We start from the raw sequence: 57,671 nt of genomic DNA, 5'->3' as shown, positions 1-57,671 counted from the left end.
GTTGAATCAGTAAATCGATGTCGACATCATATCCTTCGCGGCGCCCGATTTTTCGGCCGGTTGGATGAGCTATTAAATCCACATGGGCATTCGTTAACGCTGTCTTTAGACGTTCCATGATTTTTTCCCGCGGTTGAGAAAAGGCAGAATGAATGGAGGCAATCACGAAATCCATATCAGCCAGGAACTCATCATCATAATCCAAGCTGCCATCTGGAAGAATATCCATCTCGACACCCGCTAGAATAAGAAAATCATCATACTTTTGATTTAGTCTGTTAATTTCTTCTCTTTGCATTAGTAGTCTTTCGCGTGTAAGGCCATTAGCCACTTTTAAATACTGTGAATGGTCTGTGATGGCCATATATTGATAACCTCTTGCCCGGCAGACTTGAGCCATTTGTTCAATGGAATGGGCACCGTCGCTCCAGGTGGAATGCATGTGCAGATCACCTTTAATATCTGCTAACTCAATTAATTCCTCCGTTGCACTGAATATCTCGACTTCTTTCCCGTCCTCTCTTATTTCTGGAGGAATAAAGGGAAGGTCAAAATGCTTGAAAAATTCTTCTTCAGATGAGAAGGTGAGAATTTCCCCTGTCTCGCTTATTTCCACGCCATATTCACTGATTTTTTCACCGCGTTCTTTCGCAAGTTGTCTCATCCGGACATTATGATCTTTTGATCCAGTGAAATGATGCAGAGTTGTGATAAATTCTTCGGGTTTCACGAGGCGAAAATCGACAGAAATATCATAATCATAGGCAAAAACGAGGGAGACCTTCGTTTCTCCTGCTCCAATCACTTCTTTAATGTTTGCTAATTGTAATAGCTGCTCGCGCACATGTTCAGGCTGATTGGTTGCGATGATAAAATCAAGATCTTTAATCGTCTCTCTCATTCTGCGCAGGCTTCCTGCACGTGAGAATCGCTCAATATCTTTAAATTCCGCCAGTGTGGCTTCAATCTGCTCTGCAATAGGCAGCATGTACGCTAACGGAAGCCGTTCAGGCCTTGTACCGACATTGGCAATGGCACTGAGAATTTTTTCCTCTGTTTTTTTACCAAAACCAGCGAGTGCTTGAACCTTTCCTGCTTCACAGGCTTTTTTTAAACTGGAAACATCAATGACCTTTAACTCTTTGTATAGTTTTGCAATCTTCTTACCCCCAAGTCCTGGGAGCTGAAGCAACGGGATTAGTCCTCTTGGAACCTCCGCCTTTAACTCTATTAACACGGAGGAAGTACCCTCTTTTATGTATTCATCTATGACAGCGGCTGTCCCTTTACCGATCCCAGAAATCGTTGTAAAATCTTCAATTTCTGTTAAGTCTCGTTCATCTGTTTCCAAGGCATTGCCCGCTTTTCGAAAAGCAGAAACCTTAAAAGGGTTTTCTCCCTTTAACTCCATATAAACGGCAATCGTTTCTAATAAGCGTAATAAATCTTTTTTAGTTGCTTCCATTATTAAGTCACCTACCTACTGATTAGCATTTTCATTTTAGCCTACTTTATGGCATGAATAGAAAAACTTCTCTGCTACAGAGAAGTTAAAGCAGCTGTATATTCTATCCACAAGCTTTTTATTTGCTGTGAAAGGATCGGAGTGTTATTCACAATTGCTTTTGACATGATCGAATGGTCCAAAGCATTTTGCATAAATTCGATTGGTACAAGGGCTGAAATATATAATAAAATAAAGATAACTAAATACACTTCAACGAAACCTAGAATCCCTCCTGCCCAAACATTCAACTGCTTTAAAATAGGCAGATGAGCAACGAAATCGAGCATGGAACCAATAATTTGCAATAATACTTTTACCGCAAAAAAGATGATGACAAAGGCAATCGCACGATAAAAGGCGGTTTCCATATTACTGCTTTCGCCAAGGATTTTTAGGGTGGACATATTACCGAAGTTCGGATAAGGAATCCATAATGTTAACTTCGGTGCTAACTGTTCGTAGTATGAATATGCGGCTACATATGCAATAATAAAACCTAATAAATGAACAAGCTGCAGTATAAAGCCTCTTTTCAGGCCTACAAAGAATCCAATAATTAAAAAAATGATAATGGCTAAATCCAACATGATTTTTTAGTCCTTTTCCTTTAGTTGTTCTGTTTTAAGCCGATTTAATTCGTCTTTCATTTGAAGAAAATCATTGACTGCATTTACAGCGGTTAAAACGGCGAGTTTAGTTGCATCTAAATTGGGATTCTTATAACTGATTTCGCGCATTTTATTGTCAACTAATGAGGCCACATGCCGGATGTGACTTGGACTTTCGGAACCCATAATAACATATTGTTGTCCGTATATATCTACGGTTGTTCTATTTTTTTGATTATTCGACAACGTCATGCCTCCATTCAGAGAATCCTACTCTCTATCATAACATGAACCGATATCTGTGGAAAAGTTAAAGCGTATTTTATCTTTATTTAGAAATGTGGTGTATATAGTATGGGTAATGTTGTATTGAATCTAGAAATGAATAAGATCATGGAAATGAGAAACTATTACGGGAAAAGTTTATTAGATAAAAACATTCCCGGCAGTGTGTTTGCCGCAAAAACGTCTGCCTGTATGATTACAGCTTATAAATCTGGCAAAGTATTATTCCAAGGAAATGATAGTGAAAAAGAGGCCAGTAAATGGGGAAGTGCCGCTTCAAATAAGCCTTCCTCTCCATCTAAACCGAAATCACAAGCAAAAGGCGACCTGCCTGTTGGGATTGGTCAAATGTCGGTGATTGGTTCAGATGAAGTTGGGACGGGAGATTTTTTCGGACCCATTACAGTCGTGGCAGCTTATGTAAAAAAAGAAAATATTCCCTTGTTGAAAGAATTAGGTGTGCGGGATTCGAAAGATTTAAACGATGAAAAAATCATTGCAATTGCAAAGGTTATTAAAGATATTATTCCGTTTAGTTTAATGACCTTAAAAAACGAAAAATATAATCAGGTCCAACAATCTGGAATGTCACAGGGGAAAATGAAGGCGATTCTTCATAATCAAGCAATCTTAAATGTATTAGACAAAATTTCGCCTGAAAAACCCGAAGCCATTCTTATCGACCAATTTGTGCAGGGCAGTACCTATTTTCAACATATTAAAGGGCAAAAAGCAGTGGCCAAAGAGAATGTTTGTTTTAGTACGAAAGCAGAAGGCATTCATCTTGCCGTTGCTGCAGCAAGTATTCTCGCACGATACGCCTTCATCCAATATATTGATAAACTCAGCGAGTCTGCCGGATTCAAAATTCCAAAAGGGGCAGGGGCACAGGTGGATGTTGCTGCAGCGAAACTGATTATGAGCAAAGGGCGTGACATCCTTCCATCTTATGTTAAGCTCCACTTTGCCAATACCGATAAAGCGATCGCCCTTGTTAATAAAAAACGAAATTGAAATGATTTTTTGGTCTTAGTTTCGAATAGGTATATAAAAACGGTGTTTGGAGGAGTTAAGGGTGGCAAATCGACTAAATGAAGAGGAGATTACGGCAGCTGTTGCGGGCTTATCAGGCTGGAAATTGGACGGAAAATTCATTGTGAAAAAGTATCGCTTTCGTGAATTCTTACAAGGCGTGGCGTTCGTGAATGCAATTGCACAGCTTTCAGAAGAAAAAAATCATCATCCATTCATTTCAATTGACTATAAACTAGTCACACTTCGCTTAACCTCATGGAATGCCGGAGGATTAACTGATTTGGATATCACTCTGGCGAAAAACTATGACACGATTTATGAAAAGAGATAATATGAATTGAATTCGTTATAACTAAAAAAAAGCTAGCCCGAATTTTTTCTTCGAGCTAGCTTCTTTTTTTATTAACCTCTTAAAACCGCGCCTGCTTTTTCTTCCAAAGCCTCAAGAACTCGGTTATGAACCTTCGTTACTTCTTCATCCGTTAACGTACGTTCCGGATCAACATACTTAAGAGAGAACGCAATCGACTTCTTGCCTGCCTCCATCTTATCTCCCTCATACAAGTCAAACACTTCAGCTTCCTTCAGAAGAGGTGCTCCCGCTGTTTCGATAATTTCTTTTAGGGTGCCTGACACCGTTTCTCTGTTTACCACAAGGGCAATGTCTCTTGTGATTGACGGGAAGCGTGGGATGGCCTGGTATTGTAATGCTGGTGTTTCTGCTTCAAGTACTGTCTTTAATGATAGCTCGAATACGTACGTATCCTTCAAATCCAGCTCTTTTTGAACTGTTGGATGAACTTGTCCGATAAAGCCGATTTTCTCCCCATTTAAGAGTACCTCAGCCGTACGTCCAGGGTGCATGCCGTCTACTTGCGCTTGAACAAATTGAACCTGTTCTAGTAAACCAAGCTTAGCAAACATTCCTTCTAGGATTCCTTTGATTACGAAGAAGTCGACCGCCTTCTTCTCTCCTTGCCAAGAATGACTAGACCATAGCCCTGTAATAGCTGCTGCAATGTGTTCCTTTTCGGAAGGAAGAGTATCCGTGCCATTTGCTAAGAATACAGCCCCAGTTTCATACACACCTAAGGTATCATTTTGACGAGCGCTGTTGTATTTTAATACTTCTAACAGCTGTGGCATGATGCTTAATCGCAGGATGCTGCGCTCCTCACTCATTGGCATTGAAAGACGGATGGTATCTCGTTTTTCAAGCGCGAATTGAGTTGCTTTTTCCTCGCTAGTAAGGGAATATGTCACTGCTTGATACAAACCTGCCCCTTCAAGGTATTGACGAACCTTTCGGCGCTTCTGTTGATACTCAGACAATCTGCCAGGGGTTGTTGAACCAATTGGCAATGTTTTTGGAATATTATCGTATCCATAAAGACGAGCGACCTCTTCTAGTAAATCTTCTTCTATTTTAATATCACCGCGGCGAGTAGGCGCCGTTACCGTTACGGTATCCTCCTCAATGCTGACACCAAATTGAAGGCGATCGAAGATTTCTTTTACATCGTTCATTACCAATTCTGTACCAAGAACTCGATTGATTTTTTCTAAAGTAATCGAAACAACCGCTGGCTCAACGGTCAGTGTATCAGCCTCTACGGCACCTTCTAGCACTTCACCGCCAGCGTATTTTGCCATCAGATAGGCAGCCCGATTTCCAGCAGCACGAACACGATTAGGATCCACACCTTTTTCAAAACGAGCGCTCGCTTCACTTCTTAACCCATGGTCTTTCGATGCCTTACGCACAGTCGCCCCATTAAAATAAGCGGATTCAAGCAGTACAGTGGTTGTATCTGAGGTTACCTCTGAATTTGCTCCTCCCATGACACCAGCAAGGGCAACGGGTTCCGTTCCATTTGTAATGACGAGATGGTCGGAAGTAAGTGTCCGTTCTGCATCATCAAGCGTAATAAATTTTTCGCCATCAGCTGCACGGCGGACAAGGATTTCCTTTGAACCTAAGCGATCATAATCAAATGCATGGAGAGGTTGACCATATTCAAGCAGGATATAGTTGGTAATATCGACCACATTATTGTGTGGACGGATTCCCGCTGACATCAAGCGAGTTTGCATCCAGAGCGGAGATGGTCCAATTTTTACATTTTTAATGATTTGCGCCACATATAATGGATTATCCTCTTTTGCATCGACCGTAATTTTCACATAATCAGATGCTTTTTCAGTTGAAGCCTGCAGGTTTGTTTCTGGAAGTTTAACGTCTCTGCCAAGTATCGCTGCCACTTCATAGGCAACACCTAGCATGCTTAAACAATCCGCACGGTTTGGAGTCAAGCTAAGTTCAAGAATCTCATCGTCACGATTTAACTCGGCTAGTGCATCGACGCCTACTGCTGTATCCGCTGGAAAAACAAAGATTCCCTCTGAATACTCTTTCGGAACTACCTTTCCTTCCATGCCTAACTCTGTCAGCGAACAGATCATTCCGTTTGATTCTTCACCGCGAAGTTTCGCACGTTTTATTTTAAAATTACCTGGTAATACTGCACCTACTGTTGCCACCGCAACCTTCTGTCCCTGTGCTACATTTGGTGCACCGCAAATGATTTGTACCGGCTGTTCACCGCCTACATCAACAAGACATTTGCTTAATTTATCGGCATTTGGGTGCTGCTCACGTTCAAGGACATGACCAACTACAACACCTTTAATACCATCGTTAAGGATTTCGACTCCCTCAACCTCAATACCGCTTTTTGTAATTTTTTCTGCTAATTCAGCAGCAGTTACTCCAGTTAAATCGATATAATCTTGGAGCCATTTATATGAAACGAACATGTCGTCATCCTCCTTTATTTATTCAACTTCAACGGATTGAAGCCTTCCCACTTACTCGTGTTTTGAAAATTGTTTTAAGAAACGAACATCATTTGTATAGAAATGTCTGATATCATCGACACCGTACTTTAACATTGCAATTCGCTCAGGTCCCATACCGAAGGCGAAACCTGTGTATTTTTTAGAATCGTATCCTGCCATCTCTAGAACGTTCGGATGGACCATACCAGCACCAAGAATTTCGATCCAGCCGGTGCGCTTACAAACGCTGCAGCCATGACCGCCGCAAATTTTACAAGAAATGTCCATTTCAACAGAAGGTTCTGTGAATGGGAAGAAGCTTGGGCGTAGACGGATTTCACGATCTTCCCCGAACATTTTCTTCGCAAACACTTCTAATGTTCCTTTTAGGTCGCTCATTCGGATGTTTTCACCGACAACAAGACCTTCGATTTGCATAAATTGGTGGGAGTGTGTCGCATCATCATTATCACGGCGGTACACTTTACCTGGACAAATAATCTTGATTGGACCTTTGCCTTGGTGCTTTTCCATCGTCCGGGCTTGAACCGGAGAGGTATGAGTACGAAGAAGAATGTCTTCTGTAATATAGAAAGAATCCTGCATATCACGGGCTGGGTGGCCTTTCGGTAAATTAAGAGCTTCGAAGTTATAATAATCCTGTTCAACTTCTGGACCTTCAGCTACCTGGTAACCCATTCCGATAAATAAGTCTTCAATTTCTTCGATGATTCTAGTCAGCGGATGATGATTTCCAACCTTCACTGGGCGGCCTGGAAGAGTAACATCGATACTTTCAGAAGCTAGCTTTTCTAGGACAGCTGCTTCTTCTAACCCCTTTTGTTTGGCTTCAATTTTTTCGGCAATCGCTTCACGAACTTCGTTTGCTAATGCCCCCATCACTGGACGCTCTTCAGCTGAAAGTTTCCCCATGCCACGCAACACTTCCGTAATTGGCCCCTTTTTTCCTAAGTAGGCAACACGGATGTCATTTAATTCTTTTAAGCTTCCAGACTGTTCAATTTTTTGAATAGCCTCTTCCTGCAATTCCTTTAAACGCTCTTGCATGTCAATTCCTCCTTCATAGTAATCGGTAATTGGTGTCAGGCACCAGAAAAAACAAAAAAACCCCATCCCTGGAAAGGGACGAGGTTAAAGTTTCGCGGTACCACCCTTGTAAACACGTTATGTAAAACACATTGTGTTCGCTTCATTCGGATAACGGCTTATGCCGGTGCATCTTTACACGGAAAGCGAAGCAGCTGGACTGCTATTGCTTTTAATCGTGGTCCCGATGCCAACTCAGGAGGTGAACTTCTCTTATCCTTGCCATAAAAGTGCTTTCAGTCACGGCACTTTCTCCCTAAATAGCTTTAAATAAGATACTTTTCTCCGTCATCGTCATTTAATATTCCATATTGTTCATTATTATATAATAATTCTCTACACAAGGTCAAACTAGTTTACGCCTATTTTTTCAAATAATAAAGCAGGATCCCTGTCGCCACGGCCACATTTAATGACTCACTCTTCCCGTAAATGGGGATATAAAGGTTCGCTGTTGTACTTGCAAGAATATCTTTACCCACACCATTTCCTTCATTTCCAACAATCAAGGCAAACGAATCACCTGTGGAAATATCAGTATATGCAGAGGCCCCTTCAAGTGCTGTACCGTAAACAGGAATATTTTTTTCCTGCAGTTTGTCCATCCATTCATGAAGGTCCCCTCTAATTATCGGCAGGTGAAAATGACTTCCTTGTGCAGACCTAAGGACCTTAGAGTTGAAAATATCCACACTTCCACGTCCCACCACAACAGCGTCAATCCCCGCTGCATCAGCGGTACGAATCATAGTGCCTAGATTGCCCGGGTCCTGAACCGCGTCAATGAACAGGTAGGTTTTTGCATTACGTATTTCCGGAGCTGCGATTCGGCAGACGGCATAAATTCCCTGTGGTGCTTCCGTATCGGTTAAGGAATTCGATATCTCTTCCGTAACTTGTGTAACTGGCGTGGAACCAGCATCCCATCTTGAAGGTAAATCCACTTTTTCAGAAACAATGATTTCTAAAATTTGTTCCCCTTGTTTCAGGGCTTCTTCAACTAAATGGAAGCCTTCCACTAAAAATGTTCCTGACCTATCCCGTTCTTTTTTTGTTAACAGTTTTTTCCATTGTTTAACTTTGGGATTATTGATTGATTCTATATGCTTCAAAACCCGCTCTCCTTTTACAATAACGATGATTTTTATATTATAGCCTAATAAAAATACATAATAAAACCAAAAATAGAAAACATATTAAAGTAATACAGGATAAAAAGGAGTGCATATACATGAATTTAAATTTACGTAACGCGATTGTTCACAATGTTGCTGGGAATACACAAGACCAATTAGAAGATACGATTGTTGATGCGATTCAAAACGGAGAAGAAAAAATGCTCCCGGGTCTCGGCGTATTATTTGAAATCATTTGGAAAAACTCATCCGAAGAAGAGAAAAAAGAAATGCTCGCTACTCTTGAAAGTGGGTTAAAGTAGTCATTTGTTGGTTCTGGGGCTGTCAATCGGTTAAGGTTGACAGCTTTTTTCTGTAAAGATTTAAACTTTCAGCAAAATTGGATCTAATAATAAATGTTTTAATGTTGATATATAAAGAATATCAGCAATTTAGACACTCAATCGGCGAATTTTTGGTTTCAATCAGCGAATTTGGGCATTCAATCGGCGAATTTTCATGCTTAATCAGCGAATTCGGGCATTCAATCGGCGAATTTCCATGCTCAATCAGCGAATTTCACCTCTCAATCGGCGAATATCACCTTTCAATCAGCGATTCAAAAACTCGAATAAAAAATCCCCGGCAAAATTCTACCGGGGACCCCATAATAAGTTATTCAAACGTAATTTTATCAACCGTCTCACGGTCTAAACGCTTGATGACTTCCACAATCAGTTTCACCGCGTTTTCATAATCATCACGATGGAGCATCGCGGCATGAGAATGGATATATCTAGTCGCAATCGTAATCGCCATCGCTGGAACCCCATTATGTGTCAAATGGATTGACCCTGCATCCGTACCGCCTCCAGGTATTGATTCAAACTGATAAGGAATGTTCAGTTCATCAGCTGTGTCGGTTACTAAATCGCGCAATCCTTTATGGGCTACAAGTGAAGCATCATAGATAACAACTTGTGGTCCCTTACCCATTTTACTCATGGCTTCTCTTTCAGAAACTCCCGGTGTATCGCCGGCAATACCCACATCAACTGCAAAGCCGATATCAGGTTTAATTTTAGTCGTTGCCGTCTTGGCACCACGCAAACCAACCTCTTCTTGAACATTACCAACACCATAGACAACATTAGGATGGTCTACACCTTTCAGCTGCTTCAACACATCAATAGCAATGGCACAGCCAATCCGGTTATCCCAGGCTTTAGCTAATAACATTTTTTCATTATTCATAACAGTGAATTCAAAATATGGAACAACCATATCGCCTGGACGAACGCCCCACTCCGTGACTTCCTCACGACTTGAAGCACCTACATCAATAAACATGTCCTTAATTTCAACAGGTTTCTTGCGTGCTTCTGGTGATAAAATATGCGGCGGCTTAGAACCGATAATCCCGGTTACATCTCCCTTGCTCGACACGATCGTTACACGCTGGGCGAGCATAACCTGACCCCACCAGCCGCCAACTGGTTGAAAACGAAGAAAACCTTTGTCATCAATTTGTGTAATCATGAAACCAACTTCATCCAAATGACCTGCGACCATAATTTTCGGGCCGCCTTCTTTCCCTACCTTTTTGGCAATTAAACTGCCAAGTCCATCGGTTGTGAGTTCATCCGCAAATGGTTCTATGTATTTTTTCATAACTTCGCGAACTTCACGCTCATTACCAGGAATTCCTTTGGCATCTGTTAACTCTTTTAACATCATCAAGGTTTCATCTAGTTTTGTCATTATTTCGCCCCCATTTTTTATAGGTACAATTTTATTATACAGAAGGATATTGTTCAGTTACAAATTTAGCCTGATTGGATGAAATAACTCGGCACCCTTTGAATCTTTAAGAAGTTCATGGAATCTAGGCTTCATGGATAACATGTATATCTATGGAGAATATTAAAAAAAAAGGAATACTTTGTTAGGAACGGTTTTTTTTGTATAGCAAAAGCTTTTCTTATTTCAAAAGGGAGATAAATTAATGATTAAGGAAAAAATTAGTGCAATCCAGCTTGTTTATTTAATGGCAGGCTATGTATTAGGGACGGCGATGATTCTGGGTTTAGGGGCTGACACGAAGCAGGATGCATGGATCTATATCCTTATCGGCATGGGATCCAGTCTAATATTAATGGTTGTTTATACTCAATTATCAACCTATTATTCAGGGGATACACTCGTTCAGATGCTGCCAAAGATAATCGGAAGATTTCTTTCCTATCCGGTAATCCTGCTTTATATTGTGCATTTTACCTATTCTGCCGCAAGAGCGTGCAGAGAATTGGGGGATCTGATTGTCACAACCATCTTAACTGAAACCCCAATCTTAGTAGTAATAGGAAGCTTTATGGTGTTAATGATCTATTGTTTGCTGGGCGGAGTAGAGACTTTGGGGCGAATGGCGGAAATCATCTTTCCTATCTATATTTTTGCACTTATCCTGATTTGGCTTCTCTTATTTAGCGTTGAACCATTTGATCTAAAAAATCTAACTCCTGTTTTAGGTAATGGAGTACAACCTTTATTGAAAAAAGCAATTCCAACTGCCATAAACTTCCCTTTTGGCGAAACCATTGTCATTATGATGTTTTTTCCTTTTTTAAGCAATAAAAAACATATAAGAAAGATAGGATTGTCTGCTCTAGTAATCGGAGGAATCCTATTAACAATTAATTCTATTATGATGCTTTCTACGCTAGGACCGGAAATTTACAGCAGAGATCTTTTTACCCTGCTTGCTGCAACTCAAATGGTTTCTGTTGCAGACTTTCTTGAGCGGTTTGATGCCCTTGTTATTTTAATGATGGTAGCAGGTGTATTTTTTAAGGTGGGAGGATTTACATTCGGTGCTTCCGTTGCCATATCTCAATTATTCAAATTAAAACAAACTCGTTCCGTACTGATATCACTAGGGTTAATTATTACCCCCTTGTCACTAATATCCTCATCTAATTATGTTGAACATATAGATTTTGGATTTAAGTTTTTTGTTCCATATTTCTTAACTCTATTACAAATCATTGTGCCGATTTTATTACTATTTACCGCAATGATTCGAAAAAAATTGGGCCTTTTATAGTCTCATTTTAATCAATAAGGGTGGTACGTTCATTGAAAACTTTAAGACGGATTAAAAAATTATATTCGACTTTCCAAAATCAAAACCGAGACAAAACTCTTGAGGAAAAAGGAAACGATCAATTATCAGGATTTCTTCAGGAAGATTTTTTACAGGTAAAGCATTATTTTGAAGGGGCTTCAGATTTCAAATATCGTGAACTTCTAATAAATTCTACCTACTCGGCTATGATTTTTTATCTCGATGGATTAGTGGGTATAGAAAGAATTGAATTAAACGTCATCACTCCTTTACTCAAAAACAATAATGCATTCCTAAATAACCCTAAACCGACAATTGAGACCATCATAGAAGAACTAAGTTCAGCTCAAGTGAAACAAGGGGAAACACTGCAGGAAGTGATTAATCATATTTTGTTAGGTGATACTGTTTTATTGATTAATGGATATAAACAATTCCTTTTTATTAGTGAACAAGCATGGGAAAAGCGCTCCATTGAAGAACCCCTATCCGAGGCGGTCGTTTTAGGACCAAGAGAAGGCTTTACTGAAAATATCCGGACCAATACAAGTATGATTCGTAGACGTTTAAAAACAACAAAGCTTAAATTCGAAAGTATACAGATTGGGAACCTTTCCCAAACTGAAGTAGTCATTACTTATCTTGATGGAATTGCCCAACATTCAATCATAGAAGAAGTTCGCAGCAGATTAAACCAGATTAATATTGATGCGATTGAGGACAGCGGCTATATTGTGGAGCTTATTGAGGATCATCCTTTCTCAGTGTTTCCGCAAATATTGCAAACTGAACGGCCGGATCGAGTGGTCGGTAACCTTCTTGAAGGCAGAATTGGGATTATCGTTGAAAATAGCCCTTTTGCTCTTGTGGTTCCTGTGACATTTTTCCAAATGATGAGTTCCCCTGAAGACTATTATGGAAAGTTTATTATGGCAACCTTTATTCGATTCATCCGCTATTTATTTTTATTGGTTGCACTATTGTTTCCCTCCATTTATATCGCTGTGACTACCTTCCATCAGGAATTACTGCCAACCAATCTTTTGTTTAGTGTTGCAGCTTCACGGGAAAAAGTGCCCTTTCCGGCGGTTATCGAAGCCCTATTAATGGAAATAACCTTTGAAGCACTGCGTGAAGCTGGTTTACGGCTGCCGCGGCCGATTGGATCAACAGTTAGTATTGTTGGAGCATTAGTAATCGGTCAAGCTGCTGTTGAGGCGGGGATTGTTTCCGCTCCATTAGTTATTGTTGTATCCACTACAGGCATTGCATCGTTTATGTTTCCTAGTTATACCCTAACTGGAGCTATTCGGCTCCTTCGGTTTTTAATGATTTTTTTATCCGCAACATTAGGGTTTTATGGAATCTTATTAGGAGTTTTCTTTATTTTAGTACACCTTGTCCAACTGCGCTCCTTTGGTGTTCCTTATTTGGCCCCTGTTGCCCCACTTAATTTTAACAACCTTAAAGATGTTTTTGTTCGTGCCCCTTGGTGGAGGATGAATGAACGGCCAGAACAAACAGGAAAAAGGAATTTGAGGAGATTAAGTCCCCGCAACCGTAAAAACTAGTTCGTTTAAAAGGACGGGATGGGATTATGAAGGTGATTAGAAAACTGCTATTAGGAGTCATAACCGTTTTTTTGCTTACAGGATGTTGGAACCGGATTGAAGTGAATGATATTGCCATTGTTACTGCGATTGGATTAGACCTTGTTGAAGAGAATATGATTCGCTTAACCCTTCAAGTGGCTATACCAACTAAGCTAGGACCAGCTGGAGCAAGTAGTGGAGGAGGAAAAGATCGCAGTACATTTGTCATTTCAGAGAAAGGTGTCACGGTTTCTGAAGCGTACCGAAAGTTACAAATGAAGCTATCGAGACGTGTATTCTTTTCTCAAAGCAGGGTCTTGTTAATCAGTGAGTCTTTAGCTAGAAAGGGAATTTTTAATATTATTGACTTTTATACAAGATTCCATCAACCTCGAATGAACAGTTTTATTATGTTTACAGAAGGAGCGGCTTCCGAAGTTATTAAAAACATGCCAAATTTAGAAAGTGTTTCAGCAGAGGAAACGAAGGAACTTGCAAAACTAAGTGTAGGTTTAAAGGTTTATGTCAGGGATTTTTTAAACATGCTTCTTACAGACGGATTAGAACCATATGCCCCTCAGTATAAATTAACTTCAGTAGAAGTAGATACAGAAAATGAATCAGGAAAAATACAGTCTATTAATGGGGCTGCCGTATTTAAAAAAGACAAGCTAATAGGTTGGATGGATGAAACTGAAACCCGGGGAATTTTATGGCTTCGTAATGAAATTGAAGGAGGTGTCATTACTATTAAAGTCCCAAAGGAAAAAGGCGGGGGAAATATTAGTCTTGATATTATTGGATCAAAAACAAAAATCCTTCCTCATCATGACCATGGACAAATGAAAATTACAGTTAATGTTACCTCAGAAATGAGTGCAATTGAAAATACTTCAAAGCTAGTATTATTTAATCCAAAAGTAATTGAAGAGATCCAAAAAAATATTGAAAAGGAGATTAAGGGTCGAATTCAATTAGTAGTAAATAAGGCTCAAAAAGATTTTCAATCAGACATATTTGGATTTGGCCAAGCCGTTTACAGAGAATATCCAAAAGCATGGAATACATTTTATAAAAAGAATTGGAACCATGAGTTTTCACAAGTAGAAGTAAATATCAAATCAAAAGTTTATGTAAGAAGAATCGGCTTAAGTAAGTGAAGAAATACTTCATAAAAAGGATTGGAAAATGTTTAAGATTTTTTTAGTGATTTTTACCTTCGTTTTAATCTTTTCATGGGAAGCTTTACGTTTAATACGAAAAAGGGAAATAAAAGAACTAGTTGTTTTTTCTATTCTTTCATTAATTGGCTTAGCATTGAGTATTATGGTAATTATCCGATCATTTGTCTAATGATTTGGTATTAAAGGGGGACCATACTAATTTTTACTATCAAAAAATATGAAATGGACATTCTCACCTTTTTAAAGAAGTTGGAAGCTGCAAAGTCCAATTTCTAATGAAAATGTCCAATCATACTTTTATATACCGGAAGAACCGAATCCACCTTCTGATCTGCCCGTATCCGCTAATATTTCTGTTTCAATAAGGTTAACTTTTAAGACTGGGGCAATAACCATTTGGGCAATTCTCATTTGTTTTTCAATTGTAAAATCTTCTTTCCCATGATTAATAAGGATAATTTTTATTTCCCCTCGGTACCCTTCATCAATAGTCCCCGGACTATTAAGCACAGTTATAGAGTGTTTTAAGGCTAGACCACTTCTTGGCCTAATCTGCGCCTCCGTTCCTTTAGGTAATTCAATTTGTATACCCGTTCTTATTAAGCCCGCATCCCCTGCTTTGATTATTTTTTCTTCAATAGAAAATAAATCTAAGCCAGCATCACCTTCATATGCTCGATGGGGTAATACAGCCTCATCGTCTATTAATTTAACTTTCAATTGATATTCCATTTTGAACCTCTTTTCAAGAAATTTTTATGTAACTTAATTGATTGCGCATCCATTGCTTAGCCCCCAAGATGCAACTTTTATAGTAAAAACTTGATTAACAGAACTAACTCAATCACTGCAAGAACCGGAAAACCAATCTTAAATGAAGTATGCTTCGTTTTATGTCGATAAAGTTGCATGCCTGCAGTCGTACCAACAGCACCTCCAAATAATGCCACTAGCCATAAGGTCCGCTCGCTTATTCTGTACTCATGCTTTTTAGCCCGCCTCTTATCCTCCCACATAATCACGAGCCCCGCCATATTCATGATAAAATAGACCGCTAACCATATTTTCATCCCCAGTACCCCCCTCTATAGAAAAAGCCATCCTCATAAGAGAATGGCTGATATATTTCAAATTACTTGTTAATGTTTTGTTTTGCAACATTTGCTAATTCAGCAAATGCGTTTGCATCGCTTACTGCTAATTCAGCAAGCATCTTGCGGTTTACTTCGATACCAGCAAGCTTTAAGCCATGCATTAAACGGCTGTAAGAAAGACCGTTCATACGTGCTGCTGCATTGATACGAGTAATCCAAAGTTTGCGGAAGTCGCGTTTTTTCTGGCGACGATCGCGGAAAGCATACATTAAAGATTTCATAACTTGTTGGTTAGCTACTTTATATAATGTATGTTTTGAACCGAAATAACCTTTTGCTAATTTAAGAACTTTTTTACGACGTTTGCGCGTAACTGTACCGCCTTTTACACGTGGCATTTAATTTCCCTCCAATATATAAATCGATCACTTAATTTTTACTTCATGTAAGTTAACATTTGACGAATGCGTTTGAAATCACCTTTAGAAACAAGTGATGCTTTGCGAAGCTTACGCTTTGCTTTAGTAGATTTGTTAGCAAATAAGTGGCTTGTATAAGCATGGTCACGTTTTAATTTACCTGAACCAGTTCTTTTAAAACGCTTTGCAGCGCCACGGTGAGTTTTCATTTTTGGCATTGGGATATCCTCCTTATTACTTGTCGGTTTTAGGTGCTAAAACTAGGAACATGCTACGACCATCCATTTTTGGATGTGATTCAATCGTTGCAACTTCCTTGCACGCCTCTGAAAAACGGTCTAACACACGTTGACCAATTTCTTTATGGGTAATCGCCCGGCCCTTGAAACGGATGGACGCTTTTACCTTGTCGCCTTTTTCTAAGAACTTAATTGCATTGCGTAACTTTGTATTAAAGTCATGCTCATCAATTGTCGGGCTGAGACGAACTTCTTTAGTGGTGATGATTTTTTGATTCTTACGAGCTTCTTTTTCTTTCTTTTGCTGCTCGAATTTAAATTTGCCATAGTCCATAATTCTGCCGACTGGAGGCTTTGCATTTGGTGCTACAAGCACCAAATCTAGGTTCACTCTTCCGGCAATCTCTAAGGCTTCAGTTTTGGTTTTAATCCCTAACTGCTCGCCATTTTGATCAATTAGGCGAATTTCGCGAGCGCGAATGCCCTCATTTAATAACATGTCTTTGCTAATAATTAGCCACCTCCAAGGTTTTATCACGAATACAACGTCATGGTCAAGAAAATCATTACGAGCCCTTTCAAACCTTAACGTAAAACGCTATACAAGAATCCACAGGTATAAAACTTTTTAGCAGTGCTATAAGTGCACAAACAAAAAAGTGCGGATGAATGCACCCACACTTTACAGAACAAAAGTAATCAAACCAAAAAGTTCAAGTAAAACCTGCTAACTGCTCTATTCGCGTCAATCAGGTGAGAAGCGGGTGCTTCTTCTTTTCCCAAAAACAAGTATTCAATTTTTCACCTTAGTAAATATAACATAAGCAAAGATACAATGTCAAATGAACTATTTTTCTTTGACAACGAAATTTATTTTAGCAAGAAATAAATAATTATTCAATAGTTTTTTTCAAACAAAAAGAGAGGCGAACCTCTCTTTCTACTGTTTATCCTCTTTTCACTTCAGCAATTAATGAAGTTAAAAAGTCTGAGAATGGCTTTGTTTCTGAGTTTTGCTCGCCATATTTGCGGACATTAACTGCCTGATTTTCGACTTCTTTATCCCCAACAACAAGCATATATGGTATTTTTTGCATTTGTGCTTCACGGATTTTATAACCGATTTTTTCATCACGGCCATCCAATTCAACACGAATACCTTCATTTTGAAGCTGTTCTTGAACTTGTTTCGCATAATCATAATGCACACCAGGAGAAACAGGAATGACCTGCACCTGTACCGGAGCGAGCCAAGTAGGGAAAGCACCTTTATATTCTTCAATTAAGAAGGCAACAAATCGTTCCATTGTTGATACAACACCACGGTGGATTACAACAGGACGATGCGGTTTACCGTCCTCACCCACATATGTTAAATCAAAACGTTCTGGTAATAAGAAGTCCAATTGTACAGTTGATAGTGTTTCGTCTTTTCCTAGTGCTGTTTTCACTTGAACGTCAAGCTTAGGACCGTAGAAGGCTGCTTCTCCTTCTGCCTCATAATAATCAAGACCAAGGTCATCCATTGCTTCCTTCAGCATTCCTTGGGCTTTTTCCCACATTGCGTCATCGTCAAAATACTTTTCAGTATCTTGCGGGTCACGGTAAGAAAGGCGGAAGGAATAGTCATTAATATCAAAGTCCTTGTATACGGCTAAAACGAGGTTCACAACCCGTTTGAATTCATCTTTAATTTGGTCAGGTCGAACGAAGATATGTGCATCATTTAATGTCATTCCACGAACACGCTGTAGTCCTGAAAGTGCACCAGACATTTCATAACGATGCATTGTTCCAAGTTCTGCGATTCGAATTGGCAGCTCACGATAGCTGTGGATGCTGTTTTTGTACACCATCATATGATGCGGACAGTTCATCGGACGAAGAACTAATTGCTCGTTATCCATATCCATTACTGGGAACATATCTTCTTGGTAATGATCCCAGTGTCCTGAAGTCTTATATAAATCGACACTGCCCATAATTGGAGTGTATACATGGTCATAGCCCAGTCGTTGTTCTTTATCAACAATGTAACGTTCAACCACCCGACGGATAGTTGCACCCTTTGGAAGCCATAACGGTAATCCTTGTCCTACCAATTGATTGCTAGTGAAAAGGTTTAACTCTTTCCCAATTTTACGGTGGTCACGTTCTTTCGCTTCTTCAAGTAAGCGAAGGTGTTCCGCTAAGTCTTCTTTCTTGAAAAAGGCTGTTCCATAAACGCGCTGCAGCATTTTATTTTTGCTGTCACCGCGCCAATAAGCACCTGCAATGTTTAACAGCTTAAATTCTTTGATTTTACCTGTTGATGGGACATGGACTCCGCGGCAAAGGTCAAAGAAATCACCTTGTTCGTAAATTGTCACTGTTTCCTCATCAGGAATAGCCTCAATTAATTCCAGTTTATAAGGGTCACCTGCTTCTTTAAAAAGCTGAACAGCCTCCGCCCGGCTTACTTCTTTGCGGACAATTTCAATATTTTCATTAACGATTCGGGCCATTTCTTTTTCAATCTTTGGCAGATCTTCTGGAGTTAATGATTCTTCAAGGTCCATATCATAATAAAATCCACCTTCGATAACAGGTCCAACACCTAAATTCACACCCGGATAAAGTCTTCTAACAGCCTGTGCCATCAAATGCGCAGTACTGTGGCGTAAAATTTCTAACGCATCATCGGAATCTGGGACGACGATTTCTATTGAACCGTCTTCATTAATTGGACGGCGAAGATCAAACAACTGTCCGTTCCATTTGCCGGCAATCGCTTTTTTCTTTAGGCCTGGGCTGATGGATGCGGCAATATCTTCCGTTGTTGTTCCTTGTGGGAACTCCTTTACTGCCCCATCTGGAAACGAAATCTTAACAACGTCTGACATGGTAATTCCTCCTTTGAAATAAGCGTTTCGGGTCAATTTTTGCCCAAAAATCCGCTTTTAAAAAATAGGCTGTGTTAAACTAGTCTGTTGATTTCCGTTCCAGGCACTTCGCTTTCCGCGGGCGTGCCGGGGAGCCTCCTCAGCGCTTTTAGCGCCTGCGGGGTCTCCCCTGCCCCGTACTCCCGCAGGAGTCTTCGTGCCTTCCACTCCAATCAACAGAGTTCCAAAATCAACATTATTCTTTAACACAACAAAAAAATAAAAAAACCCGTCCCTGGAAAAGGGACGAGTTTTGATAAACACGTGGTTCCACCCAATTTTTCATTTTCACATAATGACACTTTGAAAATGACTTTGGTCTGTTAACGGTCGAGAGCCGTCAGTCAATTACTAACCGCATGAAGACATGAAGCGTTCACTGCTGAAGTTTAAAGGTGGTAAGTATTATTTTCGTGTTAGGAGGCTTTCAGCCATGTCCTCCCTCTCTAGAAACCGTAAAAAATACTGTTATCCTTATCATCACTTTTACTATGACTATACTATGTATGCAATTATAATGATTAATTTTTGAAAAATCAAGAGACATCAACCTAATAAGACAAATTTTCACACAATTCCTCTTTTCAAGCCTGATTTTCAGAAGATTGCTGATTCTCTGCCCATTTATTCACATCTCTTAGTGCAGCAAATGATTTAATGGTTACTCTTTCTTCAAAAATATTTTTAATAGTCCTTACTAAGGGCTCATCCGGGTCCTTTGTATACAAAAAAATAGTTGTAGGCGCAAGTGATAATAATGGGGCAATTGATGCTGAGTCGACATAGACAGGATGATTTACTAGTAGTTTACGGTCAATCATTCTTGTTAATTCAGCACGTTTCATTTCGACAAACTGCTCATTATAAAAGGTGATTTCCTCATCAAACAATAAGTGGAGCACCTCCATTTTTGGTTCACGATTCACCAAGAACTCACGGAGCATCTGCACGAATATTTGATATTCTTGCTCCATTTTATATTCATCAATCGCAATCTCGACATACCCTTGCAAGGACTGTAAATACGGACGTAAACGAAATTTAAGGAACGAGTCAAACGAAAAAGAGATATTATCTTGAAAAATATGGTCGATTGCAGATTTGATCTGTCTCTCTTCATTTGTATCGTTTAAAAAAATAGACAGGTCTTCTCGTTGACCTTCGAGGATGGAATCAATAATCTCGATAATTTGCTGCTGTTCTTCATATTCATTGTAGAAATAATGGCCTTTTAATATTTCCCTAAACCAATCATCCCTCTTTATGATCGTAATGAATTCATAAAAAGCATGTTTAACAATTCTAGAAATTTCAACCGATATCATACTGCCAAAAAATTTTACTATATGTCGATCTTCAATTAGAAGAATAGTTTCTTTGTCATGATTATTTGGTAAGTACTTCAGCAAGTGGTCATAAAATTTTTCAGCATCCAACTTGCTTTGGAAGATGATTTCCGCCAACCGAATCCCCCCTTTAAGCCAATCTTTGTATTAATATATATGGGGGACTTGGCTAAAATAGAAGTTAGCTGGTACATGCTTTTGTTATTTACAGAAAAAAAGGATAGAAAAAGGACTGCCGACTTGTTTACGACAATCCTAATACTACTTACATTGATTTAAATTACCTTCTGTTTGGTCCCTCGACCATCACAGGCACACTCAAGGAACGAATCCGCTCCATGATTCGTCTTGCCTTCATCTTCTCCTCTTCGCCCCTCTGACTGTAGGTTAAATGATGCTCAAGCCCTTTAAAGTCAAAGTTTGATGTAAAAAATGTAGGAAGACTCTCAAGCATTCTAAATTGTAGAATGGGGCCAAGCACCTCGTCCCTCGTCCAACTTGATACAGCTTCAGCGCCAATATCATCAAGCATAAGGATGGGTTCTTTTTTTAATGCTTCAATTTTTTCATTCAATGTGGAATCCGCGATTGACCCTTTCATCTCTCGCAACAATTCTGGCACATAGACAATCATCGAAGAAATTTGTTTCTTCGCCAATTCGTTGGCAATTGCACCTAATAAATAAGATTTCCCCACACCGAATTTCCCATAAAGATAAAGACCTTTTGGCTTATTTCCTGCCTCATAATTCATTAAGAACGTTGCAGCTTGATCGCCGGCATCGAGTCGGCCAGTGTCCGCTTCAAATTCCTCAAAGGAGGCTTCCAAGATATCTCTAGGGACATATAAACTCTTGATCAACTTCTCATTTTTCTTCTTTTCGTCAGCCATAATTTTTCGAGGACATTGTTTATACACGACATCGATAGAATTCCGAGCTAAAACCAAATCAGGGTGATACCCCTTCATAAAATTGATGCAGCCATCAAGGGATTCACATTTATTGCAATCCTTGCTTTGATTGATGTACTCATACAGTTTACTCATACTTTTATCAATCATCACAGAATCAATAGCCTCTTGATTCTGTGACAGAAATGCTTTAACATCAGGATTTTGCAGGACTTGCATTCGCTGTTGTTCATATCGTTTTTGAAAACTTTCATTTGAAGCCAATCTATTTAAGGTTTTATTGATTTTCTCCAACTACGGCACCCCCTATTTGCGGAACGCTTTTAATTTTTCTTCAATTGCCCGTTTCTTTGCTTCGACCTCATTATTAGTTCCCTGCGAAGGCTCTTTACTTGTGTCCTTAGTGCCCTCATCAAACCAATCTGGGATTAACTCTGTCCGTATCGGCTTTTTACTAGTTGATTTCCCCGTTTTTTTACTCTCGGTTGCCTTGTGTTCTTCATTTTTCGCAAGTTCCATTGCTTCCTTCACCGTTTTAACCTGCTTCCTTGCCCAATGACTAGCAATAGTCTCCACAAAACCCTTGGTAAATTTCATGTCCGTCTTTCTCATTGCCACTTCAATTAAAACATTGACAACACCCGGTGGCAGTTTATATTTAATCATAATTTCTTCTAATGTCTTCAAATTGGCATTCGAAGGCTCTACTCCGCCTGAGAATTCTTTAAAAACGATAAGCGGCGGGGTCGTTTCGTAAGAACGGATTAATTTCTCTTCCGGAGTTTTCGGTTCAGTGATTTGAGTTTGGTGGACAATAGGCTGGGTTCGGTTAATAAGACTTGGTAACTGGTCATAATTAACAAACTGATACCAATCCCGAGCACCTTTTCTTAAGTCTTCAATGTCAATCTCATCATGTTCGTTAATAGCGCCTAAGATGAAATTCTTCATTTCTAATGGGGAGATTTGATATAGAAATGCAAGATTACTAATCACTGCTTTTACTTTTGGCGTTAATGCTTTTTTCGGAACGAGTGACTCATTCAGCCCGGCTGCCAACATATCAAAATCAAACGTGTCCAAACCGATTTGAATCGGATTGGAATCCGAACGGCCAATAAACTGCTGATTTTCTTCCTCATGTAACTCTTCAGAAATCCCATGTATATATTGCATACTGCCTGGTGCAGCTGAAGCAAACACATCCTGAAAGGCTTTAGTAACATCAACATACTCATCTTCATTCGGCTTTTGTTGGTCACTAAAAAAGCGTTTCAACCGTGAAAAATGGGTTTTTCCGATCTTTCGGTAAAGATAAATATTTAGCATCCCATCTAAAAAGAATTGTTGGGGACTTAATGGAGGACGAAGTTCATATAAAAACGACCTGCCTCCTTCATCTGTTTTGACACGGGTATTTAACAAACCTATGCCTTCTAACTTTAACCTTGCTTCGAAAATGTCCTTTAAGTTCATCTCTAAGAGATTCATCAACAGATGGTGTGTGGAGGACTCAGACCATAAACGGTTTTCCTCTACCTCTGCCCAGAGAGTCATATATAAACTAAAGCAAGTTGAACCAATCAAAGGCTGATATAAAAACGTCAGCACTTTCCGGTCATAATCATGCAGTAGCCCATCAGCAGTTACGATATAACGGTCAATAGGAAGAATTTCCTGCCAATGCTGCGCCATAATACTACAACCTTCCCCTGTTATAAAGTCAAAAAGAGCCAAAAACCTATTTAGCTCTTACGATTTTTCTTTTTTTATTAATTCTTTTAATTCATCAATAAAAACATTGATATCCTTAAATTGTCGATAAACAGATGCGAATCTGACATAGGCAACTTCGTCCACGTGCGCTAGCCTGTCCATTACCATTTCACCTATGGCTTCACTTTTTATTTCAGAGACCCCCTGACTGCGCAGGTCTTTTTCAACACCGTGGGTTATATCTTCTAGTTCCTTTAAGGCCACAGGCCGCTTCTCACAAGCTTTTATCAAGCCTCTTAAGATTTTATCACGACTGAACTCTTCTCTGGTACCTTCTTTTTTGACTACAATTAACGGGATCTCTTCAATCTTCTCAAATGTAGTAAAACGATACCCACATTCCTCACATTCGCGTCTCCTCCGTGTGGCCCGGCCTTCATCAACAGGCCTGGAATCAAGGACACGTGTTCCATAATTTTGACAAGAAGGGCATTTCATTGTAATCAACTCCAAATCTACACTGTAGCTTCCGAACTAAACGCTTACTTTCATCTTATAAAAAAGAATATCTTTATACAAGTAAGTATTAGGAGTTTTTTATTCCTACGAAGTTATGTAATTGATTAATTCGCTCGTAATAAGAAATAATCCGCTTTTTTAAAGCAGGATAGGTGCCGAGAATCGAAATTTTTTCAGATGAAATATTAAAGTCTACTGCGGTTTCCATTGGTTTTACAGAGACAATGGTAACAATCAGAAAGCATTTAATTGGTTTATTGATTTCAATAGCAATTTCTCCATGATCCTTAGAAACGGTTGTTACTTGGCAATCGGCATCTTCATGAAATAACTTTTCAACTGAATCGAAAACTTGGTTAAACTTTGCCTTATAATAATGCGTTTTTAAAGAATCGTCAGCAATTTTGTCTGAAGTCTCAATTTGCTGCTTAAATCGAACAAATAAGTTACCTAACATAGCCATACTTTTCCTCCCCAATTGTCTTTTGTTTTATTGTACAACATTTTTGGTCAAAATATAAAAAGAGGTGTATGTTTAGATACACCTCTCACCAATTATGTTTATAGATTATAGTATTTTTGCCTGTTTTACATGGACAGGACCCATGCCGCGTGGAATTTCAATATTTTCACGTGTTTGGGCATTTAATGCCTCAGCAATATAATCTGCTGCAACATTAGGATTCAAATCGCCGCAAGTGAAGACATCAATGCTGGCGTATCCATGTTCAGGGAAGCTGTGAATAGTTAGATGTGATTCGGAAATAATGACGACACCACTCACACCTTGTGGAGCAAATTTATGAAATGCTACTTCACGGATTTCTGCCCCAGATTTAAGAGCTGCTTCAACAAAAGTCGTTTCAATAAAATTCATATCGTTTAGTTTTTCAAAGTCGCATCCCCATAACTCAGAGATCACGTGACGTCCCATTGTTTCCATATTCATTTTCCCCCTCTAACCTTTTTGTTCTTTCTTGAAATCATGTATTGACGGTATCTTATAACTACCACGGGGGAAAGTTAGTCCAGAGAGGTCCTAACCCTTTAAGTAATTAATCGCTACCTAATTTCAAGAAGTTCACGATGACTAGTATACTTTGTTTATATTTTTTTTGCAACCTATCAATATAAAAAACTTTATTAGGACGGGCTTTGTCATCCATTTGTTAATAAATTCAACAAAGCTATTTTATGCCTATTTCACCAAAATGGCACAAGATAGCACACAAAAAAAAGCTGTCAAATCGACAGCTTTTTTTGCGCTTTATTTACCCAACCTTTAACTCTGAGGACTTTGCTATTTGCTGAGCAACCAACAGAGTGAGATCTACCACACGTGACGAATAGCCCCATTCATTATCATACCATGCCAAAACCTTTACTTTTCTTGTGCCCATCACCATAGTGGATAAACCGTCAATGATGGCAGAATGCTCATTCGTATTAAAATCAACAGATACTAACGGTTCCATCGTGAAATCCAAAATACCTTTTAATGGTCCATTTGCTGCTTCCATAAGGGCATGATTGACTTCATCGACCGTCACATCTTGCTTTAGATCCACTACTAAATCAACTAGTGAAACGTTTGGTGTAGGTACACGAAGTGACATACCATGTAATTTCCCTTTTAACTGAGGTAAAACTAAAGAAATGGCTTTCGCTGCCCCTGTTGTCGTTGGAATGATTGATTGACCGCATGCACGAGCCCTTCGTAAATCTTTATGAGGGTTATCAATATTTTTTTGATCATTTGTATAGGCATGAATCGTGGTCATTAATCCGCATTCAATTCCAAACTTATCGTCTAATACCTTTGCAACTGGTGCTAGACAGTTGGTTGTACATGACGCATTGGAGATAATGTCATGAACATTAACATCTAACATTTCCTCATTTACACCCATGACAATTGTAACGTCCTCATTTTTTCCCGGAGCAGTTAAAATCACTTTCTTTGCTCCTGCTTCTAAATGTAATGCAGCCGCTTCACGGGCATTAAACTTCCCAGTAGCTTCGATAACAATCTCAATCCCAAGCTCTCTCCATGGAAGTTCCTCTGGATTACGACTGCTCAATAGTTTTATCCTTTTTCCATTTACAAGTAACTCTTCATCTAAAGGAATAACATCTCCTTGAAATGGTCCATGATTAGTATCATATTTAAGTAGATGTGCTAATGTTTCTGCGGGATAACTAGCGTTTATGGCTACAACATCAAGTTTATTTTCAAGGATCGCTTTTCTAAAAACCATCCTTCCAATTCTTCCAAACCCATTAATCGCAACTTTTGTCTTCATATTTGCAACCCCTTTTGTATTAGTGACATACTTAATACTTGTATTATTGTAATTAGTATAACATATTTAGGTGGAATTGTGATGAATTATGTGCGGATTTTTTAATGTTTAATAATTTAGATAACTTAATAATATAAAAAAAGAGAAGGGGGCTCCTTCTCTCCGATTGTTTCATCTTATTTTTTATTGATGCCAAACTTCGCTAAGATTTCAAGAAGCTGTTTTTTTGTGTCCTCGACCGATCCGTTATTATTAATTACTGCGTCCGCCAGCCTGAGTTTGTCAGACAACGGCATTTGCGAATGAATCCTTGCTTCAGCATCCATGACAGAAAGGTTATTTCTCGCCATTAATCTTTTTAATTGCGTTTCATTGTCAACAAATACTAGTAATGTTTTATCCACCATATAGGTAAGTTTGCTTTCAAATAGTAACGGTATATCAAGAACAACCACTTCTTCGCCGTTCTTTTTTGCTGTTTCGACTTGGTCTTTCATTCTTCTTCTGACTTCTGGGTGAACGATGTCATTTAATAATTGCCGTTTTTTGACTTGATGAAAAATAATCGAGCCCAGTTTAGGCCGGTCAATTTCTCCATCAGCTAATAATATATCTTCGCCAAACTCAGCAATGATCTTAAAATAAGCTGCTTCACCTTTCATTACCGCTAGGCGTGCTTCAATATCTGCATCAACCACAGTGATATTCATTTCTTTGAAAAAGTTAGAGACGGTGCTTTTTCCACTTGCAATTCCACCTGTTAATCCGATAACTAATGACATCCCAAAATCCTCTTTCTGATTCTTATAATTTCCAAATCCCTATAATTATTAATAATATCCCTGGTAAAAAGGTGAACTTTTGAATCCATTCAAATTTATGAAAAAAAGTTCCACTTTTTATTCCTAAAAGCACAAACAACGAACTCATAATCGCAACAGTAAACGCTAAATAATAAGGAGAGAAGCCAAGCATCGCTGCACCAATCCCAGCTCCAAAGGCATCCAACGACAAGGCGAACCCTAACATTAACGCCTCAATCCCAGTAATCGTACCAGATTGATCGAAATCAGCCGACATCGGCTTTTTCAATATATTAATGGCTAATCCAAGGGACTTGATCTCAAAATTCACGATGGTCTTTTCATGATCGAGTACGTCCTTTTCTTTTTCTGGCCGAAAAAATTGATACAAAACCCAAGCACCAAGACCAATTAGGATAATCCCCCCTAGGCTTGCGGTAATTCTTGGTGATAAAACTTTCTCAAGTCCATGTCCAATTGACACGGCGATCATTAAGGAAATAGCAGAGCAACTTGCAATAATAATTATTGACCTTAGCGGCATGACCATTTTCCTTAGTCCATAGGTAAATCCTACGCTAAAGCTGTCAAGGCTAAGGGCAAAAGCGAGGATGAGAAGTGATAACAACTGAACCATGATGTATAGGGCTCCTTCCACCAAAATCATTACGATAGTATATGGCAGGAGCCTATCCATGGTTAATGTTATTCTCTTTTCACTCTTTTACTTTTTCGGTTCTGCTTCGATTTTTTGGCATTGAGGGCAGTAATGAGTTCCTCTCCCACCAACAGTTGTTTTTTCTAAAGGTGTCCCGCATCGTTTACACTCTTCACCGTTTCGACCGTAAGCATATAATTCAAGCTGGAACATTCCTATTTCACCTTGAGAGTTTACATACGAACGGATTGTACTTCCTCCCTTTTTGACTGCTTCACTCAAGGTTGCTACAATCTCACGATGAAGAAGGGTAACTTCGCTGTTATCCAGAGTGTTAGCCAAACGCTCTGGATGGATTCCGGCCCTAAAAAGTGCTTCATCCACATAGATATTACCAAGTCCAACAAAGACTTTTTGGTCTAATAAAGCTGTTTTAACTTTCCGATTCGTTTTTGCCAGCTTTTCAGCTAAATATTCGATGGTGAATTCCTCCGAAAATGGTTCAGGGCCAAGTCCGATCAAGGGCTCCGTTAAAAACTCATCCCCTTTTTTATAAAGATGCATGGTTCCAAACTTGCGAACGTCCCGATATCTTAACTCTGTCCCATCTGTAAAATGAAAGAGAACATGTGTATGTTTATCATAGGGCTCATCCTTAGGATATAGACCATACTTTCCTTCCATTCTCAAATGAGAAACTAAGGCGAAATTTCCTGTATAAATAATTAAAAATTTCCCTCTTCTTCCGACATCAAGAATGGTCTCCCCAATCAAAGCATCGACAAATTGTTCCACTTCCAGTGGATTTTTTATGATTTTCGGCCAATAGACCGTTATATCTTTGATGGTTTTATTCACTACTAATTTTTTTAATGTTTTTCGAACAGTTTCTACTTCCGGAAGTTCTGGCATTGTAGCCTCCTCCTATTATTTAGCGTCAAACCAAGTTGGCCCGTAAGCATAATCCACTTTCAATGGTACCTTTAATTCAAGGGCATTTTCCATCACGTCTGGGACTAATTTCTTTAAAGTTTCCAATTCTTCCTCAGGTGCTTCAAAAATTAATTCATCATGTACCTGAAGTAAAAGTCGTGTCTTTAACCCCATATCCTTTAATGCCTCATCCATATCTATCATTGCTTTTTTTATGATATCAGCAGCACTGCCTTGGATCGGTGTGTTCATTGCCGTTCTTTCTGCAAAGCTTCGGATATTAAAATTACGCGCAGTAATTTCAGGAATATATCTTCTTCTTTGCATTAGGGTTGAAACGTACCCCTTCTGCTTGGCTGAGTGTATAATTTCATCCATATATTCTTTGACACCTGGGTAAGTATCTAAATAGCGTTCAATGAATTGACCGGCTTCTTTCCTAGTTATTCCTAAGGATTGGGATAGTCCATAATCACTAATTCCATAGACAATTCCAAAGTTTACAGCTTTTGCCTGTCGCCTCATATTTGAGGTTACCTCATCCTTATTGACATGGAAAACCTCCATGGCAGTCTTCGTATGAATATCCATATCTTCCTTAAATGCTTGAATCAGCTTATCATCACCAGCAATATCAGCAAGTACGCGAAGTTCAATCTGGGAATAATCCGCAGCAAAAATGATCCACCCTTCCTCAGATGGAACAAAGGCTTGACGAATTTTCCGACCTTCTTCCAAACGAATCGGGATATTTTGCAAATTAGGGTCAATCGAACTTAACCGCCCTGTCGCTGTTAAGGTTTGTTGATATCTAGTATGGACTTTTCCCGTTTTAGGATTAATCACCTTTAATAATCCTTCTATATAGGTAGATTGCAGCTTACCTAATTGTCTGTATAAAAGGATGTATTCAATAATTTCATGATCCTCCGCCAATTTTTCCAATACATCTGCCGAAGTGGAATACCCTGTTTTCGTTTTCTTTAATGTAGGCAGGTTTAATTTTTCGAATAAGATAACGCCAAGCTGTTTGGGTGAGTTGATATTAAATTTCTCTCCAGCTAATTGACATATCTTCTCTTCAATTTCAATTAGTCTTTCATTTAGTTCTTTTCCCATTGTCTGAAGGCGTTCCTGTTCCACTTTGATTCCGCATGATTCCATATCCGCTAATATAAGCGATAATGGCATTTCAAGTTCAGTAAACAACTGATATTGTTCATTTTTCTTTAATTCATCTTCAAGTTTTCCTCTTAAATCAGACATGGCAAGACTTTTACGGACAAGATACTCTGCAAGCTGTGTTACTTCAGGGACTTTTCGCTTCGCCCCTTTCCCATAAAAGGATTCATCTGTTTGGATTGTATGTACATCAAATCGTTTCGTAATCGATGCGAGATCTTCAATATTTTCTGAAGGATTTATGATATAAGATGCCATCAGAATATCAAAATCGACACCTTTTAAATGAATATCATACCTTCGTAAAGAGACCTCAGAACGCTTGGCATCATAAACCGTTTTCTTTTTACTTTCATCCTCCGCCCATTTTTTGAAAGCCTCTGATTGCAATACCTGATTTGTAGGAAAATAAAAATGCCCGTTTTCATTGACAAGGGAAAAGCCAATAATTTCTGCAAAATGATAATTATCATCCAACATTTCAACATAAAAATAATTGTCGTCTGCAAATAACTCTTCCGTGATTTCTGCTGGAGTTTGAAACTCAATCTCTTCCAGTTCTGGCACATCAGCCATCTCTGGACCTTCACCCAGCTTTTCCAATAACGAATGAAATCCTAATTCTTTAAAGAGAGCTACTAATTTATCGCGCGTAAATCCCTCATAAGCAATCGTATCTAAATTTACTTCGATAGGTGCCTGCCTTTCAATCGTTGCCAGCTCTTTACTCATTATGGCTTGATCCTTAAATTCTTCCAACTTCTCTTTAAGCTTATTACCATTAACCTGGTCAATAGAGGCTAATAAATTTTCAAGCGTAGTAAACTCCTTTAAAAGTTTGATCGCTGTTTTTTCACCAACGCCAGGTACACCAGGAATATTATCGGAAGGGTCCCCCATCAGCCCTTTCATATCAATGATTTGCTCTGGTGTAAGTCCATATTTTTCAGCGACATGTTCAGGGGTATATTCCTCAATATCTGTAATACCTTTGCGCGTAATTCCTACTGTAGTCGTTGGTGAAGAGAGTTGCGTTAAATCTTTATCTCCGGAAATCACCTTTACTTCATACCCATCATGTTCAGCACTTAATGACAAGGTACCAATGATATCATCTGCCTCATAATTTTCAAGTTCGTACCTAGAGATTCCATAGGCATCTAGAAGGTCACGAATGAACGGAAATTGTTCCGATAGCTCAGGCGGCGTTTTTTGTCTGCCGCCTTTATATTCACTAAAGGTTTTATGTCGAAAGGTCGTTTTTCCTGCGTCAAATGCGACAAGGATATGGCTTGGCTTTTCATCTTCAAGTATTTTCATCAGCATCATCGTAAAACCATATACGGCATTCGTGTGAATTCCTTTATCGTTATTAAGCAAGGGTAGTGCAAAGAATGCCCGGTAAGCAATACTATTACCATCGATAAGGACAAGTTTCTTTTTTTCCATTTATATATATCCACCTTCCAAAATCACCTTAAATATTTATATAATTCAATTATAAACTCGCTTCCTTCACCCAATTCACTTCTAACACTTATATTTCCATGATGGGCTTCAATTAAATGCTTAACGATCGCTAATCCTAGTCCAGTCCCGCCGGAGTTCCGGCTTCTCGCTCGGTCAACACGGTAAAAACGTTCAAAAATACGTGGAATTTCTTCTTTACTAATTCCAATCCCAGTGTCTTTTACATGTACTCGTACCTTTTCACCGTGTTCGAGTAGGATTATTTCCACATTCCCTTCAGGCGGAGTGTAGTTCATGGCATTGGCAATCAAGTTAATAAACACTTGTTTTAAACGGTCTAAATCACCCTGGATCATCACTTGATCTTGCTTACAAAGAAGGCTAACCCGGATATTCTTTGCTTGGGCTTTTCCACTAAGAATCGTAATAACCTCTTTTAACAGCTCGTTCAAATCTAGTTCCTGAATATTTAATCTGAAACCCTGTTGTTCTATTTTTGAAAGATCTAATAGTTCTTGGATGAGGGTTTGGAGTCGGTCACTTTCTTTTAGAATAATGGAAAGAAACGCTTCCAAGGTTTCTTTATTATTCATGGCACCATCCATCAGTGTTTCAGTAAATCCTTTAATAGAAGTGACCGGGGTTTTTAATTCGTGCGATACGTTGGCCACAAAGTCCTTGCGCATTTGCTCGAGTTTTTTAATTTCAGTAATATCATGAAATACCAGCAATACACCTTTCCATACATTGTTGGTTCCAAGAATCGGAACACCATAGACAACAAAGTACCTACGTTCAATGAATAGTGGAACAAGTATTTGTTTGCTGACCTTTTTTTCCGTTCGAAAAACTTCAGCCACTAACTGACAAATTTCTTCATATTCAATAACTTCATAATAGACTTTATTTAAATAATCGCTAGAATTGACATGAAAAATATCAATAAATCCTTTATTAATTAGGTTGATGTACCCTCGACTATCAATTAGAACTAGACCAGCGCCCATATTTTCAATTAGTGCACTTAGTCGGTCCTGCTGCATTTCTTGCGCTTTAGTGAGTTCTTGCAGGTTTTCGGCCAGCATATTGATTGATGACCCAAGCATCCCCGTTTCATCTAATCTACTTACTGTAGTTCGAGCACGGTAATTTCCTTTAGCCAGTTCAATGGCAACGTTGGTTGCAGCCTCAATTGGTTTGGTATACTTTGAGGTAATTCTTACACATAGAAAAAGAATAATAATGATGGCAATCCCAAGACAAATGGAAAGAACCCATAAAACTTCAAATTTCAAATGTTGAGTTAGTGACTCTAGGTAATAGCTTTTAAAAAATTGACCTATCAAAATTCCTACCCCAACTAATACAATAATAACTAATATGATTAGTGATATTAGCAGTCCTTTTCGGAATTTGGTCATTCTCCCTTAGGCTCCTCCAATTTATAGCCCAAGCCCCGAATTGTTTTAATATAGGCCGGCTTTTTTGTGTCCGCTTCAACTTTTTCTCTTAAATGTGAGATATGTACATCGACTATTCTAGTATCGCCAGCAAAGTCATAATTCCAAACAGCACTTAGTAATTGATCACGGGTCATAACACGCCCTTTATTTTGGGAGAGGTAAAGAAGCAATTCAAATTCTTTTAAGGTTAACTCCAACAACTTGCCGTTAAAATAAGCCTCATATTTATCAGAATTGATTTTCAGATTACCTATTTGCAGCAATCCCGTCTCTTCTCCACCTGCTTGTCCAGCATCTGTTTGAATTTGAGTCCTTCTAAGTATGGCTTTGACACGAGCGATTACTTCTCTTGGACTGAAAGGTTTGACCATGTAATCATCTGCACCAAGTTCCAACCCCAAGATTTTATCGAATTCATCCTCTTTAGCGGTTAACATTAGAATCGGAGTCATAATCTTGTTTTGTCTCAACTGCTTACAAACTTCCATTCCATCCATTTTAGGCAGCATTAAATCTAATACAATGATATCAGGTGATTGTGTCTCTGCTAATTGTTTTCCCTCTTCACCATCCATTGCTGTTATTACATCAAACCCCGCTTGCTCCAAGTTATATTGTAGTAAAGTAACAATCGACTGTTCGTCATCGACAACAAGCACTCTATTTTTCATAGTAACCCCCACTTTATTAGTTACCTCCATTATAATAATAAAGTTTGTGTATTTTCTAGCTTTACAAAACTTTAACAAATAAAAGGAATGTGAACAGGTCACATTCCTTCTTAATAACATTATTAAAAATTCTCTAAAGCCCTGCCATGAATTTCTTCTAATCGGTGTGGCGGACAAACCTTGACCTTGCCTTGAATGACGGTCTCGTTCTTTTCATTAGTTCCTGCCACACTAATCACAATGGTATGCTCATTCCTTGTTACTTCAACGACTTCGAATAATAACTCAACAGCTCCATAATGAAAAACAGGTTTAGGAAAACTGATTTCTTGGCTTAAAATATGGCTTCCAGGGCCGGGTAAATATTTTGAAATGGCTGAGGTGATCATACCTGTCAGCATAATGCTCGGAACGATCGGCCTTTCAAATGGAGTCTGTGAAGCATAATCATGCTGAATATAGAGGGGATTTGCATCATCAGTTAATCCTAAATAAAGAAGCAGATCCTTGTCTTCTATTTTTTCAGTCATAGCTAATTTTTCACCGACAGAAATTTCTTCAATTTTACGTCCTAACCTTCTTTTTTTACCTAAAAGCAAAAAACTCCACCTCCATGTAAGCGATTTCAAATGTATACAAAGAAATTCGGGGAACCATTGTAACCCCGAATTTCTCCTTTATCCTTTTTTACGCTAATACTTGCATCACATTGCGAACGGATTCAACTGATTTATCTAAAGCAGCTTTTTCGTCAGCAGTTAATTCAAGCTCGATGACTTTTTCAATACCATTTGCACCAAGGATAGTCGGTACACCAAGGTAGATGCCATCGTAACCAAATTCGCCTTCAAGATAGGCAATGGATAGAAGAACACGGCGTTGGTCTTTTAGAATGGCTTCACACATTTCAACTAAAGAAGCAGCAGGAGCATAGTAGGCGCTTCCATTACCTAGAAGGTTAACAATTTCACCGCCGCCCTTTCTTGTACGTTCTACAATAGCTTCAAGACGATCTTTAGGAATTAATGTTTCTAAAGGAATACCGCCCGCATATGAGTAACGTACAAGCGGAACCATGTCATCACCATGACCGCCTAAAACGAAACCAGTAATGTCTTTAACAGAAAGGTTTAATTCTTGAGCAACAAATGTACGGAAACGAGCAGTATCAAGAACACCAGATTGACCAATTACACGGTTTTTAGGGAATCCTGATTCTTTAAATACTGTGTATGTCATTGCATCAACTGGGTTAGTTAAAACAAGAATAGTACAGTTAGGGGAATACTTCACGATTTCTTGAGTTACACTTCTCATAACCTTTTGGTTTGTCTGAACTAAATCATCTCGGCTCATACCAGGTTTACGAGCAATACCCGCAGTAATCACGACGATATCTGAATCACGCGTATCTTCATAATTTGAAGTACCAGTAATATTGGCATCAAAGCCTTGTACTGGACTTGCTTCAAGCATATCTAGTGCCTTACCTTTTGTAGGGTTTTCCATTGGAGCGATATCTACTAAAACTACATCTCCAAGTTCCTTTTGAGCTAGTAAAAATGCCGTAGTTGCTCCAGTAAATCCTCCGCCGATTACAGAAACCTTTTTACGTTTTAATGACATTATAACTCTCCCCTTTTAACGTATTGTTGTTCTTGAACCATAAAATGCAGGAAGGGCTATTTAAAGAACAGCCCACATCTGCATCAACCCTTTACTCCATGTTCTTAATAAGCTCGCTAGCAAATTCAGAAGTTTTTACTTCTGTTGCGCCTTCCATTAATCGAGCAAAATCATATGTTACAACTTTAGAAGCAATTGTCTTTTCTACTGATTTGATAACCATTGAAGCGGCTTCGTTCCAGCCTAGGTGCTCAAGCAATAACACACCTGATAAAATAACAGATGATGGATTCACCTTATCAAGACCTGCATATTTAGGTGCAGTACCGTGTGTTGCTTCAAAAATCGCATGTCCTGTTTCATAGTTGATGTTAGCACCTGGTGCAATACCAATACCGCCAACTTGTGCAGCAAGTGCATCTGAAATGAAATCTCCATTTAAGTTCATTGTTGCAACAACATCAAACTCACGTGGACGTGTAAGAATTTGTTGTAAGAAGATATCAGCAATGGCGTCTTTTACGATAATTTTGCCTGCTGCTTCTGCATCAGCTTGAGCTTTATTAGCCGCTTCTGAACCTTGCTCCGCTTTAATACGGTCATATTGTGCCCATGTAAAGACTTTATCACCGAATTCCTTCTCAGCAAGCTCATAGCCCCAGTTTTTAAATGCACCTTCAGTAAATTTCATGATATTCCCTTTGTGTACAAGTGTAACTGACGTACGGCCTTCTTTAATGGCATAGTTAATTGCCGCACGGACTAGACGAGAAGTACCTTGTTCAGAAACAGGCTTAATACCGATACCAGAAGTTTCTGGGAATCTAATTTTGTTAACGCCCATTTCATTTTGTAAAAAGTCAATTACCTTTTTAACTGCTTCTGTACCTTTTTCATATTCAATACCTGCATAAATATCTTCTGTGTTTTCACGGAAAATAACCATGTCTGTATCTTGTGGACGTTTAACCGGTGAAGGAACACCCTCAAACCATCTAACTGGACGTAAGCAGACAAACAAATCTAGCTCTTGACGCAGTGCAACATTCAACGAACGAATTCCGCCGCCAACAGGTGTAGTTAATGGTCCTTTAATGGCAATTAAATATTCATTGATTACATCAAGTGTTTCAGATGGCAGCCATTCGCCAGTTTGGTTGAATGCTTTTTCTCCAGCTAAAACTTCTTTCCAGATTAGTTTGCGTTCACCTTTATACGCTTTTTCAACAGCTGCATTTAAAACTCGCTCAGAAGCTGCCCAAATATCTGGTCCGATTCCGTCACCCTCAATAAATGGGATAATTGGATTGTTTGGTACGTTTAATACTCCGTTAGTAACTGTAATTTTTTCGCCTTGCATAGTTGATTTTCCCTCCTATTATGTAAAAAAGCTACGTTATGACTTATGGAAAGGTTAGAGATGTTTGTCTCTAACCTTATCATACATTCTTATTAGACCAATTATTGCGACAAAAGTAAATAATTAACCTCGTTGCTCAATTGGAACATATTTTTGCATTCCAGGACCTGTATAATCTGCACGCGGGCGGATTAAGCGGTTGTTTTGATACTGTTCAAGAATATGAGCAAGCCAGCCGGATACTCTGCTTACTGCAAAGATTGGTGTCATTAAATCATGGTCAATCCCTAAGCTGTGGTAAACAGAAGCAGAATAGAAATCCACGTTAGGCGGCAGATTCTTTTCCCCTGTTACAATACTTTCAATCTTTTCAGACATATCATACCATTGTGGTTCGCCTGTTAATTCAGTCAATTTTTTAGACATGGCTCTTAAGTGCTTGGCACGTGGATCTCCTTTTCGATAGACACGATGGCCAAAGCCCATGATTTTTTCTTTCTTCTCAAGCTTACCACGTACATATGGTTCAACATTTTCGAGCGTACCAATTTCTTTTAACATTTTCATGACCGCTTCATTTGCTCCACCGTGTAATGGTCCCTTAAGAGCACCAATTGCAGCAGTTACACCAGAATAAACATCGGATAATGTAGCTACACATACACGGGCTGTAAATGTAGATGCGTTTAATTCATGGTCCGCATGTAATACAAGCGCTTTATCAATCGCTTCAACAGCGATTGGGTCTGGTACTTTCCCAGTCAACATGTATAAGAAATTGGCTGCAAAGCTTAATTCTGGTTTAGGTGCAATTGGCTCTAACCCTTTTCTTATACGGGCAAATGTTGCAACAATCGCAGGCATTTTTGCCTGAAGGCGAATAGCTTTTTGATAATTTGAATCAGCATCCATTAAATCTGCTTTATCATCATAAATACCTAAAAGAGAAACGGCTGTACGAAGGGCAGCCATTGGATGTACTTCTTGAATTGGAAACAATTTAAAGTGTTCAATTACTTCCTGTGGCAATGCTGAATTTTCAGCAAGTTGTTTTTTCAATTCAGTTAACTGGTCTGCTGTCGGCAATTTACGATGCCATAATAAATAGATTACCTCTTCAAAACTAGCATTTACAGCTAAATCGTCAATGTCATAGCCAACATAAGTAAGCGTATCATCAATAATTGAGCTGATGGAGGAAGTTGTTGCCACTACCCCTTCAAGACCGCGTGTTACTGTCATAGTAAATCTCTCCTTCTCATTCTAAATTTCCCCATACCAGTAAAGTGAAAAAATCCCATTGTCCATCCTTTAAATTAACTGAGCGACTGCTCGGGTAAAAAGCAAACAATTAAAATGCTATTTCTTTAGGCTAAAATTAGTTAATAAGCAATCAGCATATATAAGTGGTTTATGTAAAAAAAGAAACGCTTACAAGCCTATTATAAACAATTATCAGATTTTTGTGAATGGAAAGGCTTAGAAAAGTGAAAAAAATATTATTTTACAAAAAATCTACGAAAAAAAACCATAAATTTTCATTGCGGTATAGGCGATTCCAGCGCCAATTAAGGGACCAACTGCTACCCCTTTGAAAATAGACACAGATAGGATTGTTCCAAGAACTAATGCTGTGGTAATCTGGGGGTCATCGGCTAATAATTTTACCCCTCCTTTTGCAAGAAGAGCGACAATCATACCAGAGATAAGGGCAATCCATGCAAAGGAGGATTTAAACGCACCAGTTAAGTCTTTAAAACCGATTTCTCCACTTGCAATCGGTGCTAATACGGCAATGGTTATAATTGTTACCCCCCAATTGATTCCTTTCGACTGTATAAATGAGAATGCTTTAGTATCTAATCCTCCAATTTTTAAAACTAGGAGGACAGCAATTGCGATTAGTAATGAACTATTTTTCGCGATAAAACCTATGACTAGCAATAATAGTAAAAATAAGACTGACTCGTTTAACATGACTTCACCCTTTCTTATCAAAATTATCGTAACATAATGTAAATCCATGAGCGAAATTTATGTTAATGCCAGACTTCCGTTATATTCCATTACGACTGTTCTTCCAAAAAGTGATTGTAATATTTTCAAAAGGATATTTATTAGTTAAAATATGCAGATTATTTCGTAAAATGTTAAACTGGAATTATGATAATTTCCGTTATAAGGAGGTTTGTCTTTGAATTTAAAGTATGTAAACCGGACAATACGATTTATCATTGTCATTGGAGCAATTGTTTTAGGACTTTTATGTTGTTTTTATATATCAAAACTGATTTATCCATTTTTGATAGGTTTAATTATTGCCTTTTTGATTAATCCGCTTGTTGACATTTTTGAAGGAAAGGCAAGGATGCCTCGTGCCTTGGCAGTTTTTATAGCACTCATTATTATTTTTGCTTTATTTGCAGGACTTATTACACTCCTTATCGCTGAAATTGTTTCGGGTGCAAATTATTTATCTACTGTGGTACCAAAACATCTTGATACGTTAATAGAGTATATAGAGAATTATTTCACAGCGCAGATCCTGCCGATTTATGAACAATTATCTAGCGTCTTTAAAAAACTTGATTCTGGGCAGCAGGATACCATTATTAGTAATATTCAGAATGTCGGGACTAGAATCGGCACCACTGTTGGGAGTTTTATTCAAAATTTATTCGGGATTATTCCCAATATTATTGCTTGGCTTCCGAATGCAGCGACAGTTTTAATCTTTTCTTTATTGGCTACGTTTTTTATTAGCAAAGATTGGTACCGATTTTCGACATTTGGCGGCAAACTTCTACCCGAGAAAGCAAAAGCAAGTAGCAGATCGGTTTTTATCGATTTAAAAAGGGCGCTTTTTGGATTTATTAAAGCCCAATTAACATTAATCTCCATTACAACAGTAATTATTCTAATCGGCCTACTTATCCTCCGTGTTGATTATGCAATAACAATTGCTTTAGTCACTGGCATTGTCGATATTATTCCCTATTTGGGAACAGGTGCTGTTTTTGTTCCTTGGATTATTTATGCGGCGATTGGTGGAAATATGGGGCTTGCCATCGGATTAGGTGTTCTTTATATCATTGTTCTCGTCCAGCGGCAGATTATGGAACCAAAGATCCTTTCATCTAATATTGGCCTCGATCCATTAGCAACACTGATTGCCTTATTCGTCGGATTTAAATTAATTGGATTATTAGGATTAATTGTTGGTCCTGTCACTCTAGTAATCATTAGTACTCTTTATCGGGCCCATGTTTTTCATGATTTATGGGGATTTATCATGGGGAAAGAAAAATAAATGCTTTTAAGTAAAAAGTCAGCTCCCTAATCGGAAGCTGACTTTTATTTTATTATTTTTATATTCCCTTTATTAATCTTCCTTTGCCACATTTTTATGATTAATATTTTTATCGGTTTACGGGTTGGTGGAAAAAGGAAGAAGAAACCGGATACATCAGTCATAAATCCGGGGGTTAAAAGCAGTGTTCCACCGATTAAAATGCATATTCCATCTAATAAAGCATCTCCTGGAAGTTGTCCATAGCTCAACTGTTCTCGAACCCTTCGGATCGTCTGCAAGCCCTCTCTCTTGGCTAAATAAGCCCCAATAACTCCAGTTAAAATAATTAAGGCAATGGTAGGCCATACACCAATTGTCTTTCCTGAAAAAAGCAGTACACCAATATCCAGAGCTGGAATGACTATGATTAATAGAAATAAATAACGCATAGATTGTCCCCTTTCCAAAAGGCTTAGTTTCATTATATTACGAATGGGGATCTTTTTGTCAGATATAAAAAAAGAAGGGTTTCCCCTTCCTTTTTTTACAACCAGTTTATAATACGCTAGCGTGACCGTTGTAAATAACACCTTGTTTAGCATCAACGGTTATTTCTTGACCTTCTTTAAACAAACCAAAAGCATTTTCTACCCCTACAACCACAGGGATGCCTAGGTTTAGACCAACAACAGCGGCATGGCTTGTTAATCCACCTTCTTGGGTAATCACAGCAGCGCATTTTTCAAGAGCTGGGACCATGTCACGATCGGTACCTAGCGTTACCAAAATGGAACCTTGTTTTACCTTATCCAAAGCCTCTTTAGCGTCATGTGCAATAACCACTTTCCCAAATGCAGACTTACGGCCAATGCCTTGTGCTTTAGTAATGATATCTCCAACCACATGAATTTTCATTAGGTTCGTGGTACCAGCTTCACCAACAGGGACACCTGCTGTAATGACTACTAAATCACCACGGTTCACTATACCGCTATTTAAGCTCGCTTCAACCGCATTATCGAGCATTTCATCTGTTGTGGTCGCAATATTGCCAAACTGCGGGTAAACACCCCAAACAAGGGATAGCCTACGGCAAACATGCTCAATAGAAGTTACCGCTACAATCGCTGCTTTCGGGCGATATTTAGAAATCATTCTAGCCGTGTGTCCACTTTCCGTTGGGGTAATAATGGATTTCACTTCAAGATTTAAGGCAGTGTGGACAACAGATTGTCCGATTGCATCAGTAAGATTGTGCTCTGTATCTTTACTGCGGCTTGAGAGAATTTCTTTGTGATCTAATGCGGATTCTGCCCTGGAAGCAATATTGTGCATAGTTTGGACAGCTTCTACTGGATATTGTCCTGCTGCTGTTTCACCTGAAAGCATAATTGCATCGGTACCGTCGAAAATCGCATTCGCTACATCACTTGCCTCAGCGCGAGTTGGGCGTGGATTTCTTTGCATGGAGTCAAGCATTTGTGTTGCTGTTATCACAGGTTTCCCCAGTGCATTACATTTCTTAATTAACATTTTTTGAACTAGTGGTACTTCTTCAGCAGGAATTTCAACGCCTAAATCACCACGTGCTACCATTAAACCGTCTGAGAATTCCAGAATTTCTTCGATGTTATCAACACCTTCTTGATTCTCAATTTTAGGAATAATATGGATATGTGTTGCTTTATTCGCTTCTAAAAGCTGACGAATTTCTAATACGTCCTTTGCACGTCGCACGAATGATGCAGCAATGAAATCAATTCCTTGTTCAATTCCAAAAAGAATATCTTGTGTGTCTTTTTCTGTGATACCCGGCAGGTTAACAGATACACCTGGGACATTCACGCCCTTTTTATTCTTCAATGTACCACTATTTAAAATTTTCGTATGGATCTCTTTATTTGTTTTATCTACATCCGTAACTTCTAGACCAATTAAGCCATCATCTAAAAGAATTTTAGAACCAACATGGACATCATCAATTAATCCAGGGTATGTAACGGAAAACTTATCAACGGTCCCTTCAACTTCTATCATAGAGACAATTATATTATTTCCAGCCTCAAGCTCAATTGCACCGTTTACCATATTATTTGTCCGAATTTCAGGACCTTTTGTATCAAGCAAGATCGCCACTGTTTTCCCAGTTAGTTTTGCTGCTTCACGGATATTTTTAATTCGTGCTCCGTGTTCTTCAAAATCACCATGTGAAAAATTCAAACGAGCCACGTTCATTCCCGAATTGATTAATTGAGTTAATTTTTCTACACTTTCACTTGCTGGACCAATCGTACAAACAATTTTTGTTTTTCGTAACATCCGTGATTTCCTCCTATATTAAAAAAGCACTTAAAGTTATCTTAATTTAATTCTTAAATTGATAATTCCATCGAAAGTTTATATAAATCAAGGTCTAAGGTATGTTCACGACCAAGAGCCTCAATTATGTCATAGTCCACTAGTTGATTTTTCTCAATCCCTACCGCACGACCGCCTTTTCCTTCAATCAAAAGCTCAACGGCTCTGGCTCCTAATCTACTAGCAAGGACTCTGTCAGCAGCTGTTGGTGATCCACCACGTTGAATATGCCCTAAGACAGAAACTCTGGTATCAAAGTTGGTTGCTTCTTCTACCTGCTTCCCAAACTCTACACCACTGCATACACCTTCTGCTACCACAATAATACTATGCTTTTTACCACGCTCATGCCCTTTACGAAGTTTGTCGACAATATCATCCATGTCATAACCTTCTTCAGGAATCAAAATTGTTTCTGCACCACCCGCTAGTCCTGCCCATAGAGCAAGGTCACCTGCGTTTCGTCCCATTACTTCAATGACAAAAGTTCTTTCATGAGATGTAGCGGTATCCCGAATTTTATCTAATGAATCAATCACGGTATTTAATGCTGTATCAAACCCAATTGTAAGTTCTGTTCCAGGAATATCATTATCAATCGTACCAGGAACTCCCACACACGGAAAGCCATGTTCTGTTAAAGCCTTCGCACCCATATATGAACCATCGCCGCCGATTACCACTAATCCTTCAATTCCATGTGCTTTAAGCTGTTCAATTCCTTTTTGTTGTCCTTCTTTGGTTTTAAATTCTGGACAGCGAGCAGATTGCAGCATAGTTCCTCCGCGTTGAATAATATCGCCAACCGAGCCTAACTCGAGTTTTTTAATATTACCAGAAATTAACCCCGTATAACCTCCGTAAATACCATATACTTCTAAATTATGATAAATGGCTTTCCGTACAACAGCACGAATCGCTGGATTCATCCCCGGAGAATCTCCACCACTTGTAAGAACTCCTATTTTTTTCATAGCTTTCACCTCAGTTATTTGATTAGGAAATTATGTATAAATCCATATGTAGTAAAAAAAAAAGGAACAAAGAGTTTTATAAATTACTTCTTTTATTATTTACATAAAACCCGCGAATATTTATAAAATAACACGAAGAAATAACTATAACAACCTTATGATATTAGTAAATTTAAGAGTCGGAATAGTCAGTTAAATGGAAACGTTTTATTCTTATGTGTAAGCGGAAACATTGGTTTTTTTGTGGAATTCTCGTGAACATTGTGTGAAATGGTCAAAAAAATAATGTGCCCATAAATCATGAGCACATTATTTTTAATTCACACCAATGTAATCATTAATGGTGGCAAATTCACCAATGGTTCTGAAACGATTGTAACGATCAGAAATAAGGTCCTCTTCTGAAAGCTTAAGAAGCTGCTGCAGAGCATTCTTCAGTATATGATCGATTTCCTCTGCTTGTTTCATGACGTCCCTTTGAGCTCCACCCTTAACCTCTGGGATAATATCATCAATAACGCCTAGTTCCTTTAGATCAGGAGCAGTTATTTTCATCGTTTCGGCTGCATTTCTAGCTAATGAAGCATCTTTCCACAAAATAGCTGCAGCACCCTCTGGAGAAATAACCGAGTATGTGGAATTCTCGAGCATATATATCCGATTACCTACTCCAAGTGCAAGTGCACCACCGCTTCCGCCTTCGCCAATCACGATACAAATGACAGGAACCTTTAATCCAGCCATTTCAAATAAATTGCGGGCAATCGCTTCACTTTGTCCTCGTTCTTCTGCGGCCTTCCCAGGATAGGCACCCTTAGTATCAATGAAACAAATAATCGGCCGATTAAATTTATTCGCTTGATTCATTAATCGAAGTGCTTTTCGATATCCTTCTGGATGTGGCATTCCAAAGTTTCTGCGAATATTTTCTTTTGTATCTTTTCCACGCTGATGACCAATAACTGTAACTGGTAATCCTCGATATTTAGCAACCCCGCCTACAATTGCCTCATCATCAGCAAAGGTACGGTCGCCATGACATTCAAAGAAATTCTCAAACAAATAAGGTATATAATCTAATGTTGTCGGCCTGTTAGGAAGGCGGGCAATTTGTACCCGGTCCCATGGCTTAATATTTTCATATATGCTTTGTTCAAGTTTTTCAAGTCTTTTTTCTAATTTTTCTATTTCTGAACTTAAATCAACATCAGCTGTTTTGGTGAACTCCTGTAACTCAGAGATTTTCTTCCTTAATTCGATTACAGGGCGTTCAAATTCTAATTCTCCTACCATCTGAGCTCACCTCCAGGTTGATGGATTTCTAGAATATTGGTGATCTTCTCAACTAATTCCGTCCGATGAATGATTGCGTCCAGTTGCCCATGTTTTAATAGGAACTCGGATGTTTGGAAATCCTCTGGCAATTCTTCACGTATGGATTGTTCGATTACTCTTCGTCCCGCAAAAGCAATAAGCGCACCGGGTTCGGAAAGGTTGAAATCACCTAATGACGCAAAGCTTGCAGAAACCCCGCCAGTTGTTGGATGAGTCATAATTGAAATGATTAGTCCACCATTATTACTAAATTTCTTTAACGCAACACTAGTTTTGGCCATTTGCATCAAACTTAGTGCACCCTCCTGCATCCTGGCACCGCCTGATGCGGTAAAAATAATAAAAGGGAGATTTAACTCATCCGCTTTTTCAATAGCTTGTGTAATTTTTTCGCCGACAACGGAGCCCATACTTCCCATTCGAAACGAAGCATCCATGATGGCGAGGACAACCTTATTATCGTTAACTGTTCCAATTCCAGTTACAACAGCCTCATTTATCTTGCTTTTTTCCCGATCTTTTTCAAGCTTTTCAAGATAGTCAGGAAAATTTAATGGATTTTTAGAAATCATACTTTCATTAAATTCTACGAAGCTTCCTTCATCAATAAAGCTTTCTAAACGTTCCCTTGAGTTCATTGGAAAATGATGTCCACAATTCAAACAAACCTTTAGATTTTTTAGCAATTCTTTAGTATACATGATTTTCTTACATGATGGACACTTTGTCATTATGCCCTCAGGTACATCACTTTTTGCAGTTTCCGTCGGTATTTGAGCATATTTCTTCTTTTTTGTCTGGTTTTTTGAAAACAGATCTTTAAGCGCCAAAATTCTACCTCCTTTGTGCTACGGTAACGCCAAATGTTAGGTTTCTCCAATAATTACATATTAAAAGTTTTTCTATTGTTGCTTTACTTCATACCTAATAGCTTCTCATGGGTGGTCAGACCACTTATAGTTAAAAAACACCTAGTTTTCTTTGGACTTGGATAAACTTCACTATAAAATAAAATGTGTTCAAAATCTGTTAGTATTTGTCGTTAAAAACTGACAAATTCCGTAAACCGTTATAAGCAGTCCATAATTTCGATTCATTTTTTTCGGCTAAAGCCTCAAGCAAGCTTAAATAGTTTTCACGAGAATAGATCATCTTGCTTGAACCAAAAGAGTAGTAATAATCCTTTAAGATGGACCAAATTCTAGCAAAGAGGTGGTTATCTGAGATTTCAACTATTTGATAAAAAAAATCATTATCATCTATAATTCCTTGCTGATTCACCCATTTTTTTAAGTTTTCAATACTTTGGTCATCTATTTTATGAATGGCTAATCGAAGGCAATCCATCTCAATAAAGTTCTTTGTTTCAAACACATCTCTTTTCGCTTTTTCATCTTGCAAAATAAATGTACTAAGCAACTGAACGAGATGATTTCCCCTAAAATCCCGAATAAACGTCCCTTCACCACGTCTTGTTTCAATTAGACCAAGCAATTCTAATGCTCTAAGGGCCTCTCTAATGGAAGAGCGCCCGAAATTCAGGCGCTCAGACAATTCACGTTCAGAAGGAATCTTATCTCCAGTTTCTAAACCATCATTGGTAATCATTTCTCGTAGTTGCTTAACAACTTCTAAGTAGACCTTGGTGTTATTTACCACTTACCGATCACTCACTTTTACCAATAATAGCGAGCCTCTTTGTTTTTTCCTTTATTTCTTCTGGATCAACCTTAATACGGGCAACACCTGTTTCCATCGCTGCTTTTGCTACAGCTGCGGCTACATCTGGTGCGACTCTTGGATCAAAAGGTCCTGGAATAACATAATCCGCATTAAGTTCATCCGGGCTGATCAGGTTGGCAATAGCTTCTGCTGCCGCAACTTTCATTTTTTCATTTATATGTGTAGCGCGAACATCGAGTGCACCACGGAAAATTCCTGGAAAGGCTAGAACATTGTTAACTTGGTTTGGAAAATCTGAACGACCAGTTCCTACCACTTTCGCTCCAACAGCTTTTGCATCAGCTGGCATAATTTCAGGGTCCGGATTGGCCATTGCAAAAATAATAGAATCAGAATTCATGGACGCGACCATTTCTTTAGAAAGTGCACCTGCAACTGAAACCCCAATAAATACATCCGCACCTTTGATTACATCTTCAAGGCTTCCTGATAGATTATCCCGATTTGTAAACTTTGCAACTTCAGCTTTCACCGAATTCATACCTTGTGGACGCCCTTCATAAATGGCTCCTTTGGTATCACACATAATTATGTCCCTTACACCATAACTATATAACAATTTAATAATTGCAATCCCAGCGGCGCCGGCACCGTTTGCGACAACTTTAATTTCGGTCATTTTTTTGCCAACTAACTTTAGTGCATTAACAAGCCCTGCTACTGTTACAATAGCTGTACCATGCTGGTCATCATGGAATATTGGGATATTTGCTTCCTTTTTCAATCGTTCTTCAATGACAAAACAATTGGGCGCAGCAATATCTTCCAAATTAACGCCGCCAAAAGTAGGTTCAAGCAATTTCACCGTTTCAACAATTTTGTCTACATCGGTTGTGTTTAAACAGATTGGAAATGCATCAACTCCGGCAAAACTTTTAAACAATACTGACTTACCTTCCATTACAGGCAGGGCTGCTTCTGGTCCAATATTCCCCAGTCCAAGAACAGCTGTTCCATCGGAAACAACGGCAACCATATTCCCTTTCATGGTATATTCGTAAACCAATTCTGGTTTCTCATAGATATCTTTACATGGCTCTGCAACACCTGGTGAATAAGCTAAGCTAAGATCATGTGCATTTCGGACTTGAACTTTTGATTTCGACTCTAACTTTCCCTTGTTAATTCGATGCATATGTAATGCTTCTTCACGTAATGTCAAGATATCCACCCCTCAAATTTTTACAAACATTTACAAACTTTCTCACTTATGCAGCCCGCTATTATTAGTGGTCAGACCACACTTGTCTCATTATCACTATAACATATCTGTGATAGTTGTAAAGAATTATTCCTTCAGGACGACATTTTTCGGGCCAAGCATCCCTCTTAATAATTGCAATAATTCAAAGGTTGGATTGATATTATTTTCTTCACCTAACTTTATTGTTTTGCGGCTTTTTTCATAGTGTAAAATGACGGATGCAGTTCCTTGGTTTTCTTTAATGAGCTGGTGAATTTGGAAAAGTAATTTGTCATCTTGTTTTTCCTCTATTATTTTCAAATATAATACTGATTGTTTACTTGTTTTTGTTTTTAGCCACTCTTCTATATGAAAAACGTGTTGAATGATAAATTGCTGTTTCCCATCACGTTCTTCGATTTTCCCCTCGAGCAATGTAAACTTCCCATGTCCTAATAGGTGCGAATATTTCTTGTATACATTAGGAAAGGCGATGGCTTCCATTTCACCGCTTGAATCACTGATCGTTAAAAAGGCCATTGAATCACCTTTTTTGGTGCGAATTGATTTCATTGAGGTGATATATACTCCAGTAGCGACCCGCTGGTTCTTATGAGTTATTCCAAATAAGGATTGTGCACCACTTCGTTTCAGCTGCTCTTCGTAAATAGATACCGGATGGTCAGAAAGATAAAAACCAAGGGCCTCTTTTTCAAATGTCAGCTTATTCTCCTGGCTGATTGGATCCACTTGCAGGTATTTCGGCTTTGGCATGAATTCATCTTCAAACAAATCAAATTGGTTATTGTCAGCCGGTTTAAATATTTGTGCATGTTCCATCGCCACATCTAAACTAGCAAGCAATACAGCACGATCTTCACCAAATTCGTCGAAGCAGCCAGAGTGAACCAGGAACTCGAGCGTCTTTCGATTGATGGCTTTAGTAGATACCCGAATACAAAAATCAAATAAGTCAACAAACTTTTTCTTTTTCCTGGCCTGAAAGATTTCTTTTAAGGCAGCAGCCCCCACACTTTTTATCGCTGCCAGGCTGAAACGGATTCCCTCTTGTTCCACTTGAAAGGAGTACCCGCTATAGTTGATGGATGGCGGCAGGACTGTGATTTCTTTTTGTTTCGTCTCCATCACGTATTGTGCTATTTTCGTGTCGTTTCCTATTGCCGAGGTAAGCAGACCAGCCATAAAATAAACCGGATAATTTGCTTTTAAATATGCTAATTGATAGGCGATCATACTATAGGCAACAGCATGACTTCGATTAAATCCATAGTTAGCAAAGCGAACGATTAAATCATAAATATCATTAGCTAAGGTATGTTCATACCCTTTTTTTAGGGCTCCTTGAACAAAATGGCTGCGCTCTTGATCAAGAATATCCTTTTTCTTTTTTCCAACTGCCCGTCTTAATAAATCGGCTTCACCAAGTGAGAATCCAGCCATTTTTGAAGCTATTTGGATAATTTGTTCTTGGTAGACAATAACACCATATGTATTCTCAAGGATTGGCCGTAAATCAGGGTGTGGATAGTCAACTTTTTGAATACCGTGTTTCCTATCAATAAAGAGCGGGATATTTTCCATTGGTCCTGGGCGGTATAAAGCATTGACTGCAACAATATCTTCAAATCGGGAAGGCTTTAGACGTGTTAAAACCTTGCGCATTCCTTCTGACTCCAGCTGAAATACACCCGTTGTTTCACCTTTGGCTAATAGGGTAAAAGTCAATGTGTCATCTAATGGTATCGAACCTATATTTATTTTCTTACCTGTTTTACGTGTGATTGAGGATACAATTGAATCAATCAATGTAAGGTTCCGCAAGCCTAGAAAGTCCATTTTTAGGAGGCCGATTTCCTCCAGATGTTCCATTGAAAATTGTGTTAGAAAAACATGGTTAGACCCTCGTTGAATGGGGATTAAATCAATGAGCGGCTTCTCACTTATAACTACACCAGCTGCATGTGTGGAAGTATGACGCGGCAGTCCTTCTAGTTTTAAAGCCGTTTCAAATAGGCGTTTATTCATAGGACTTTCATTAATAAACTTTCTTAGGGCTTCTGATTCTTTATAGGCACCTTTAAGGTCAATTCCTAATCGTGACGGGATCATCCTTGATACATGTTCAAGCTCCTTGGAATTTAACCCGAATACCTTGCCAATATCTCTAAGTACTGCCTTGGCTGCAAGCGTTCCAAAGGTAACGATCTGTGCGACATGCAGTTCACCGTATTTTCCAGCAACATAGTTAATCACTTCATCACGGCGATGGTCTGGAAAATCAATATCTATATCCGGCATAGAAATTCGTTCAGGATTTAAGAACCTCTCAAAAAGTAGATTATGCTTCAGTGGATCCACATCTGTAATGTATAAAACATAGGCCACCAATGAACCCGCTGCTGAACCCCTCCCAGGTCCAGTTAAAATCCCATTCTCACGTGCGTATTTCATAAAATCCCACACAATTAAAAAATAATTGCTAAACTTCATCCGTTTAATGACCGCTAATTCATAGGACAACCGTTCAAAATATTCCTGCGCAGGCGAGGAAAAACGTTCACTTAATCCCTGTTTGCACAACATTTCAAGGTAGTCCTCAGCAGGAATCCCTTTTTCTGTTGGAAATGCAGGCAAGTAGGTTTTATTTAACTCAATGTTAAATTGACATCTGTTAGCAATTCGGATTGTGTTTTCTAATGCATCGGGGAAATCTGAAAAACAATCAACCATTTCACTTGCAGTTTTTAAATAGAACTGATCGTTTTCTAACGTTTCTCTGTGGTCATCTTGCAATTTATCACCATTTTTTATGGCTAACAAACACTCATGGGCAAACATATCTTCTTTTTCTAAATAATGGACCTGATTTGTGGCTGCAATCGGGACATTCATTTCTTTGGACAAACTAGTAAGCATATTTCTCATTTTTGTTTCTTGTTCGAGTTGATGATTTTGAATTGCTAGGAAAAAGTTATTCTTGCCAAAAATGGAATCTAGTTTTCTAATTAGTTCTTTAGCCCTTTCCTCGTCGCCATTAATGAGCAACTGCTCAATTTCTCCTTCGAGACCAGGAGTAAGCGCAATGAGACCATCTGAATAATGTTTCAGCCATTTCAAAGGGATTCCATGATCCGTTTTGGTTTGAACGGTACTAGATATCTTTAAAAGATTTCTATAACCAGAATCATTTTCAGCGAGTAAGACTAGTGGAAAGGATTCATTAGAGGTGTACTCACTTTCCACATCCACTGTTAATCCAATAATAGGTTTCATATTATTTTTTTGGCACAATTTATAAAATTCAATGGTTCCGTACATGACATTCCTGTCCGTTAAAGCAATGGCAGAAAATCCTTTTGACTGTGCATTTTTTATTAAATCCGGGACTGATGCCGTACTTGATAATAAACTATAGGCACTATATACATGCAGGTGAATAAAAGACATATTGTCACCCCCTTAATTCAAAAATCTCTCCCTCTATTATAAAACTTAATTGCCAAAAAGGAAAATATGTTCTCATTTTATGCTCTGGTAAATTTGCCTGTTGATTTCCACTCCAGGCGCTTCGCTTTCCGCGGGCGGTCCGGGGAGCCTGGAGTGGAAATCAACAGGGTTCCAAAAAATGGACGTTAAGCCTAATCCTATCCATTTTAAAAAACATATTTCTATTAGTTTGTCCATATACATGAGTATTGGGTATTGACTATGTGTAGAGGCGGTTGACATGATGAAAGAGATTGGTTTTTTTCCTGCTTTTATTGAAAGCTACTTTATTGCCTTGGGAGTCGTACTCGGCGGATCACTTATAGGGGGAATTGCTTCATTCCTAACCGGGCAGCCGCCGCTGACAACTGTTTATCGCTTATCTTCAGCGCTAAGAATCTGGGCCATTGTATCCGCTATAGGCGGGACGTTCGACGCGGTTTATACATTTGAAAGAGGTTTATTTAACGCCGATACAAAGGATCTTTTTAAACAGTTTTTATTAATCCTCTCTGCCTTAGGTGGTGCCCAGACTGGTGCCCTTATCATTAATTGGTTAACACAGGAGCATATCTCATCATGAGAATTCCGCCATTATATCGAAAACCTGCCTGGCAGCGTTTTTTTGCAGGAATGGCCGTCGGGGGCGCTATAAGCTGGTGCATTTTTTTATATATTTACGGAGTCTGGCAAGAAGAAAACACCGAATTAATTCGGAAACAAGCCCAGGAGATTGTGGACTTAAACGAGGAGAAAAAAATTTGGCAAGAAGAATATAAAGAAATCAACAAACGGAACATCGAACAACTGACGGTACAGAAAATCAATATTCGAATTACAAACTGGGAAAAGTATAAACTTGATTCATTAAGTGTTTTAGAGACAGAAGACTCAGTGAAAGATGATATTAGTATGATGCTAGCAAAAGATATTGAAACCGTCTATAAAAGTAAGGACCTTCTGAAAAAGATTATTGAAAATAAGCCCGTAAAAATAAATGATAAAAGATATAAACTCAAGGTTAAAGAAATGGTTTTTTATACCAACCTTTCCATTCAACTAGAGATTCAGTTTGAATAACAAGAAATCGGCCCCTTCTACTACGAGGGCCGATTTTTTCTATTTGCTTAAAGAATAGTTTTCACATACTTCACCAAGTGCTTTTAATACATCGTCTACTTCGTTCCACGAATAGATGGAGGCTCCGGAAGCTAGTGGATGTCCTCCTCCTTTGAACTTTCTTGCAACTACATTAATAACTGGGCCTTTGGAACGCAGCCGAACTCTTATTTGCTCGTCTTCCTCAATAAAGAATACCCATGCCTTAATCCCTTTTACATTCCCTAATATTCCGACAAGCAGTGATGCTTCTGCTGGCTTTGCATTGTATTCTTTGAGAAGTTCTTTTGTTAATTTAACGGATGCAACACCGTTTTCCTGAAGTTCAAAATTTTGAAGTATATATCCGTTTAATTTAACGATATTGAGATCTAATTCATACATCTTGTCAAATAACTCGGTACGAGAAAAATTATAATGGATCAATTCTCCAGCATAGCCCAGCGTTTTTTCTGTTGTACTCGGGAATAGAAATCTGCCCGTATCGCCGACTATACCAGCGTATAGAAGTCTAGCTGCTGAATCGTTCATTTTTAGCCCTTTGGCTTGTCCCTTTAGATAAAATTCATAAATCATTTCGCTGCATGAGCTGGCACTTGTATCCACCCATAGTAAATCACCATATTGGTCTTCATTTGGGTGGTGATCAATTTTTATTAATTTATCACCAAGTGTGTAGCGTTTGTCACAAATTCTTTCCTCATTTGCAGTATCACAAACGATTACTAATGCCCCATTGTAAACTTCATCTTCAATCACATCCAGCCTGCGCATGTAATGAAGAGTTGGTTCTTCTAGACCAACAGCATAAATCTTTTTATCCGGAAAGGATTCTTGTAAAATAGCTGCCAAGCCGCCTTGTGAACCATATGCATCCGGGTCTGGACGGACGTGACGGTGAATTATTATGGTTTCATATTTTTCAATCTCTGCTAATATTTGCTCAATCATGGGCGCTTCTCCTTTACCAACTCATAAACCATGGTGGTCTTTTTTTGTTTTTACAGGTACAATAATAGAAGATTTTCTATGCTTGGAGGAAATAATATGTTTGTACTTGTTATATTAATTGCTATACTCTTTGCTTTCTACCTATTTTATAAAACAAAATACATCAGAAGCAACCGTTTAGTAGAAAAGAAATGGCTTGCGGCTAAATCAAATATTGCATTAGGGCTTTTTGTTTCTTTATTCGGAATTAATCACATGTTATTTATTTCCGAAACAACGGTTATGTATATTGTTGCCGCAGTTTTTATTGTTTATGGAGCCATATTCAGCTGGATTGGTTACAAAAAATACAAGCATTACCTTCCTTTCGCAATCGAGGAAGCAAAGAATTTTGAATTACAAAAATAAAAAGTCTGAAGCCGCTTCTCTTATGAAGCGGCTTTGTTTATTTCGATAACTATCTAGATCCAGTGCCAAGTAGCTTCCGCTTTTCTTTCTAACTTCGATCTAGCAGTTGACACATCATCATCGCTTTCCCGACTAATACGCCTTCATTGAAAACCTCAACATCCACTTTTCCAAATTTGCGCCCTACTTCAAGTACTTTTGGATAAATTTCTAATGTACTTTCCATCTGAACTGGTTTAATAAAGTAAATGGTCATATTTTCAACAACAAGGTCACCTTTTTTATAGGATCGTAACACTCGATTGGCAGCATCGGAGACGATGGTAGTAAAAACGCCATATGAAATGGTTCCCAGATGATTAGTCATTTGTGGTGTTACTTCACAAGAGTAAACCTCTTCTCCTTTAGCTTTACCCTGAATTAATACCATTTGGTTGGTAACGATATCATCAATGGTTTCTCCCACCTGTGGCTGCCGTTGGTTCATTTGTAAGGCCTTTAATACGTCCTGCCTGCTGATGATCCCCTCTAGCCGGTTAGCATCATCCGTAACAGGAAGAACTTCAATTCCTTCCCAGACCATTGTATGCGCAGTTGAGGCCACACTTGTTTTCCCATTAACAGACATTGGGTGTTTGGTCATAATCTTATCGATAGTAGTATCCATACCTTGACCTAAAATATCTTTGCTTGTAACCATCCCTTGTATTTTCATGTTCTGATCGACAACAGGATAGCGACTGTGAGCAGTTTGTTGATTAAATTCGTGCCATCTGGACACCTTATCCGTGGTTTTGAGATAAAAAGTATCGACAAGAGGCGTTAGAATATCCTCAACCAGTATTATTTCTTTTTTAATCAATTGGTCATAAATCGCCCGGTTAATCATTGTTGCAACCGTAAACGTATCATAGCTAGTTGAGATCACCGGTATTTCGAGTTTATCTGCTAGTTTCTTAATATGTTCTTCCGCGTCGAATCCACCGGTAATGAGTACAGCGGCTCCTGCTTTTAAGGCTAGTTCATGTGCCTGCGTTCGATTTCCAACAATCAACAGGTTTCCAGCTTCCGTATAGCGCATCATGGCTTCTAATTTCATCGCACCAATCACAAACTTACTTAATGTTTTGTGCAACCCTGTTCTTCCGCCTAACACCTGTCCATCAACAATATTTACTACTTCTGCAAAAGTCAGCTTTTCAATGTTTTCTTTCTTCTTCCGTTCGATTCTAATCGTTCCAACACGTTCGATGGTACTAACATATCCTTTATTTTCCGCTTCCTTAATCGCGCGGTAGGCAGTACCTTCACTCACAGTCATCGCCTTAGCAATTTGCCTGACAGATATTTTTTCCCCAATTGGGAGTCCATCTATATATTGTAAAATTTGTTCATGCTTTGTGGCCAAGACCTTCACCCTTTTTATAGTCAAATTCCAATCATTCAGTTACGAATAATCCGGATTACGTATAAATTTTATTATAGAGTGTTAAAAGCCTTGATTCAATGCGGATTCTCACATTGCCGTTAATTATCAATGAAAGGATCTGGATTTCCTCTTTACTCGTCGCTCGACATGAGGTTTTTGACCTTGCCTTTTTGGACTATAAAGCAAACCAGTTAGATTTCCGGCAATGACCATTAACGCAAATGCAAGCCAGGCTACTGAAAATATCCCTTCGGCACCATCGGCATAAATGGATATGCGCGGGACTCCATAATAAAGCAAGAAGCCACAGAGTAACAGGCAAAGTAAATATCTGTTCTTTTTCATCTTCATTTCCTCCCCTATAAAGACTGCTTGTTCCATATTTATGCATAGGGGAGCGAAAAAAGTATGTAAATTACCTAGAACATTTAAAATTCAATTGCTTCGCCGGGTTGGAGTACTTTTCCTTTTTTATCTTCCAGCATTTCTATAAACTTGAAAGGATCCTGTTTAATTGGCGGGAATGTATTAAAATGAATTGGTACAACTGTTTTAGCTCTTAGCAGTTTTGCAGCATATGCTGCATCTTCAGGACCCATGGTAAAATTATCACCTATTGGCAGGAACGCAACGTCAATCGGATGGCGGTCACCAATTAGTTTCATATCTGAAAATAATCCGGTATCTCCAGCGTGATAAATGGTTTTTCCCTCATTCATAAATAAAATCCCGGCAGGCATGCCACAATAAATGATTTCATTATTTTCCGTTGTATAGCTTGAACCGTGAAAAGCTTGCGTTAATTTAACTTTGCCGAACTCAAATTGATGGGCTCCGCCAATATGCATGCCATGGGTGTTCACTCCCTGCCAGCTTAGGTAAGTGGAAAGTTCATGGTTGGCCACAACAAGAGCATTATTTTTCTTTGCTAACTCGACCGTATCCCCGACATGGTCGTTGTGTCCATGTGATAAGATAATGACATCAGGGCTTGTTTCATCCACTTTCAAGTCTGTTAATTGATTCCCATTAATAAATGGGTCAATTATAATATTTTTTCCATTTGTTTGAATTTGAACTACTGAATGTCCGTGATATGATATTTTCATCACATTCGCTCCCCTCATTTTCTTCCTTTACTTATTTCCATACAATGAATGGAATTCCTTCCATAATCTCTAGTATAATCCTAGATTATCGAAATTAAGCAGGTAGACCTAAATGTATCGAAAGTTTACTTTTCATGTTTTAATTGATACTCTCAAATAGGATATGAATTACATAGGGGGAGTTAACATGAATCAACGATTAACTAAACTTCAATCATGGATGAGGGAAAACGATATAGAAGTTAGTTTTCTAACCTCTTCAGAGAATGTATTTTATTTAAGCGGATATTACACCAATCCACATGAACGGCTGCTCGCACTTGCAGTCTTTCAAACGGAAGAGCCATTCCTTGTCTGCCCTGCAATGGAAGTGCCCGATGCCAAACGTTCAGGCTGGGACCATGAAATTCTAGGTTATAGTGATATCGAAAACCCATGGGAAATGATTTTAAATTCTATTAATAATAGAATAAAGAGTGTATCAAAAGCAGCCATTGAAAAAGAACATATGAATGTAGAACGCTATGAACACCTCTCAAAATTATTCCCACAAGCAGCCTTTGTTTCTGCTGAAGAAAAATTGCGCATGCTTCGAATGATTAAAGACGCCAAGGAATTAAAAATTATTGAAGAAGCATGTGCTCTTGCTGATTTCGCCGTTGAATTCGGGGCTAGTGAAATTAAGGAAGGCAAAACAGAGCTGGAAATACTAAATGCTTTAGAGTACGCCTTAAAACAAAAGGGCGTTACCGAAATGTCGTTTTCAACCATGGTTCTTACCGGAGCTAATGCCGCTTCTCCACATGGAAATCCAGGAGAGACGAAAATTCAAAAAGGAGATCTTGTCTTATTTGATTTGGGTGTGGTTGTTGATAGGTATTGTTCAGATATCACTAGAACTGTGGCTTACGGGGACATTGATGACAAGCAAAAAGACATCTATGACACTGTATTAAAAGCTCAGCTGGCTGCAATTGAAGTAAGCAAGCCAGGAGTAACAGCTGCAGAAGTAGACCTGACTGCCCGTCGAATTATTTCTGATGCGGGCTATGGAGAATATTTTCCACATAGACTCGGTCACGGGCTCGGAATTAGCGTCCACGAGTATCCATCATTGACAGAAACAAACCCACTCATTATTGAGGAAGGTATGATCTACACGATCGAGCCAGGTATCTATGTACCAAATGTGGCCGGTGTTCGGATAGAAGATGACATATATATTTCTGGAGACGGGGCAAAAGTTCTTACGAAGTTCCCTAAAGACTTGCAGATCATAAAATAATTTCATTTGTAATTTTTTTACATTGAAATTTAAGCAGAATTGATATATTATACTAATACAAGCTGCGTTGTTCGTAGTCATAATAAAGTTTTAACCTTTAAGCTGTAAAAGGGAGTTTAACCATTGGAGCTGGAATGACAAGCCTCTGTCTATAAGACTTGGAGGACATGCAGGAAGGGTTTCTGAGAACACCCACTTTGAGGAGTGGTGGTTTAAAACTTTCTTATATTAATACGGCAAATGCGGCTACATAGTATGTATTTTAAACCAGTTCCTTTTAGGAGCTGGTTTTTATTTTATAAAAAAGAAGAGGAACATCCTGTCCCTCCTCCCTTGTAAGGTTATTATTTTTCAAGTAGAGTTTTTGTATCTAAGAATTCCAGCCCGTGTGCTTCTGCGACTGCTTGATAGGTTACGTAGCCGCCCAGTGTGTTGATTCCTTTTAACAATGCTTCATTGCTGAGACAAGCTTGTTTGTATCCTTTGTTGGCAATTTGCACGGCATAAGGGACCGTTACATTTGTTAAGGCAATGGTAGAAGTTCTTGGGACCGCCCCCGGCATGTTTGCAACAGCGTAATGCACAACATCATGCTTCACATAGGTTGGATTATCGTGCGTGGTAATCCGGTCAGTGGTTTCAAAAATCCCTCCCTGATCGATCGCAATATCCACAACAACACTGCCTGGTTTCATCGATTGAATCATTGCTTCCGTTACGAGTTTCGGGGCTTTTGCTCCAGGAATAAGAACGGCACCAATCACCAATTCCGAATCCTTCACTGCTTCAGCGAGATTATAAGGATTGGACATAAGGGTCGTCACATCTGAGCCAAAAATATCATCTAATTGACGAAGACGATCTGGATTTAAATCAATAATAGTCACTTTAGCTCCTAATCCAATCGCCATTTTAGCCGCATTCGTTCCGGCCACACCTCCGCCGAT

At 38.7% G+C, this 57,671-nt stretch carries 56 protein-coding genes, 1 other RNA gene and 2 other annotated features (2 of these 59 cut by a window edge); of the genes, 12 read left to right on the top strand and 45 right to left on the bottom strand.

Translation table 11 applies throughout. From position 1 onward, the window contains the following. From polX to zapA, 3 genes are all read right to left on the bottom strand, one after another. Window positions 1–1,465, bottom strand: the 5' portion of a protein-coding gene (gene polX, locus M3610_RS15560; RefSeq protein WP_251460292.1) for a DNA polymerase/3'-5' exonuclease PolX. 254 nt of this gene lie to the left of the window's left edge; 1,465 of the gene's 1,719 nt are visible here — the first part of the coding sequence; it begins with the start codon at window positions 1,463–1,465; its stop codon lies beyond the left edge, outside the window. Between the two features lie 74 nt (window positions 1,466–1,539). Next, a complete protein-coding gene (locus tag M3610_RS15555) occupies window positions 1,540–2,094 on the bottom strand; it encodes a CvpA family protein (protein ID WP_098574314.1) in 555 nt (184 codons plus the stop codon). A gap of 6 nt (window positions 2,095–2,100) precedes the next feature. Continuing rightward, the gene (gene zapA / locus M3610_RS15550) at window positions 2,101–2,361 is read right to left on the bottom strand and encodes a cell division protein ZapA (RefSeq protein ID WP_098574316.1); all 261 of its coding nucleotides are present in this window, start codon (window positions 2,359–2,361) and stop codon (window positions 2,101–2,103) included. A gap of 108 nt (window positions 2,362–2,469) precedes the next feature. Between zapA and rnhC the strand changes: the two genes are divergently transcribed. Then, complete coding sequence (gene rnhC / locus M3610_RS15545) at window positions 2,470–3,414, top strand: ribonuclease HIII (protein ID WP_251460290.1); 945 nt, start codon at window positions 2,470–2,472, stop codon at window positions 3,412–3,414. 61 nt (window positions 3,415–3,475) lie between these two features. Next, on the top strand, window positions 3,476–3,766 hold the full coding sequence (locus M3610_RS15540) for a 4a-hydroxytetrahydrobiopterin dehydratase (protein WP_251460288.1): 291 nt from the start codon (window positions 3,476–3,478) through the stop codon (window positions 3,764–3,766). Window positions 3,767–3,837: 71 nt separating this feature from the next. On the opposite strand, the gene pheT is transcribed toward M3610_RS15540, so the two are convergent. From pheT to M3610_RS15525, 3 genes are all read right to left on the bottom strand, one after another. Further along, on the bottom strand, window positions 3,838–6,252 hold the full coding sequence (gene pheT, locus M3610_RS15535) for a phenylalanine--tRNA ligase subunit beta (RefSeq protein ID WP_251460286.1): 2,415 nt from the start codon (window positions 6,250–6,252) through the stop codon (window positions 3,838–3,840). Window positions 6,253–6,303: 51 nt separating this feature from the next. After that, the gene (gene pheS / locus M3610_RS15530; protein ID WP_098574324.1) at window positions 6,304–7,341 is read right to left on the bottom strand and encodes a phenylalanine--tRNA ligase subunit alpha; all 1,038 of its coding nucleotides are present in this window, start codon (window positions 7,339–7,341) and stop codon (window positions 6,304–6,306) included. A 71-nt stretch (window positions 7,342–7,412) separates the two neighbouring features. Beyond that, window positions 7,413–7,681 (bottom strand) — a binding site (T-box leader). Between the two features lie 61 nt (window positions 7,682–7,742). Further along, window positions 7,743–8,492 carry a TrmH family RNA methyltransferase gene (locus M3610_RS15525; RefSeq protein ID WP_251460284.1) on the bottom strand — a complete coding sequence of 250 codons (750 nt, stop codon included), beginning with the start codon at window positions 8,490–8,492 and terminating at the stop codon, window positions 7,743–7,745. Between the two features lie 119 nt (window positions 8,493–8,611). Here M3610_RS15525 and sspI point away from each other — a divergent pair, with 119 nt between their 5' ends. Beyond that, window positions 8,612–8,818 (top strand): small acid-soluble spore protein SspI, encoded by a 207-nt coding sequence (gene sspI, locus M3610_RS15520; RefSeq protein WP_098574329.1) that lies wholly within the window; start codon window positions 8,612–8,614, stop codon window positions 8,816–8,818. A gap of 352 nt (window positions 8,819–9,170) precedes the next feature. On the opposite strand, the gene M3610_RS15515 is transcribed toward sspI, so the two are convergent. Beyond that, window positions 9,171–10,256 carry a M42 family metallopeptidase gene (locus M3610_RS15515; protein WP_251460282.1) on the bottom strand — a complete coding sequence of 362 codons (1,086 nt, stop codon included), beginning with the start codon at window positions 10,254–10,256 and terminating at the stop codon, window positions 9,171–9,173. Window positions 10,257–10,500: 244 nt separating this feature from the next. Between M3610_RS15515 and M3610_RS15510 the strand changes: the two genes are divergently transcribed. From M3610_RS15510 to M3610_RS15500, 3 genes are read left to right on the top strand one after another with little or no spacing between them, the layout of a single operon-like run. Further along, complete coding sequence (locus M3610_RS15510; RefSeq protein WP_251460280.1) at window positions 10,501–11,598, top strand: GerAB/ArcD/ProY family transporter; 1,098 nt, start codon at window positions 10,501–10,503, stop codon at window positions 11,596–11,598. A gap of 32 nt (window positions 11,599–11,630) precedes the next feature. Next, window positions 11,631–13,190: a spore germination protein gene (locus tag M3610_RS15505; protein ID WP_251460278.1), complete on the top strand. Its 1,560-nt coding sequence runs from the start codon at window positions 11,631–11,633 to the stop codon at window positions 13,188–13,190. 26 nt (window positions 13,191–13,216) lie between these two features. Continuing rightward, on the top strand, window positions 13,217–14,371 hold the full coding sequence (locus M3610_RS15500) for a Ger(x)C family spore germination protein (protein WP_251460276.1): 1,155 nt from the start codon (window positions 13,217–13,219) through the stop codon (window positions 14,369–14,371). A gap of 321 nt (window positions 14,372–14,692) precedes the next feature. Here M3610_RS15500 and dut read toward each other — a convergent pair whose 3' ends face one another. From dut to M3610_RS15375, 25 genes are all read right to left on the bottom strand, one after another. Beyond that, on the bottom strand, window positions 14,693–15,127 hold the full coding sequence (gene dut / locus M3610_RS15495; protein ID WP_098574339.1) for a dUTP diphosphatase: 435 nt from the start codon (window positions 15,125–15,127) through the stop codon (window positions 14,693–14,695). Window positions 15,128–15,204: 77 nt separating this feature from the next. After that, window positions 15,205–15,465, bottom strand: coding sequence for a DUF1294 domain-containing protein (locus M3610_RS15490; RefSeq protein ID WP_251460274.1), 261 nt, complete (start codon window positions 15,463–15,465; stop codon window positions 15,205–15,207). A gap of 62 nt (window positions 15,466–15,527) precedes the next feature. Then, the gene (gene rplT, locus M3610_RS15485; RefSeq protein WP_026563363.1) at window positions 15,528–15,887 is read right to left on the bottom strand and encodes a 50S ribosomal protein L20; all 360 of its coding nucleotides are present in this window, start codon (window positions 15,885–15,887) and stop codon (window positions 15,528–15,530) included. Between the two features lie 38 nt (window positions 15,888–15,925). Further along, window positions 15,926–16,126, bottom strand: a complete 201-nt coding sequence (gene rpmI / locus M3610_RS15480; protein ID WP_251460272.1) for a 50S ribosomal protein L35 — start codon at window positions 16,124–16,126, stop codon at window positions 15,926–15,928. A 16-nt stretch (window positions 16,127–16,142) separates the two neighbouring features. Further along, window positions 16,143–16,646, bottom strand: coding sequence for a translation initiation factor IF-3 (gene infC / locus M3610_RS15475; protein ID WP_142333006.1), 504 nt, complete (start codon window positions 16,644–16,646; stop codon window positions 16,143–16,145). 148 nt (window positions 16,647–16,794) lie between these two features. Continuing rightward, window positions 16,795–16,929 (bottom strand) — a sequence feature (ribosomal protein L20 leader region). A gap of 165 nt (window positions 16,930–17,094) precedes the next feature. After that, the gene (gene thrS / locus M3610_RS15470; RefSeq protein WP_251460270.1) at window positions 17,095–19,029 is read right to left on the bottom strand and encodes a threonine--tRNA ligase; all 1,935 of its coding nucleotides are present in this window, start codon (window positions 19,027–19,029) and stop codon (window positions 17,095–17,097) included. 57 nt (window positions 19,030–19,086) lie between these two features. After that, a complete protein-coding gene (locus tag M3610_RS15465; protein ID WP_251460269.1) occupies window positions 19,087–19,332 on the bottom strand; it encodes a hypothetical protein in 246 nt (81 codons plus the stop codon). A 320-nt stretch (window positions 19,333–19,652) separates the two neighbouring features. After that, entirely contained in the window at window positions 19,653–20,531 is an 879-nt protein-coding gene (ytxC, locus tag M3610_RS15460) for a putative sporulation protein YtxC (RefSeq protein WP_251460267.1), read from the bottom strand. 163 nt (window positions 20,532–20,694) lie between these two features. Continuing rightward, the gene (dnaI, locus tag M3610_RS15455) at window positions 20,695–21,621 is read right to left on the bottom strand and encodes a primosomal protein DnaI (protein WP_098574350.1); all 927 of its coding nucleotides are present in this window, start codon (window positions 21,619–21,621) and stop codon (window positions 20,695–20,697) included. 12 nt (window positions 21,622–21,633) lie between these two features. After that, entirely contained in the window at window positions 21,634–23,022 is a 1,389-nt protein-coding gene (locus tag M3610_RS15450; RefSeq protein ID WP_251460265.1) for a replication initiation and membrane attachment family protein, read from the bottom strand. Window positions 23,023–23,079: 57 nt separating this feature from the next. Further along, on the bottom strand, window positions 23,080–23,541 hold the full coding sequence (gene nrdR / locus M3610_RS15445; RefSeq protein WP_098574354.1) for a transcriptional regulator NrdR: 462 nt from the start codon (window positions 23,539–23,541) through the stop codon (window positions 23,080–23,082). A gap of 88 nt (window positions 23,542–23,629) precedes the next feature. After that, window positions 23,630–24,025: a hypothetical protein gene (locus M3610_RS15440; RefSeq protein WP_098574356.1), complete on the bottom strand. Its 396-nt coding sequence runs from the start codon at window positions 24,023–24,025 to the stop codon at window positions 23,630–23,632. 105 nt (window positions 24,026–24,130) lie between these two features. Next, window positions 24,131–24,505, bottom strand: a complete 375-nt coding sequence (gene speD, locus M3610_RS15435; protein WP_251460263.1) for an adenosylmethionine decarboxylase — start codon at window positions 24,503–24,505, stop codon at window positions 24,131–24,133. 328 nt (window positions 24,506–24,833) lie between these two features. Then, window positions 24,834–25,865, bottom strand: coding sequence for a glyceraldehyde-3-phosphate dehydrogenase (locus tag M3610_RS15430; RefSeq protein WP_098574362.1), 1,032 nt, complete (start codon window positions 25,863–25,865; stop codon window positions 24,834–24,836). A gap of 176 nt (window positions 25,866–26,041) precedes the next feature. Continuing rightward, window positions 26,042–26,647 carry a dephospho-CoA kinase gene (gene coaE, locus M3610_RS15425; RefSeq protein ID WP_251460262.1) on the bottom strand — a complete coding sequence of 202 codons (606 nt, stop codon included), beginning with the start codon at window positions 26,645–26,647 and terminating at the stop codon, window positions 26,042–26,044. 22 nt (window positions 26,648–26,669) lie between these two features. Next, window positions 26,670–27,305 (bottom strand): sporulation membrane protein YtaF, encoded by a 636-nt coding sequence (ytaF, locus tag M3610_RS15420; protein ID WP_098574366.1) that lies wholly within the window; start codon window positions 27,303–27,305, stop codon window positions 26,670–26,672. Window positions 27,306–27,392: 87 nt separating this feature from the next. Then, entirely contained in the window at window positions 27,393–28,238 is an 846-nt protein-coding gene (mutM, locus tag M3610_RS15415; RefSeq protein WP_098574368.1) for a DNA-formamidopyrimidine glycosylase, read from the bottom strand. Window positions 28,239–28,253: 15 nt separating this feature from the next. Then, window positions 28,254–30,890 carry a DNA polymerase I gene (gene polA, locus M3610_RS15410; protein ID WP_251460260.1) on the bottom strand — a complete coding sequence of 879 codons (2,637 nt, stop codon included), beginning with the start codon at window positions 30,888–30,890 and terminating at the stop codon, window positions 28,254–28,256. Window positions 30,891–30,913: 23 nt separating this feature from the next. After that, a complete protein-coding gene (pnpS, locus tag M3610_RS15405; protein ID WP_251460258.1) occupies window positions 30,914–32,332 on the bottom strand; it encodes a two-component system histidine kinase PnpS in 1,419 nt (472 codons plus the stop codon). Further along, the gene (locus M3610_RS15400; RefSeq protein ID WP_251460256.1) at window positions 32,329–33,045 is read right to left on the bottom strand and encodes a response regulator transcription factor; all 717 of its coding nucleotides are present in this window, start codon (window positions 33,043–33,045) and stop codon (window positions 32,329–32,331) included. The genes pnpS and M3610_RS15400 overlap by 4 nt, the downstream gene beginning before the upstream one ends. Before the next feature lie 122 nt (window positions 33,046–33,167). Then, window positions 33,168–33,644 carry a MaoC/PaaZ C-terminal domain-containing protein gene (locus M3610_RS15395; protein ID WP_251460254.1) on the bottom strand — a complete coding sequence of 159 codons (477 nt, stop codon included), beginning with the start codon at window positions 33,642–33,644 and terminating at the stop codon, window positions 33,168–33,170. An 88-nt stretch (window positions 33,645–33,732) separates the two neighbouring features. Beyond that, window positions 33,733–34,671 carry a malate dehydrogenase gene (gene mdh, locus M3610_RS15390; protein ID WP_251460252.1) on the bottom strand — a complete coding sequence of 313 codons (939 nt, stop codon included), beginning with the start codon at window positions 34,669–34,671 and terminating at the stop codon, window positions 33,733–33,735. Between the two features lie 91 nt (window positions 34,672–34,762). After that, window positions 34,763–36,031, bottom strand: a complete 1,269-nt coding sequence (gene icd, locus M3610_RS15385) for an NADP-dependent isocitrate dehydrogenase (RefSeq protein WP_098574381.1) — start codon at window positions 36,029–36,031, stop codon at window positions 34,763–34,765. Window positions 36,032–36,154: 123 nt separating this feature from the next. Then, the gene (gene citZ / locus M3610_RS15380) at window positions 36,155–37,273 is read right to left on the bottom strand and encodes a citrate synthase (protein WP_251460250.1); all 1,119 of its coding nucleotides are present in this window, start codon (window positions 37,271–37,273) and stop codon (window positions 36,155–36,157) included. A gap of 273 nt (window positions 37,274–37,546) precedes the next feature. Then, window positions 37,547–38,008: a DUF441 domain-containing protein gene (locus M3610_RS15375; RefSeq protein ID WP_098574387.1), complete on the bottom strand. Its 462-nt coding sequence runs from the start codon at window positions 38,006–38,008 to the stop codon at window positions 37,547–37,549. Window positions 38,009–38,225: 217 nt separating this feature from the next. Here M3610_RS15375 and ytvI point away from each other — a divergent pair, with 217 nt between their 5' ends. Then, the gene (gene ytvI / locus M3610_RS15370; RefSeq protein WP_251460248.1) at window positions 38,226–39,341 is read left to right on the top strand and encodes a sporulation integral membrane protein YtvI; all 1,116 of its coding nucleotides are present in this window, start codon (window positions 38,226–38,228) and stop codon (window positions 39,339–39,341) included. Between the two features lie 44 nt (window positions 39,342–39,385). On the opposite strand, the gene M3610_RS15365 is transcribed toward ytvI, so the two are convergent. The 8 genes from M3610_RS15365 to dnaE form a co-directional block, all read right to left on the bottom strand. Continuing rightward, window positions 39,386–39,772: an FxsA family protein gene (locus M3610_RS15365; protein ID WP_098574393.1), complete on the bottom strand. Its 387-nt coding sequence runs from the start codon at window positions 39,770–39,772 to the stop codon at window positions 39,386–39,388. 106 nt (window positions 39,773–39,878) lie between these two features. Continuing rightward, window positions 39,879–41,642 carry a pyruvate kinase gene (gene pyk / locus M3610_RS15360; protein ID WP_251460246.1) on the bottom strand — a complete coding sequence of 588 codons (1,764 nt, stop codon included), beginning with the start codon at window positions 41,640–41,642 and terminating at the stop codon, window positions 39,879–39,881. 53 nt (window positions 41,643–41,695) lie between these two features. After that, a complete protein-coding gene (gene pfkA, locus M3610_RS15355) occupies window positions 41,696–42,655 on the bottom strand; it encodes a 6-phosphofructokinase (RefSeq protein WP_098574401.1) in 960 nt (319 codons plus the stop codon). A gap of 315 nt (window positions 42,656–42,970) precedes the next feature. Further along, a complete protein-coding gene (gene accA / locus M3610_RS15350; protein WP_098574404.1) occupies window positions 42,971–43,948 on the bottom strand; it encodes an acetyl-CoA carboxylase carboxyl transferase subunit alpha in 978 nt (325 codons plus the stop codon). Further along, entirely contained in the window at window positions 43,942–44,820 is an 879-nt protein-coding gene (gene accD, locus M3610_RS15345; RefSeq protein ID WP_251460244.1) for an acetyl-CoA carboxylase, carboxyltransferase subunit beta, read from the bottom strand. The genes accA and accD overlap by 7 nt, the downstream gene beginning before the upstream one ends. A 199-nt stretch (window positions 44,821–45,019) precedes the next feature. Next, on the bottom strand, window positions 45,020–45,649 hold the full coding sequence (locus M3610_RS15340; protein ID WP_311315827.1) for a FadR/GntR family transcriptional regulator: 630 nt from the start codon (window positions 45,647–45,649) through the stop codon (window positions 45,020–45,022). A gap of 7 nt (window positions 45,650–45,656) precedes the next feature. Further along, window positions 45,657–46,895 carry an NADP-dependent malic enzyme gene (gene ystJ, locus M3610_RS15335; protein ID WP_098574412.1) on the bottom strand — a complete coding sequence of 413 codons (1,239 nt, stop codon included), beginning with the start codon at window positions 46,893–46,895 and terminating at the stop codon, window positions 45,657–45,659. Window positions 46,896–47,021: 126 nt separating this feature from the next. Then, window positions 47,022–50,384, bottom strand: a complete 3,363-nt coding sequence (dnaE, locus tag M3610_RS15330; protein ID WP_251460242.1) for a DNA polymerase III subunit alpha — start codon at window positions 50,382–50,384, stop codon at window positions 47,022–47,024. Between the two features lie 280 nt (window positions 50,385–50,664). Here dnaE and ytrH point away from each other — a divergent pair, with 280 nt between their 5' ends. Both ytrH and ytrI read left to right on the top strand, forming a co-directional pair. Next, window positions 50,665–51,006 carry a sporulation membrane protein YtrH gene (gene ytrH / locus M3610_RS15325; RefSeq protein WP_180230121.1) on the top strand — a complete coding sequence of 114 codons (342 nt, stop codon included), beginning with the start codon at window positions 50,665–50,667 and terminating at the stop codon, window positions 51,004–51,006. Beyond that, entirely contained in the window at window positions 51,003–51,503 is a 501-nt protein-coding gene (gene ytrI / locus M3610_RS15320) for a sporulation membrane protein YtrI (protein WP_098574418.1), read from the top strand. Before ytrH ends, ytrI begins: the two co-directional genes overlap by 4 nt. Window positions 51,504–51,542: 39 nt before the next feature. Here the strand turns inward: ytrI and M3610_RS15315 are convergent, their stop codons facing one another. Next, window positions 51,543–52,493, bottom strand: a complete 951-nt coding sequence (locus tag M3610_RS15315; protein WP_251460240.1) for a DHH family phosphoesterase — start codon at window positions 52,491–52,493, stop codon at window positions 51,543–51,545. 96 nt (window positions 52,494–52,589) lie between these two features. On the opposite strand from M3610_RS15315, the gene M3610_RS15310 reads away from it, so the two are divergent. Then, entirely contained in the window at window positions 52,590–52,901 is a 312-nt protein-coding gene (locus tag M3610_RS15310; protein ID WP_098574424.1) for a YtpI family protein, read from the top strand. Between the two features lie 88 nt (window positions 52,902–52,989). Here M3610_RS15310 and M3610_RS15305 read toward each other — a convergent pair whose 3' ends face one another. The 3 genes from M3610_RS15305 to M3610_RS15295 form a co-directional block, all read right to left on the bottom strand. After that, complete coding sequence (locus M3610_RS15305) at window positions 52,990–54,309, bottom strand: CBS domain-containing protein (protein WP_098574427.1); 1,320 nt, start codon at window positions 54,307–54,309, stop codon at window positions 52,990–52,992. Window positions 54,310–54,435: 126 nt separating this feature from the next. Then, window positions 54,436–54,675, bottom strand: coding sequence for a hypothetical protein (locus tag M3610_RS15300; protein ID WP_098574430.1), 240 nt, complete (start codon window positions 54,673–54,675; stop codon window positions 54,436–54,438). A gap of 83 nt (window positions 54,676–54,758) precedes the next feature. Beyond that, the gene (locus tag M3610_RS15295) at window positions 54,759–55,439 is read right to left on the bottom strand and encodes a metal-dependent hydrolase (RefSeq protein ID WP_251460238.1); all 681 of its coding nucleotides are present in this window, start codon (window positions 55,437–55,439) and stop codon (window positions 54,759–54,761) included. Between the two features lie 187 nt (window positions 55,440–55,626). Here M3610_RS15295 and M3610_RS15290 point away from each other — a divergent pair, with 187 nt between their 5' ends. Then, window positions 55,627–56,724, top strand: a complete 1,098-nt coding sequence (locus tag M3610_RS15290) for a M24 family metallopeptidase (protein ID WP_251460236.1) — start codon at window positions 55,627–55,629, stop codon at window positions 56,722–56,724. A gap of 56 nt (window positions 56,725–56,780) precedes the next feature. Beyond that, window positions 56,781–56,977, top strand: a non-coding RNA gene (gene ssrS / locus M3610_RS15285) — 6S RNA. Window positions 56,978–57,068: 91 nt separating this feature from the next. Here ssrS and ald read toward each other — a convergent pair. Next, window positions 57,069–57,671, bottom strand: the 3' portion of a protein-coding gene (gene ald / locus M3610_RS15280) for an alanine dehydrogenase (protein ID WP_251460234.1). 516 nt of this gene lie beyond the right edge of the window; only the last 603 of its 1,119 coding nucleotides appear in the window; its start codon lies beyond the right edge, outside the window; the stop codon is at window positions 57,069–57,071.

The organism is Neobacillus sp. MER 74, assembly GCF_023714155.1.
Note: the sequence above shows the minus strand (reverse complement) of the source record. Positions and strands in the feature narration are given on the sequence as shown.

Bases quoted from the DNA above. Each gene is read 5' to 3' on its own strand.
- M3610_RS15555 (WP_098574314.1), bottom strand. From the start codon at position 2,094: ATGTTGGATTTAGCCATTATCATTTTTTTAATTATTGGATTCTTTGTA.
- rnhC (WP_251460290.1), top strand. From the start codon at position 2,470: ATGGGTAATGTTGTATTGAATCTAGAAATGAATAAGATCATGGAAATG.
- pheT (WP_251460286.1), bottom strand. From the start codon at position 6,252: ATGTTCGTTTCATATAAATGGCTCCAAGATTATATCGATTTAACTGGA.
- pheS (WP_098574324.1), bottom strand. From the start codon at position 7,341: ATGCAAGAGCGTTTAAAGGAATTGCAGGAAGAGGCTATTCAAAAAATT.
- sspI (WP_098574329.1), top strand. From the start codon at position 8,612: ATGAATTTAAATTTACGTAACGCGATTGTTCACAATGTTGCTGGGAAT.
- M3610_RS15515 (WP_251460282.1), bottom strand. From the start codon at position 10,256: ATGACAAAACTAGATGAAACCTTGATGATGTTAAAAGAGTTAACAGAT.
- M3610_RS15510 (WP_251460280.1), top strand. From the start codon at position 10,501: ATGATTAAGGAAAAAATTAGTGCAATCCAGCTTGTTTATTTAATGGCA.
- M3610_RS15500 (WP_251460276.1), top strand. From the start codon at position 13,217: ATGAAGGTGATTAGAAAACTGCTATTAGGAGTCATAACCGTTTTTTTG.
- dut (WP_098574339.1), bottom strand. From the start codon at position 15,127: ATGGAATATCAATTGAAAGTTAAATTAATAGACGATGAGGCTGTATTA.
- M3610_RS15490 (WP_251460274.1), bottom strand. From the start codon at position 15,465: ATGAAAATATGGTTAGCGGTCTATTTTATCATGAATATGGCGGGGCTC.
- rplT (WP_026563363.1), bottom strand. From the start codon at position 15,887: ATGCCACGTGTAAAAGGCGGTACAGTTACGCGCAAACGTCGTAAAAAA.
- rpmI (WP_251460272.1), bottom strand. From the start codon at position 16,126: ATGCCAAAAATGAAAACTCACCGTGGCGCTGCAAAGCGTTTTAAAAGA.
- infC (WP_142333006.1), bottom strand. From the start codon at position 16,646: ATGTTATTAAATGAGGGCATTCGCGCTCGCGAAATTCGCCTAATTGAT.
- thrS (WP_251460270.1), bottom strand. From the start codon at position 19,029: ATGTCAGACGTTGTTAAGATTTCGTTTCCAGATGGGGCAGTAAAGGAG.
- M3610_RS15450 (WP_251460265.1), bottom strand. From the start codon at position 23,022: ATGGCGCAGCATTGGCAGGAAATTCTTCCTATTGACCGTTATATCGTA.
- nrdR (WP_098574354.1), bottom strand. From the start codon at position 23,541: ATGAAATGCCCTTCTTGTCAAAATTATGGAACACGTGTCCTTGATTCC.
- M3610_RS15440 (WP_098574356.1), bottom strand. From the start codon at position 24,025: ATGGCTATGTTAGGTAACTTATTTGTTCGATTTAAGCAGCAAATTGAG.
- speD (WP_251460263.1), bottom strand. From the start codon at position 24,505: ATGGAAACAATGGGACGTCACGTGATCTCTGAGTTATGGGGATGCGAC.
- M3610_RS15430 (WP_098574362.1), bottom strand. From the start codon at position 25,865: ATGAAGACAAAAGTTGCGATTAATGGGTTTGGAAGAATTGGAAGGATG.
- coaE (WP_251460262.1), bottom strand. From the start codon at position 26,647: ATGTCATTAGTTATCGGATTAACAGGTGGAATTGCAAGTGGAAAAAGC.
- ytaF (WP_098574366.1), bottom strand. From the start codon at position 27,305: ATGGTTCAGTTGTTATCACTTCTCATCCTCGCTTTTGCCCTTAGCCTT.
- mutM (WP_098574368.1), bottom strand. From the start codon at position 28,238: ATGCCAGAACTTCCGGAAGTAGAAACTGTTCGAAAAACATTAAAAAAA.
- polA (WP_251460260.1), bottom strand. From the start codon at position 30,890: ATGGAAAAAAAGAAACTTGTCCTTATCGATGGTAATAGTATTGCTTAC.
- pnpS (WP_251460258.1), bottom strand. From the start codon at position 32,332: ATGACCAAATTCCGAAAAGGACTGCTAATATCACTAATCATATTAGTT.
- M3610_RS15400 (WP_251460256.1), bottom strand. From the start codon at position 33,045: ATGAAAAATAGAGTGCTTGTTGTCGATGACGAACAGTCGATTGTTACT.
- mdh (WP_251460252.1), bottom strand. From the start codon at position 34,671: ATGTCATTAAAACGTAAAAAGGTTTCTGTAATCGGCGGAGGATTTACT.
- icd (WP_098574381.1), bottom strand. From the start codon at position 36,031: ATGCAAGGCGAAAAAATTACAGTTACTAACGGAGTATTAAACGTACCA.
- citZ (WP_251460250.1), bottom strand. From the start codon at position 37,273: ATGACAGTAACACGCGGTCTTGAAGGGGTAGTGGCAACAACTTCCTCC.
- M3610_RS15375 (WP_098574387.1), bottom strand. From the start codon at position 38,008: ATGTTAAACGAGTCAGTCTTATTTTTACTATTATTGCTAGTCATAGGT.
- M3610_RS15365 (WP_098574393.1), bottom strand. From the start codon at position 39,772: ATGCGTTATTTATTTCTATTAATCATAGTCATTCCAGCTCTGGATATT.
- pyk (WP_251460246.1), bottom strand. From the start codon at position 41,642: ATGTTACGAAAAACAAAAATTGTTTGTACGATTGGTCCAGCAAGTGAA.
- pfkA (WP_098574401.1), bottom strand. From the start codon at position 42,655: ATGAAAAAAATAGGAGTTCTTACAAGTGGTGGAGATTCTCCGGGGATG.
- accA (WP_098574404.1), bottom strand. From the start codon at position 43,948: ATGGTAGGAGAATTAGAATTTGAACGCCCTGTAATCGAATTAAGGAAG.
- dnaE (WP_251460242.1), bottom strand. From the start codon at position 50,384: ATGTCTTTTATTCACCTGCATGTATATAGTGCCTATAGTTTATTATCA.
- ytrH (WP_180230121.1), top strand. From the start codon at position 50,665: ATGATGAAAGAGATTGGTTTTTTTCCTGCTTTTATTGAAAGCTACTTT.
- ytrI (WP_098574418.1), top strand. From the start codon at position 51,003: ATGAGAATTCCGCCATTATATCGAAAACCTGCCTGGCAGCGTTTTTTT.
- M3610_RS15315 (WP_251460240.1), bottom strand. From the start codon at position 52,493: ATGATTGAGCAAATATTAGCAGAGATTGAAAAATATGAAACCATAATA.
- M3610_RS15310 (WP_098574424.1), top strand. From the start codon at position 52,590: ATGTTTGTACTTGTTATATTAATTGCTATACTCTTTGCTTTCTACCTA.
- M3610_RS15300 (WP_098574430.1), bottom strand. From the start codon at position 54,675: ATGAAAAAGAACAGATATTTACTTTGCCTGTTACTCTGTGGCTTCTTG.
- M3610_RS15295 (WP_251460238.1), bottom strand. From the start codon at position 55,439: ATGAAAATATCATATCACGGACATTCAGTAGTTCAAATTCAAACAAAT.
- M3610_RS15290 (WP_251460236.1), top strand. From the start codon at position 55,627: ATGAATCAACGATTAACTAAACTTCAATCATGGATGAGGGAAAACGAT.